Genomic DNA, 54280 nt, shown 5'->3' on the forward strand with positions numbered 1-54280 from the left:
CTCTCCTGTAAATGTTGATTTGCGGGATTTAACATTCGAGGAGGTATTGGATCATACGGACACGTTCATAGTTGCTGAAGTCATTCAGAAACTGCCGGATTTCAGCGTGGATCTGATAACTGAACCTGGAACTCCAGAGGGTAATTTAGCGGAGAAATTGAAGGATTCCGGTCTGGAGCCTTACAAGCCTATGTTTACCTCTTTTCAAGTTAATGTAGATCAAGTAGTTACTGGTGAAGAGGTTGAAGGGACCTTTAACCTGATTTATGACTCTGAGTTCAAGGGGATTGAACCAGAACTTAAGCCGGGAATGAAGATCGTCGCTGCAATCAAAAAAGGGGTAGGGGAAGAGCAAAAAGGAAGCTACTCTTTCACCCGTTATGGGACATATTATGTAGTTGATGGTGACTATGTTCTATCTGCATTCCAGGGACAGAGCGAAGAGATGAAAGCTTTCTCCAGGGATACCAACGGTTACAAGCTGAATCATCTCCTTGCTGAGATTAAAGAGCTTAAGGAGAATTAAATAACGATAACTTATTGGCATAACAACAAAACACCCATCCGCCCCATAAAGGAAGATGGGTGTTTGCTATACACAATTATTTTTACGATAGTCGGAGGGGTTAATTCCCGTCCATCTTTTGAATTGTCTGCTGAAGTGAGAGAGGTTCTTGTAGCCCAGACGACTTGAAATCTCATTTAAAGATATCCTGGGCTGCTGGAGTAGTATTTTGGCTTCCTGTAGCTTTAAGTCGGATAGATAGGTGCGGGGCGACATTTTATATATTTTTTGAAATACCTCTAATCCATAGTTGGGGCTGATCCCAAGCGAAGCAATGATGGGCTGGATGTGAATGGTGTAATCTGAATTTCCCTGTGTGCAATTTTTCTTAAAAGCTCTCTTGATGGCTTCGGCAATTTCTTTGGCATACTTCGCAGTGGTCATGGATTCGTTAGCATGTATTCCCGTCTGTACCGGCTGGCTATCTACAAGCACCTCCAATAACTCGAACAAGACCATTTGTGCTTTTAGCTTTGCTTTGGTGAACGACAACTCAGGCTCATGCAGAATATCGATCCATTTTTGAAGGCATTTTTTCAGCTGGCTATGATACAAATGGGAGGGCTTATAGACCCAGTCACAGTTCTTCATAATTCTCATCCGTAAGGAAGGCTCGTCTATATCAAAATGAGCGCAGAAATAGGTCATCGATGTAGCGGAAATGCATTTATTCGTATGCTCGAACCCAGGCGGAATCAGCAGAATATCATCACTGTTCACAATGAATGGTTCATGATCTATCCTAGTCTCTTGAGCCCCATCCAGCACAATTAGAATCTCAAAGGCATGGTGGGATTCTGTAGTCATGCTCCAATCGGCAGGAACGGTCTGTGTATGTGCGCCAAAAAAGCGTATATTCCAATCAATGCGCGGCAGCAGCAGCGTCTGTGCACCTGTGAGATAGCTATTCATATGTTCCAATTTGCAGCACCTGCCTTTGATTTGGGTAAATCTAGCCGTAATCATCCCATCGCATAAGTACGTTAGTAGTTATTATAATATACATAGACAACAGGAAAAGGGTAAATAATATGGCTAAACAGCGAAGGGAAGCAGAGAAATGACGAAGATTAATAATCCTATAATCCCTGGGATGGCACCAGATCCCTCTATTATTAGAGTGGATGATGTGTATTATATTGCGACATCCACGTTTCATTGGAATCCCGGCGTTCAAATTTTCAAATCAACCGATTTAGCGAATTGGGAGCTGACTGCCTCCGTATTAAATAAAGGTGAAGTGAATTTGAGGGGGACCAATACTCCGGCCGGGATCTGGGCGCCGCATCTATCCTATGATTCTAGGGCGAACCGGTACTGGTTAGCCTATTCGCATATGTTGAACATGGCAGGCCGTGAATTCAACTCGGATTCCTATGCCATGTGGGCAAAAGATATCCATGGACCCTGGTCGGAGCCCATCTATCTGACATCCATAGGCTTCGATCCGGCGCTCTTCCACGATGAAGATGGCAAGCACTATGTGTCCATTCTTGAATGGGAGACCCGTGAAGGGTATCAGGCGCCTGGACATATTGTGATCGCTGAATTTGATTTGAATGAGGGTAAGCTGGTTGGACATTGGCACCGGGTGACGCAAGGCTTCACCAGCCGCGGCTGTGCTGAAGCACCGCAGATCTATAAATATAGAGAGATGTACTATCTTTTATTAGCTGCGGGCGGAACTGGCTATGCTCATGGTGTTGAGCTGGGACGTTCGGAGAATATTTTTGGTCCCTATGAACCGCATCCGTCGGGAGAGCCGATCATCACCTCCTCGCCGCGCCATCTATTTTCACTTGGCAATCCGGATGCCGGGCATTTTGAGATGTATAATCCAAGTTCAATTATGCAAAAAGCAGGTCACGGCTCATTAGTGCAAACTCAAACAGGCGAATGGTATATTGCTCATCTCATGTCACGGCCTGTGGAAGGAACGCTCTTAAATCCATTAGGCCGTGAAACCTCTATTCAAAAAATGCATTGGACAGAGGATGGCTGGCTGGAAATGAAGGATGGATCGAATGTGGCGAAAATGGAAGTTGAGGGGATGACAGGTGTTGAATTAGAGGCCGATGGAATCTCTCATGACGTATTTGATGATTTTAATCAGGAGAAATATGATCTTCATTTTCTGACTCCGTACCGGGACCAGCAAGCGGCATGGGTGAATACGGTTGAACGTCCGGGTTACTTACGCATTCATGGAGAGAATTCTTTTTTCTCGCAGATCCATCCGGCGATTATGGCCACACGCGCAACTTCCCTTCATTATGAAGTTCAAACCAAGGTGGAATTTCATCCCGATCACTACTCGGAAACGGCCGGTCTGGGGCTATACTATGATTCGAATAATTGGCTGTACGTTCACTTGACCCACTCCGAATCAGAGGGTACCGTTCTATACGTACTTCAGGCCAAGCTGGGGCAACGCATTGAGCTGGTCCACCATTACATTCCAGTCCCTGAAGATACAGCGGAGCTCAAGATTATCTATCATTCAGGCATCGCGAGTATCCTTTACCGCTTCGGAGATAACGGGGATTGGCAAGCTTTTGTAGAAAACATTGATGTACTCTATCTGTCGGATGAAGGCGTGAACGGGGAGCCAGGGGAGATTGGCGGATTTACAGGCTTGTTCAATTTCATCGGTTCCGTTGATGCCCACCAGCATGACTCCTTCGCTGATTTTGACTACTATGGAGTGAAGAATTACTAGCCAAGGACGCCATACGTTCTTCCGCCCGGGTGTGCCCGGAGCCGTGGTGAACTGGTGAAAACGCCGGAGATGGTGTACCTTAGTAGTATTAGTCTTTAGGAGTGGTGAAGTGTTGTGAAGAAAAGTAGACAAACCCCCGTGCTGGTCGCGGCCTCGATCCTGCTGATTATTATCAGCAGCCTGATCCCGTCGGATCAATCGACTTGGCTGGGGGCGTTACAGACCCTTCTGCTGGGAGCCGGCCTGCTCGGCTGCTGTATGGCTTTTTGGCGGTTTGCCAAGGGCGGCAAGGGTGGTAAGGGCAAGGGCTGAGTTCTATGTACTGAACGGTTGGTGGAGACAGGATGAGTGCATGGGATGATTGAGCTATGTAAGATGGGCCAAGTACTGTACGGGTGCTGGCGCTGAGAGTCAAGGACGAAGTCGCGGCGGATGCTGCGGCTTTATTTGTTAGAATTTATATGTTTTGGGGTCCCCGCAAAGTACCTGAGGCATCATCGATGCTAAAGCCCCACTTTGTGGGGGGATGTTGTTTTGTAGGCGGACTCAGCGGCCCTTATTTTGTGAAAAAGACCGATTTTCTCCCCGTTACGGACTGAGAGGACCTTAAAGGGCTGTATGGAGCGCAAAATGAGCTGGAATGGGTTAATTAAGCGCCTCTCAGTCTGCATGGCCTTCGGAATGGTCCCATCTGCTGAAATAGCGGATCTGTAGTCCGCATGGCCCGCTATCCATCTCCTTTTGTCGCATCCGTACCCAAAATCCGCCACATCCAACTTATTCCGCCGCACTCATTCCTATATCCCGCGTATCCCGCGTTATTCCCAGTCTCAACCCGCCGAAGGACGGTGCACAGCAGGCAAGGCTGAGTGTGCGGCTGCCATCTGTTCACGTATTCCTCTGAGCCGGGCCTTGAGCTCGGGGACGCTGCACTCCAGAATCTGGCTGATGTCGGACAGGGGGAGCTGGATGCCGTACCATAAGGCACTGGCAACGTGATCGTCCCAGCTCAGCGGCGCAGAAGCGCAGCGGCTGCGGTCGTGGGCGAGCATGGCACACTGGCGGATGCACTCTCTGTAGGCAGCCGCAGCAGCGGCGTCCCCTGAGAGGCGGCCCTTCAGCCATAGTGGATGGAGGGCCACGAAGGTGGCGGTTGCAGCTTGTTCGGCGCGGACGCCTTGCTCCAGCAGCAGGCAGCTAAGCGCATAGACGGGACCGCTATATTGCTGGGTGTAGTGGTTAAATCCGGCAGCGGCGGTTAGTTTGGGCGATAAGGGGTCAGGCATGTGGTCACGTTCCTTCCTGAATCTATACTGTGCAGTTCATTCCAGCGCGCAAAAAACCGCAGGCAGAGGAGGACCTCTGCCTGCGGTTGTGGGTAACAGGCTTAAGACGCCTGGCACAAAAGCGTGGCGGATCAGGGCTCTCTCTTGGCGCTTACGAGGTTAGCTGTCGGATTCGGACGGTGAGAGTCGCCCTACCTGCCGGAGACCTGCGCGTGACATTCTCCTTCGGATTCACCCCAAGTCGGCCTGACGGCCGGATGGTTCCCCCGTTTTCCACATGACGGAAATTCAGCGTGCATGCATATGCTCATTTTCATGAATGCATTCATTTGCTTTCAACACGAATCATACTCTCTTCAGAGGGGGTTTGTAAAAATGGAAAAGAGTGCTATTCGCCTTATTTTCAGCAAATGGCTGAATGGCTAAGCAAATGGAAGCCAAAACACCTATATGTAGCAGATTATCTGCCATTTATCTCGCTCAAGCGCTGTTTTTTATTTTTGGCAGACGACGGTGGGGAAGAAGGTACTCCATGTATCAGCTCACCACCAAAGCGGCTCATTCTGATTCTTCCAGGCAATAATCCGCTTCATCTCACGAACGGTTCCTGTTGTAATCTCATAGTCGCTGCGTTCAGTGGCATGAAGGTCCAGGAAATGCAGCATCCCTCCATAAGTCCCCACGGCCAGTATGGTCTCATCCGGATTGACAGCTAATCCAGAAATGGTGCTTCCGGCATAATAACGCCACATCTCCCGCCCCTCTGCATCAATGAGCCTCAAGTATCCATAGGCATCGCCAATGACAACACCGTCCTTCAGTGCCGCCGCCGCATATACCCGGGCTTCCTCGTTAACGACCGGATATTCCTGATCGTACGAGAGCTTTCCTGCTTCCGCATCTTCAAGGGACACAGTAAGGGTAACGCCATTATAGAAGTGGCAGGCATTGTACCACACGCTGTGCTGGTCCTTCGTAAATATAGTATAGTGCGGGTAACTGGATTCCGGATTGAATAAGTGAACCTGCCTTGAAGTTGTGTCATATAAAAGATGATCACTGCCCTGGCTGCCATAGGCAATCCATCTTCCATCCGGAGAGACGGCACCATGCGGCATGTCAATGTCAATATGCTCCAGCTCATCTGCTTTATATTCTTCGAGATCAGGATGCAGCAGCTTCACCTCCCATAGCTTCTCCTGCGATTGCTGGACCAGGAAAATTCCCTGGCTCGTAACAAGCAATAACGCTTGGCCCCCGTTAAAAGGAATGATTTGCTCCAAGGGTAACTCCTGTTCCAAGCTGTCTATGTTCAAAACAGTAAAGTCCGGGTCCAGCGCTTGAATCGTGCCATTCAGCTCACGCCATGTGAGATCTGCTACAACTTTTCCTTGTAGAGTGCTGTTCATGGATTGCATAATGGTAATGCCTTGAGTTCCGGCGAGTGCATAGAAATGATTGTCAGGAGATGCCCCAACCAGGCTAAACTCGTCGAATACGGAAATAACATCCTTATGTACAGCCACAACTGCATTCTTCTCCCAAGGTGAGCCGGTGCTGAACACCAGAGCATCATCACTGATGAAATGAATACCGCGAATTGCTTGCATCTCCTTCTGGAAGTGCCCGGAGAGCGGCCACGTTGCCGCCGGTAGTTGCTCCCGCAGCTCAGTAATCTCACCGTGCTCATTAGCTCCTCGAATCATCTTATAGATTTTGGCGGCGAGGCCCCCGCGTGTATCCTCTGCGGGTTCTTTTCCCGCTTTGTCCCAGCCTTCAGTCAGTCCTTTATGTACGAATTGATTAACGTCGCTCGCATAACGCTGTCCTTCTTCACGCCATTTGGCGGCATGCTCATCCTGTAGCCACTTCAAAGGATCAATCCTCCTTGTCCAGATATATATAAATATACAATTATTCCATCGATGAATCGCAAAAAAAAGGCGCTGCTCCTGTTGAGAGGACAGCACCTTTGTGTATATTACAGAACAGCAGCATCCATAAGCTCCTGAAGCTCAGGGAGATTGAAGCCCTTGACCGCCCGGTCCCCGGATACGGTGACTGGAATGCCCATGAAGCCCAGCTTCTCCACTTCCTCCTGATAGACGGAGCTGGTCATCACATCCCGGACCTCGAAGGGAATGCCCTTGCTCTCTAGCAGCTGCTTGACCTGATTACACTCGCCACAGCCGGAGGTTGAATAGACAATTACGTTCGCGCTCATTGTTCCACTGCTTCCTTTATCGCTTTTTGGGTAATCTTCCAGTGTGAGGTGTTCCAGCGGACTTCGCTGTCCTCCAGCAGGAAAATTTGCGGGGATTCATGCTTGATCCCGAAATCCTCAGCAATCTGATTGGAGACAGGACGGTCTTCGATCACATGGACCACGGCTGCAGGAGTATCTGAATGCTGTGTATAGGCCTGGAACTCCTCGTTGGCCTTGGCGCTGATCGGGCAGGTGGTGCTGTGCTTGAAGAGCAGTTTTTTGCCAGGCTGCCCGATATATTGCTCTAATTCTTCCTTAGTGTGGATTTGTTGAATAGACATCGTAGGATCACCTTCCTGGGTAAGAGTTAATGAAACCTGTTGTCAACAATTGTGTTGTTAACAACTATTAATCATGATTGTAGCATAGTTCAAAATTAAAGCAAAAGTAAAGTTCTGCTTAGCCTGCCCTCCCTTGCAGGATGTTGTTAACGGCCTGCAGCCATGCTAATGTGAGAGGGATGGACCTAGGCTCGTAGCATAATTATGCAGATAGGAGGGGGGAGCTCATGAAAAGGGTTGCCTGTGTTACCGGTGCTGACCGTGGACTGGGATTATTCCTCGTTCGTTCTCTTTTGGAGAGTAAATACATGGTGTTTGCCGGACAGTATTTGCCGGACCCTGCGCTACTTGAAGCTTTGAAAGCGCAATACCCGGATAGCCTGAAGCTGGTTCCTCTCGATATCGGCAGTGCAGGGAGCGTAAAGGAGGCCGCGCGGAGTATTGCCGGAAGTACAGGGCACCTTGATATGATTATCAATAACGCAGGGATTATCCACAAGTCTGATGATGCAACAGTGCTCGTGGATATGGATGATGAAGCTATGGCGGAGATTTATAACGTGAACACGCTGGGTGCGCTGAGGGTGAGCAATGCATTGATGGGCTTACTGCTGCAAGGCCGCCAGCGTCTGGTGGTTAATATCTCGTCGGAGGCCGGAAGCATCGGGCGGAACAAGCGGATCAATATGTATGGCTACTGTATGTCGAAGGCCGCGCTTAATATGCAGTCTTCGCTGCTGCACAATCACCTGCGTGCGATGGGCGGACAAGTGCTGGTCTTCCATCCCGGCTGGCTGCAGACCTATATGAACGGGGAGAAGGATGCAGAGGCGCCTGTAACTCCTGAAGAATCAGCAGGCAAGATTATGACGATCGTTCATAACCACAAGATGTATCTGGCCGAAGAACCGGCTTATATCGATCTGGACGGCAATCTCTGGCCCTGGTGACAGCGGCAGGGGGAACGAATCAGGGGTGACACTGACTTTCCGGTCAGGCTAACTTGGCAAAAGAGAGGTGTGTGTAGCATGTCTTCATACAAAGCATTGGCGTTCGGCAGCTATACTGAAGTGAAGTATCATCCCTTCGAAGGGGTAGACCGTGAGCTGGAGCAGCTCCTTGAGCCGGAGCTTCAGGTGGTCTCTACGGAGGATTACGGACGGATGAACCAGGCAGAACTGGCAGAATGCAGACTGGTGGTCTCCTATACGGAGTTCTCCGAGGAGCAGTTACCCGCTGCGCAGAGCGGAGCCTTGCTTGCTTATGTGGCTGGCGGCGGCGGGCTGCTTGTCGTGCACAATGGCATTTCCCTACAGCGTAACCAGGAGCTTGGGGCGATGCTCGGGGCCCGGTTCACCCATCATCCGGCATTCACAGCGCTGGAGATGAAGGTAAGTGCGCCGGAGCACCCGATTATGGAGGGGATCTCTGATTTTGTGATGGAGGACGAGCCTTACTATTTCGAGCAGCATCCCCACTTAGAGACAACGGTGCTGGCCGAATATCCTCATGACGGAGCGATGAGACCGGCGGCATGGTGCCATCCCTTCGGCGAAGGCCGGGTGGTCTATCTGATGCCTGGACACCATCTGCCTTCCTTCTCCTCAGCGCCGCTGCGCCGGATGATCCGCAGAGGCGGATTATGGGCTGCCGGAATGCTATAGTACGTGACGTTTATGATAAAAGGCAGGATACCGCTTGGATAACATGCGGCGTCCTGCCTTTGTGTATAGGATGTATGGGATGATCAGCTATGATGCCCTATTTTGGGGGCTTAGCCTCAGCAACAGGGACAACCCCGTTCTGATGAAGAGCCTCCAGTACCTCTGCCCGCAGCGTATCGGTGAAGGCAGCCCAGACTTTTTTGCCGACATCCAGCTCTTCGCGTCCAATCGATTGCAGCGTCTCAAGCCATACCCGCTTGTCATTAATGAGTCCGAGCTGGTCCTGGATGTCCTTATAGAAGGCTTCATGGGCATGGAATTTCTGATCCAGCGCAAAATCAGCCGCATTCGCCGTATACCGCAGTTCCTTGGCGGCGATTCGCAGCTCATGAAGAGCTTCGAAGGCTTCTTTTGATTCAGCTTGAGGACCCTTGAATAAGGTCTTGCAAGCTTTTTTCTTCTGTTCAAAGGCGACTTCAAGCTCGCGCATGGCGACATTGGCGTCTTTTTTGGCAGCGAGGGGCTCTAGCCCTGTCTCGATAAAAGGTGTCCACAGCACTTCGAGCGCTTGGCCGGACAGCTTGGGCAGTGCCTTCCTCAGCTTCTTGCGGGCGGCCTTCCGTGTATCCTTCTGGTGTTCGATTACCGCCTTCAGCAGCTTGGCAGTCTTCTTATCACCAGCAGCCTTCGCTGCCTTGCGCCGGGCTTCAAACGACCCGATCAGCACATCTGCATCACGGACTCTGCCGAGCTTCTTCTGGGCCTGCTTGAAGCTGTCATACAAGTCTGCCGTTGCAGTATGGCCCGGATCAAGAATGGACAACAAGGTCAGCAGCTTGCGGCTATTGACTCTGGCCTGATGAATATCCTCATCGTTGAACTCTTTGCGAACATCCTTGCTGTAGTCCTGAAAATTGATGTACAGCTTGCTCATGGCCTGTTCCCATTGCCTGGATTTGCTTAGTTGCCTGTCTTTTGCCTGTGGTTCGGTTGTCATGCAGCATCACTCCTAGAGGTTGTGTATAGCATGAGCTTATGCGCGAATCTTATGGCTGGTATATTCTTCTGTACTACATTAAGGATAACGGGTTCGCTTCGCTATTTCAAATCTGTAAGGGCATACACTGCCGGTTGTACGGTGCGGGGAGAGATCGGTTACAATGTGAATAGTTAACGGAGTTAAGATTGGCCAGGGCTTATAGATAGAAAGGGGAATCAGCATGCGGAGTGAACCTTATGATGTACTGGAGAGCGGGGCGGCGGGAATACTGCCGGAGCAGATGGTCCTCTTCACGCATACCGGCGGTGAAGCAGGGGAAGAAGGGAAAGAGGCATCTGCGGAGGATATGCTGATTCCGTTTGCTTTTGAAGAGGTGCTGTGCCGTGATGTCGGGGCCGGTAAGGTCCCGCCGGTGCTGCATCTCTGGAGCCATCCCGGCGGAGTGGCGCTAGGGCTGCGGGACAGCAAGCTGCCCCGCGCAGCAGAGGCGATGCAGGCGCTGGAGCAGCAGGGCATCCGTACGGCAGTCCGCCATTCGGGCGGCGCTGCGGTGCCGCTGGATGCGGGAGTGATCAACGTGTCCCTGCTGCTTCCGAAGCCTGCGGGCAAGCTGGACTTCCACGATGATTTCCGGCTGCTGGCTTCGGTGATTACCGAAGCGGTAGCTGCGGGCCATCCGCAGGCAGCGGCGCAGATCCGGGCAGAAGAAGTCACCGGGTCGTATTGCCCCGGTGACTTCGACCTGGCGATCGGCGGCCGCAAGTTCTGCGGCATTGCCCAGCGCAGACAGAGCAACGCGTACTTCGTCCACGCGTTCGTGATTGTGTCCGGCACGGGGCTCGCGCGCGGAGAGTGCATCCGCCGCTTCTATCAGGATGCAGCGGACGGCGATGCCTCCCTGGACTATCCGCGCGTGCGGCCGGAGACCATCGCCGCGCTTGCGGAGCTTGGCGGCCCGTCTACAGCGGCCGCCTTCATCGCAGGCATCCGGCAGGCGCTTGCCGGCCGGGGAACCCGTCTGCTGCCGGCGGAGCTTCTGCAGCAGGAGACAGGCTACAGCCTGCGGTACAGCGACCCGCAGGTGCTTGAAGCAGCGCGTATGCTGCGCGAGAGGTACGCCCGCTGAAGCGGGCGGCTACGGCGGTAGCGACGTGTGGCTGGATGTATGCGAAAAACAGCATACAATGTGCAGGCTGGGGTGTGCGCGGCCTAAATGTATGCGGAAAACAACATACAATGTGCAGGTGGGGTGTGCGCGGGCCGAATGTATGTGAAAAACAACATACATTCGGTGCAGGTTAGGGGCGCACGGACCAAATGTATGCGGAAAACAACATACAATGTGCAGGTTGGGGTGTGCGCGGGCCGAATGTATGTGAAAAACAGCATACAATGTGCAGGCTGGGGTGTGCTGTGGAGAATGCATGTGAAAAACAGCATACAATGTGCAGGATGGGGTGTGCGCGGCCGAATGTATGTGAAAAACAGCATACATTCTGCAGGTTGAGGGCGCACGAGGGAGCGCAGGCGAAATGTAGTCGAAAAACAGGCATGACAAGACAGAGGCCTTGTCACCCCCAGGAATGAAAATAAGTCGGGTGCATCAGTCGCATCCCGACTTTTATTTTCGTATTAAACCGAACACGATGGGCTCGCCGAGGGAGCGCAGGCCAAATGTAGGCGAATAACCGACTACAATGTGCAGGCGAAGGGTGTTCGGGCCAAATGAAGGTGAAAAACCGAACACAATGTGCACGCGCGAGGGTGAGCGGGCCTGAGACGGTCCAAGAGGCTGATTGCGGGGGCAAGAGATGCCGCCCCCCTGCGATCAGCCTCTACATATCCCCTGCCGCCCCAACTACCTATACAACTCCGGACGCCGGTCCGCGAAGACCGGGATCTGCCCCCGTACCTCCCGGACCCGGGCGAGGTCAAGCTCGCCGCGGAGGATCTCTTCGCCCCCGGAGGCCTCGCTGACAATCTCGCCCCAAGGATCGATGATCAGGGAATGTCCAGCGAAGGTATTCGCCGGATCTGCCCCTGCCCGGTTACATGCTACAACGTAGCACTGGTTCTCAATCGCCCGGCTGATCAACAGCGCGCGCCAGTGAGAGAGGCGGGGCAGCGGCCATTCGGCGCTGATGAACAGGATCTCGGCCCCTGCGGCCATATGAACCCGGACCCATTCCGGGAACCGGATGTCGTAGCAGATCAGCCCGGCACAGGAGATCCCGTCCAGCGTGAACAGTCCCTTGGCTGCGCCGGGCTGGAGGTAGAGATGCTCCTCCATCAGCTTGAACAGATGCAGCTTGCTATACTCCCCGGTGCACGCCCCGCTGCGGTCAAAGACATACATACTGTTCGTAATGCCGCCGTTCTCCTGCCTGACGGCAATGGAGCCGGCAACGATATTCACGCCGTATTCCCGGGCCAGACCTGATATCAAGGCACCCGTGGTATGTCCGCCGTGATCTGCGATTTCGCCTAGCCGGGTCAGGTCATATCCCGTTGTCCATAGCTCGGGAAGAATAATGCAATCTGGACTGCCGGCGGCAGCCTCACGAATTTTGCGCTCGGCGGCAGCATAATTCACCTCCGGTTTGCCAAATGCTATATCGAGTTGAATCAGGGCTATTTTCATACTGGCAGCCACCTCCAAAAATTATTAGTTGACGGGTCAATGAATTGGGTGTAAAGTATGTTTTGTCGAAAAGGTTTTGCACAATTTATTTGCGTGAGGGGGTTAATCTTGAGCGAAGTTCAGCCCGATGAACATAAGATCTTCGAACTGCTACAGGCCCTGCACAAAGAAATCGGCCCCAAATTCGAGCGCTGCGCCGGCATGACTCCGACCCGCTTCAGGCTGCTGCAAGAGCTGTACCGGATTTCCGAGATCAGTCAGATTTCCCTGCAAAAGCTTCTGGAAATCGATGCAGCAGCGGTTACCCGCCACTTAAAAGGGCTTGAAGAGAACGGGATGATCGCCCGCCGCAATAATCCAGCCGATAATCGGGTGACTCTCGTCTCCCTGACTGGTCAAGGCCGTGAGCATATCAATGCCTACCGGGAGAACAAGACCGAGTTCATCAGCGATCTGCTGAACGGATTCAATGAACAGGAGCGCACTGTGCTCGCAGAGATGCTTACCCGGCTGCAATATAACATTAATTTACTGTAGCCGGAAACAATAATCAAACCATTTTAAAGGAGCAAATTATCATGAACACTACCAAAAACAATGATTACATCAGCATTATTACAGGACGCCGCTCTATCCGCAAATATGATTCATCCGTCAAAATCAGCAAAGAGGAAATGACAGAGATTCTTACTGAAGCCACGCTGGCGCCTTCCTCCGTGAATATGCAGCCTTGGCGTTTTGTGATCATCGAAAGCCCGGAAGCCAAAGCTAAGCTGGCCCCTATTGCCAAGTTCAACCAGACTCAGGTCGAAACCTCCGCAGCGGTGATTGCCGTATTCGGTGATATGAATAACTTCGATTACGCTGAACAAATCTACGGAACGGCTGTAGAACGCGGACTTATGCCTGCCGAGGTGAAAGAAAGACAGCTGGCCGCCCTGGGCGCCCACTTCGCCAAGCTGCCCGCAGATGTGAACAGAGAGACCGTGATGATTGACGCCGGTCTGGTCTCCATGCAATTGATGCTGTCCGCCCGCGCACACGGGTATGACACCAATCCGATCGGCGGATTTGAAAAGGATCAGATCGCTGAAATGTTCGGTCTGGACAAAGAACGCTACATTCCGGTCATGCTGATTTCGATCGGCAAAGCACTGGAAGAGGGCTACGCCTCCGTCCGTCTGCCTATTGACACGATTGCCCAGTGGAAATAATTCTCTATACCCATGAAATTCTAGGAGGAATATCCAAATGATTATTATCCATGCGCTGCTTCATGTGAATCCTGCACGGGAGGAAGAGTTCCTGGCCACAGCGAAGCCGCTGATTGCCGCCACACACGAAGAAGAAGGGAACCTGTCCTACGAGCTGTATAAGCATGCAGCAGACGGAAGTCTCTATATTATGGTTGAGACCTGGCGTGACCAGGCCGCCGTTGCCGCTCACAACACAAGCCCTCACTTCACCGGCTTCGCCGCCAAAGCGGGAGAGTTCCTGACCGCATCGCTTGATGTTAAGGTGTATAGCGCTGAGGAATTGAGCAAATAATTACGAATTAAGCGGTTCACCCTATATGATCTGGAATCCCGGGATGCTCCGGCAGTCTAATGACTGCTGCGGCATCCTTTTTTTAAGAGAATAATTTATATGTTTTGGGGTCCCCGCAAAGTTTTTGGGTCATCATCGAAGCTAAAGCCCCACTTTGTGGGGTTATTTTGATAGGTGCCATGCCGTTTATAAAATGTACAGGCGGGGTATCTTACCTTACCCTTACTTGGCTTGTCATTTGCTGACGAAGCAAGGCGGGGAAGAACGAAGGAGATGAAGACAGCATGACTAATCTACATAATAATCACCGGTTAACCTCAATCCCTGCTGCTGCCGAGCAGGACGGGCAGCTTCAGCAGGATCTCATAGATTACGTGAATTATCATATTTCGGGCGGCTCCCTGGCCTCGCTTACCGAAGGGGCGGAGGAGGCTGAGCCGGCGTTAACCCCTCTTTTGCAAAATGATACCGCACGCGCTTACCGGCAGGAGTGCGGTGGCGTCATAACCGATATGAAGCAACTCGGGAAACTGCCGGGTATAAGCCAGGAATGGCTTAATCAGCTCGCGGATACAGTAGCAGGACTCGATTCCGGTAAGCTCAGGGCTCTGGCCCCTCAGACCACCCGGCATAATCGGGTAGATCCTTATGTGAACGGGCCGCAATGTCTGGACATGCTGCTCGGCGAGATCGGCAAGGCTGAGCGTTATATTCATCTGTCCGTGATGCTGTTCTTCAATGACCATTCAGGGAACCTTATCGCTAGTGAGCTGCTTCATGCACTTGAGCGCGGGGTAGAGGTTAGAATCATGGTGAATTATACGGTCACTGCGCTCGGATACGGCCAGAACCTGGAGGTGGGGCAATTCTCCAAGATTGCCGGGCGTCTGGAGCAGGCAGGTGCGAGGCTCCTGGATACCTTCCACTCCTATTACGGTGCAGAGGAATGGGCTGCGAAGCGCAAGGTGCTGAAGTCACAGGGCGTGCCTGAGAGCATCCTTTTTCTGCAGGATAAGGTTCAGGAGGATGTGGAGGTGACCGGGCTGAATGTGATTGACCACCGCAAATTCATGATTATAGACGGAATAACTTCCGTTATCGGCAGTCTGAATATCGGGGACCAGTATACGTTCGCCACCCCCATTCAGGAAGCCCCGGATCAGCAGGTGGAGGGACGTCCGCTCGGTATCCCCGCGAAGGAAGAGGAGTGGCATGACGGCTGCTTCCGCATTCAGGGGGCTGTGGCCCAGTCGCTGAACGCTGTTTTTCACTCCAGGTGGCTGCTGCTCGGGGGAGATCACTTTGACCTGGCGTCACCCTTCTATCGTCCTGCGGTGGACTATGCGTTCGGGGAGGAGGAGTGTACGCTCTTCGCGAGCTTTCCCGGCAACCCGGTGAATCTGATTCAGCAATATATTCTGGATGTGATCACCTATGCGGCCGATGAGACCCTTATTGTGAATCCGTATCTGATCGATCAGGCCTTCTGGGACCGGTTGGGTGAAGTGGGACCGGAGCGCGCCTGCCATCTTACCATCTGCAATCCGCTCCTGGTTAATGATCATCCGACGAACCGGGCGGCGGTGCGCAGCAACATGTACGTTCCCTTTTGTAACGGCGTATCCTTCTATGATTATAGTGCGACTGAACGCTTCTCCCACTGGAAAATCATCTACGACCACAGAGCGCAGGCGGTATTTCACGGCTCTTATAATATTAATGAACGGAGTGCCTGCCATGATTACGAGCTGGGCCTGCTGGTGAAGGGCAGAAGCCTCGCGGAGAAGGTGAAGCACATGATTGATTATGACCTCAGCGTCTCCCGCAAAATCACCGACAAACACGAGTTCTTCAAGCATCCCTGGCTGCATCCCAGCACGTATCTGAACAAAGCAACGCAGAATTACACCTGATATCCTCTCCGGCGCCCTGTCATGTATAATGACGTTATACCAATGAACGAAGATGGAGCTAATGAAGATGAACATACACATTCTTGGACAAGGTCCCCGGACCGGGGAAATCAGATTCGCGGCAGCACAATGGGGGGAAGCCAGAGCCATCTGGTGCGGGCCGCCTGTTCAGCCGGGTGAGGAATGGGAGGCAGAATGGGAGCTGCCGGCGCTGTTCATGAGCTGGGTCGATATTGTGCCTGCTCCCGGCGGTGCCTTTGGCCTGCGTATCGAAGGGGACACGGTCATCCTGACAGGCGTGCTGGAAAATATAGAGGAGGACGGAACGGGTTATCTGCGGATCGGCCGCGACCTGATCATGTTCGAATGCCTGGGTGAACCGATGGCGCTGGGCGGCTTCGTCGAGCTGAGGACCCGTGAAGCGAGGCTGTATCCGGTGAATCTGTAGGGGCCGCAGGGCCCCCGGCGGACGAACTATTTCCTGTCCCGGCATAGCCACCTTCAGGCAAATGAGCTAATATAATATAGATTGAAACAAGTAACAGCATAAGGAGCAGAAGTCTGATGAACAGCGATATTCAACAATTTAAGACGGAATTCTTCAAGGCGCTGGCTCACCCGATGCGGATTCGGATTCTGGAGCTGCTTAGCGAAGGCGAGAAGAATGTGAACGAGCTGCAGGCGATCCTGGGGTCGGAAGGCTCTGCGGTATCCCAGCAGCTGGCCGTCCTCAGGGCCAAAAATGTGGTCACCAGCGTCAAGGAAGGGACCACTGTCATCTATGCCCTACGTGATCCTCTGATTAAGGAGCTTTTGGCTGTAGCCAGACAGATTTTTGACAATCATCTGGTGAGTACCATTTCCCTGCTTGAAGGCATCCGCAGCGAATAACCCCGGGCCCCGGGGGGCGGATTACCCCGTTGACAAGAGCAGCGGGCAGGAGTAATGTGGGTATTATATTCAAATAATCAGATATTCAGAGAAAAGAAGGTTATAGGATGACAGGGTGGGGCCGTTTCAAAGGCTATAACATTGCTTCGCTGCGCAAGGATATCATTTCAGGGACAATCGTCGGCGTTATTGCCATCCCGCTTGGGATGGCATTTGCTATTGCTTCCGGTGTGAAGCCGGAGTACGGAATCTATACAACCATTGTGGCCGGCATACTGATTTCCTTATTCGGCGGGTCCAGGTTCCAGATTGGCGGGCCTACGGGTGCATTCATTCCTATTTTGTTCGCTATTGCCATGCAGTACGGGTATGAGAATCTGCTGATTGCCGGAATGATGGCCGGGGTGATTCTTGTCTTGATGGGTGTTCTGCGGCTGGGGGTATTGATAAAGTTCATTCCGAAGCCAGTGACCATTGGTTTTACAGCGGGGATTGCCGTTATTATCTTCAGCGGGCAGATTGCGAACTTCCTTGGCCTGAGGGACATGAAGCGGCATGAGAGCTTTATCGACAATATGAAGGAGATCGGGGCGCATCTCTCCACAATCAATCTGTACAGCATTCTGACTGCGGGAGTATGTCTCGGCGTAGTGGTGCTGGGGTTGCGGTTTGCCCCGAAGGTGCCGGGTTCTCTGATTGGACTGTTGTGTGCCACGGTTATCGCAGCCCTGTTCTTCAGCGGCAAGGTGACGACCATCGGCTCCGCCTACGGAGATATCCCGAATACACTCCCCAGCTTTCACTTCCCGGTCATTACGTGGGAAAAAATCAAGCTGCTGATCCGTCCGGCCTTTGTCATTGCGCTGCTGGGGGCCATTGAGTCGCTGCTCTCCGCAGTCGTGGCCGACGGCATGTCGGGCAGCCGCCATGACAGCAACCGTGAGCTGATCGGCCAGGGGGTCGCCAATATCGCCGCGCCGCTCTTCGGCGGGATACCGGCTACCGGTGCGATTGCCAGAACTGCCACCAATATACGCAGCGGTGCCGCTTCTCCGCTCTCCGGGATCATTCACGGTGTGGTGGTGTTCCTGATCCTGCTTCTGTTCGCCCCTTACGCCTCCAGCATTCCGCTGGCAGCGATGGCTCCGATTTTGATGGTCGTAGCCTGGAATATGAGTGAACGCAAGGAATTTCTCCACCTGCTGAAGCTGAAGACCGGAGATTCACTGGTGCTGGCGATTACCTTCCTGCTGACGGTATTCGCTGATCTGACCGTGGCGGTAGAGGTGGGGCTGATCCTGGCCGTTGTGCTCTTCGTCAAGCGTATGGGTGAGGTGCATAGAATCTCCAAGGTGCTGCCTGACCCGTCTTCCGTCAAGGTCGAGGCCCATATGGTAACAGAGAGCCATGACTGTCCGCAGATCGGAATCTACAATGTGGAGGGACCGCTGTTCTTCGGCGCTGCCTACCGCTTCGACCACACCATGCCCGAGCTCGGCCCGGATCAGCCTAAGCTTATCCTGCTGCGCATGGGCAAGGTGCCGCTGATGGATACGACAGGCGAGGCCAATCTGGCAGCGCTGGTGAAGGAGCTGCAGGCCGCTGGAGGCAGACTGATGATCTCAGGCATCCAGAGCCAGCCGCTGGAGCTGCTCAAGAGAACAGGGCTGTACGACCGGATCGGTGCTGCCCAGTTCTATGATCATACCGGCGAAGCGATCAATGAAGCGCTGGGCAGCGTGAATCCGAGCCGATGCCGGGGCTGCGCGCATGCGGCCTTCAGAGAATGCAGCGCCCTCTCGGGGCTGGAGGAATCCTCATCGCGCAGCGCTGCCTTCAAGGGGCGCACTCCGGCGGTGGCTCGCAAGCTGAGCGGCGGGGTATAGCTCGCGCAATCCGGGGCTAAGAAGGATAACAAAGGCAGCCGCTTGGCGGCCAGTCCGCAATCTCCGCAATTGCAGTGCCCTGTTAACGTCACACCAGCAGTGCTGTCCTTCATGGGCGGTACTGCTTTTTTATTCTTAAGAAGAGGTGTACGCGGAAAACCGAACACAATGCGCAGCGTGAGGGTAGAGCAACCGATATTGGACACTCCAGCCCCATATTTGTACAATTACAGAAATGGACTATATCAAGGTTAGGAGATTATCCTTCATGAAAGAACTGAATTATACCAAGGTCTTCATCCTTCTGGCTGCTATGACGGCGGCAACACTTGCGGTATACCGCGTAGTTTCGCTTCAGACAGATACGTTCTATGCCTTTCTGCTCTGGAATCTGTTTCTGGCTTGGGTGCCGTTCTTCTTCTCCATGGCTGCGCATGAGCTGGATAAGCGGAAGATCGGGGGGCTGCTGATTTTGCCGCTGGGCGTAGCCTGGCTGCTGTTTTTTCCGAATGCGCCATATATTATGACTGATCTGATCCATCTGACTGTCCGCAAAAGCAAGTATATCGTCGGCGGAACGATCCAGAACCGGTACTGGTATGATCTGACTACCCTCCTCCTGTTCACCTGGAGCGGCTGGCTGACCGGATTCTTCTCCCTGTACCAGTTCCAGCACGTGATCTACCGCAAAAGCAACATGCTGCTCTCGTGGGTCTTCGTCCTGTTCGCCTGTGTCATGGGCGGCTACGGCGTCCTGCTCGGCAGAGTCTACCGGCTGAACAGCTGGGATGTGCTGACGGACCGCCATCAGCTCTACCGGCTGGTCATGGACAGTCTGAACCGGCAGTCTGTGTTCTTCAGCCTGTTCGTCGCCTTTGTGCTGCTGGTGATCTATGCCACGATGTATTGCCTGCTGAACGGGCTGGCGGGGGGGAGCCACAGGAGTTATTCCGAGGGCCGGAGGAAGATAGGTTAAGTGTCCTCCTCATCGCCGAGTTCAGGCGGAAGCTCCATGTCCATCTCCAGCTCAGGAGCCGGAACATACTGGTAGCGCTCCAGGTCAACCACGCCCCGTTCATCGAAGATAACGCCCTCTCCGGTTAAATATAGCTGCTGCAGGGAGGCGGATTCGTCTTCGGTGAGCGAGATCATACCTTTGGCGTTGATGACCCTGTGCCACGGCAGCTTGTACTTCCTGCTCATGGAATGAAGAATGCGCACGACCTGCCGGGCCGCCCGGGGACTTCCGGCCGCCCGGGCAATCCCGCCGTAGGTCATGACGGAGCCTTCCGGGATCGACTGAATAATGAGGATAACTTTTCGCGTGAATGGTGTCATTTTACGTGCTCCTTTTACCTTTCTCTGTAACAGTCCCACCGCTGTTATCTAACTGTACTAACCATAACATAAAGCGGCTGCTGCAAGGAGCATTTGCCTTAGTGGAGCAGCGGCTGACGATATCATACGAAGCCTGGACTCAACCTGCCCCTCTTTTACAGAGCGGGCTTATTTGCTGTGCCGTTCAAGGGCTGGGCGGCTTCTGCTTCTCCTATCCAGCAAATTCTGGCGAATAGGAGTTAGAGAGACGGGGGATAATCAGAGCAATAGATCTCTGAGAGGAGTGATAGCGGTGAAGAACAAGCAACCTGCACTGAACAGCGAAGCTGCCGGTACCCTATCAGCGTATCCCCCGCTAAGCCCTTCGCTGGAGGAGACAGTGGAGCGGCTGCGGAAGATATTCAATAACGACGGGACACTGAGAGTAAGGATTATAGAGAACAGCCAGGGCGCTCCCGTCCGCTGCGGGTTAATCTATGTCGATGGAATGGTGGACCGGAATCTGATTCAGACGGGGATCATCAAGCCGGTACTCGCCTACCAGCCCGCAGAAGAAGAGCACCGGGACCCTAAGGTTCTGATGGAGAGAATCCGGTTGACTGTCATTGATACCCCAGATGTCATGGTCTCCGAGGAGATGGATGGACTGATCGGGGCGGTCGTCAGCGGGAAGGCGGTGCTGCTGCTGGAAGGCTATGCCGGAGGGCTTCTCATCAATGTTCAGGGATGGGACTCCAGAGCGATAGAAGAGCCTACTACAGAGAAAACGGTGCGCGGCCCCCGTGAGGGCTTCACCGAATCGCTGCTTGTGAATCTGACCCTGATCCGCCGCAGGGTGCGCGATCCGGATCTGAAATTTGAATTCACGGAAATCGGAACACGCAGCAAGACGCAGACCTGTATCTGCTATATGGGGAGCCTGGCCTCTCCCGACATTATTAAGGAGCTGTATGACAGGCTGGAGAAGGTGGAGCTTGATCTGATTCTGGACACGGGTTATCTGTCCGAGCTGATCCGTGACGAGCCCTACTCTCCATTTGAAACCGTTGGAAGTACCGAACGGCCGGACACACTTGTGAGCAAAATCATGGAGGGCCGGGTTGCGGTCCTCGTCGAAGGCACCCCTTTTGCGCTGACCGTTCCTTATGTATTCGTTGAGAACTTCCAGGCCAGTGAGGATTATTATATCAACTATTATTTTGCATCGTTTAACCGTGTGCTTAGAGTGTTGGGAGCCTTCATGTCGATCAGTATCCCGGCCGCTTATATTGCCCTTGTAACCTATGCCCAGGAGATGGTCCCCACTCTGCTCCTGCTTAGTATTGCGACTGCCAGGCAATCGGTGCCTTTTCCAACCATAGTGGAAGCGCTGCTTATGCTGACCATCTTCGAGGTGTTGCGGGAAGCGGGGGCACGGATACCGACATCGATTGGCCAGGCTGTAAGCATTGTCGGGGCGCTGGTGCTGGGCCAGGCTGCTGTGGATGCGCGGATTGTCAGTGCGCCGATGGTCATTGTGGTGGGATTGACAGGGATAACGACGCTGCTCAATCCGAGGCTGACCGGACCGCTGATCATAGCCAGACTGGTGCTGCTGGGCACAACCTTCTTCCTGGGCCTCTACGGATATTTCTTCGGTCTGCTCGGTCTGGTCATTCATCTAATGAGTCTGCGCTCCTTCGGCGTCTCATACATGCTCGGGGTAGGCTCGATCCGCCCCCAGGATATTAAGGATACAACCATTCGTGCTCCCTGGTGGGATATGAATTTGCGGCCTGCGGTGATTGGCATGCGCAACCGGAGACGGAAGCCGCCCAAGAGGCCGGCCAAGCGGTCATGAGATCTCTGCTGAGAAGGTGTACCTCTCTTATCTCACTATTGCTGCTGCTGAGCCTGGGACTCACCGGCTGCTGGAATTATGCCGAGGTGGATGATATGGCGATTGTAGCCGGGGTGGCCATTGATAAGAATGAGGATGGGAAGCTGCTGCTTACAGCAGAGATTGTGGATACAGGCGGGTCGGCGGACAAGGCCCAGGCGGGCTACAAGATGGTCAGCCTCAGCGGGAATACGATGTTTGAAATCGTCCGCAATATGATCTCTATGACTGGCAAGAAGCTGTTCTGGAGTCATGCGAAGGCCATAATCATCAGTGAGGAAGTCGCCAGAGAGGGGCTAGTCAAAGTCATTGACTGGTACAGCCGGGACACGGAGACCCGCTCGGATGTGTTCATCTTCGTGTCTGGAGAGAAGACGGCCCGCGAGGTGCTCAATATGAAAAGCACCACGGAAGCCATCCTGTCCTTTGAATTGGCCCAGATGATGCGTGACGAGAAGTATACGAACATCGCTCCGGCTGTGGAGATCTGGGATTTCATCGACAAGCTGGAGACTTCGGGGATTAATGCGACGGCCCCCATCATTCATATTCACCGGAAAAATGGTGAGCAGAGCGAAAGGGTGGCAGGTACCGCCGTATTCGTGAAGGACCGGATGGTGGGCAAGCTGAGCGGCGATGAGACGAAGACGATGCTTATCGTCAAAAATGTACTGAAGGGTGGGGTGCTGGCTGTAGATGATAAGCGGGGGAATCCCGCGTATTCGCTGGAGATTATCTCCAATCAGACCAAGCTGAAGCACCAAATGGTGGATGGCAAGCTCCAAATAGACATTCGTACTGTAACCAAGACAGCGCTGGATGAGGTGATGACACCGGATGGATTCCTTAAGGATGAGACGCTTCAGGATATCGAGCAAAGGGCAGCCGAGCAGCTGCAGGCAGATATTCTTGCGTTAATTCATAAGATGCAGCAGGAATACGATGCTGATATTTTTGGCTTTGGCGAGAGCTTGTACGAGAACCAGCCTAAGCTCTGGGACAAAGTGAAGGACCGCTGGCCTGAGGTCTTTGCCGGTCTTGAAGTGAGCGTCAAGTCCAAGGTGACGATACAGAGCAGTGCCAAGACTTCGCGGGCCATCCGGCTGGGGGATTAAGCATGGTCATTTACGTGGTATTAATCTACGCATTGATAGCGGTCATTGATCCGTATGGGCTGCGGAAGAAGGGAATGAAGCGGGATTTCCTTGTCTGCTCCGCCCTGTATCTGATCTCCTTCGCGCTGGCCTTCGCCTTGTCGATGCACTGGGAGATTCCCAGTCCGTCCCCGCTGTTTGTGGATTGGGTGAAAAAGCTATATTAGAGCGCACCGCTGAAGGAGGAGGAGAGTGTGAGCAAAGAGACTATTCCGGCTGGCCAGTCGATCAGCATCGCTGTATTATTTGTCACCGGTGCTTCATTGTTCCTGGGAACCTCGTCACAGTCCGGCAACAGCAGCTGGATTGCCCAAATGTTGGCGATTCTGCTGGCGATTCCCCTTATGCTGATCTATGCAAGACTCCATGTCCTGTTTCCGGGCAAGGATCTGTATGACATGCTGATTGAAGTGTTCGGCTCCGTCCTGGGACGGATGCTCTGTTGTCTGTATATCTGGTATGCTTTACATCTGGGCGCGCTGGTGCTGCGCAATTTCGGGGAGTTCAGCAAGACCGTGGCTTTAACCGCAACTCCGATGCTCGCACCCATGCTTATGATTGGCCTGCTCTGTATGTGGGTGGTCCACGCCGGGATCGAGGTGCTTGGAAGAAGCGCCAAATTCCTGCTGCTGTTCTCGCTGATTGTAATTGTGATCTTACAACTACTCTCCGTACCCAAATTTGAATACCATCATTTGAAGCCGCTACTCCATACCAGATTCAACCTTATTCTTGCAGATACAGCAGGCTCGTTCACCTTCCCTTTTGCCGAGATTGTAGTCTTCCTTGGCGCATTCAGCGCTATTCCGGCCAAGGGCTCTGCCAAGCGGGTGCTGGTCAGCAGCACATTGATTGCAGGGGGGATCATTATTATGATCACGCTGCGCAACCTGCTGATGCTCGGCCCTGATATTCTGTCCAGTCTGTACTTCCCCTCATACGTGGCGGTCAGCCGGATTAACATAGGCGATTTCGTTACCCGGATCGAGGGCTCGGCGGCCATTGTGTTTGTTACGGCGCTCTTCGTCAAGGTCAGTCTGTGCCTGTATGTAACCTGCAACGGGGTAGCGAAGGTATTCAAGCTGGGGAGCTACCGGTCTGTAGTGCTTCAGATGGGGCTGATCATGATCTATCTGTCGGACTTCATATATTCCAATATTATGGAAATGGAGGAGTTCGCTTATCACATCTACAAGGTATATGCCCTCCCGTTCGAAGTGGTGATTCCTGTGGTACTATGGATTACAGCCGAGCTTCTTGCCCGCAGAAGGAACAGTAGACACAAGGCCCTTCCAGAGCAGCAGCCGGAAGGTTCATAGAGCAGCGTCAGCTATTCAGCCCCGCCCTGCGGGGCTGTCCGGTTTTCAACCTGTGCTGAAGTTAGCTATAATGAGAGGCAAGAGAGAATCTCATAGAACAGGTAGGAAAGGCGTGGATGATAGATGAGCGTATCCAGCATTGTAATGTCCTCACATTGGGGCAGAGAGGTCAGACATAAGCTTATTACGCAAGGCTCCAAGATGCTGGCTGTGGTGTTTCCGGGACAGAATTATTCCGCCGAGCGGCCGCTGCTGGATTATGCGGGCAAGCTGGCCCGGGAATACGGCTGTGACCTGCTGCTGCTTGAATACGGCTACCAGGCTGCGAGAGTATCCTTCAAGCGCGAGGAGATTGATATTGTTGCCGAGGAATGCAAGATTGCGCTTGCTTCACTTCCCGACTACGAGCAGCTTTTGTTCATCAGCAAGAGTATGGGGACGATTATTGCGGGTAAGGTTGCGTCGGAGCCCGGAGTGGGCGAGAAGGTCTCGCATCTGTTCCTTACCCCTGTTCCCGAGAGCCTTCCGTTCATACGGCAGAGCCGGGGCAGTGTAATTTATGGCGGGAGTGACCCGATGTTCACCGGGCAGCATCCTGCCGAGCTTAGCAGCATGAAGCAGGTAAGGGTATACAGGATTGACGATGCCAACCACGCTCTGGAAGTGGATAGCGTCAACGAATCACTGGCTGTGCTGCTGGTTATTATTAATTTCTATCATGAGTTTTTCCGCGATTCACTATAAAGGGAGATGAGAGCATTTACTCGCGGATCAGTCTGGATTAGCCTGGAGGGCATTGATATGCAGGGGAAGGTAATCGGTCAAGGCAGAACGGCGGAAGTGCTGGAGTACGGGGAAGGAAAGATTCTTAAGCTGTACCGCGATGACGTTCCGGAAGAGCATGTGGACTTAGAATACCGTTTCAGTAAATGGGTCTATGAACAAGGTGTTGCTACTCCGCAGCCCCATGAGCGGGTAGTGGTAGAGGGCAGACCGGGAATTGTGTATCAGCAGATCGCCGGTCCTACCCTGTTACAGCAAATGAACCGGAAGCCGTGGCTGAACTTCAGCGGCTTCAAGCAGATGGCCGGCCTGCATCATAGCCTTCACCAGCTCGATGGCATGGGCGAAGCAGGAGCGCAGAAGAAGCGGCTGGAGCAGCAGATTATCGCCGCGCCCATGCTTGAGACAGAGGAGAAGACAAAGATTCTGTCCCGGCTTGCCCGGCTGCCGAACGGGGAGAAGCTGTGCCATGGAGATTTCCACCCGGACAACATCCTGATGGACAGCAAGCTGTGGGTGATAGACTGGATGACCGGCGTCCGCGGCAATCCTGCAGCAGATGTTGCACGGTCGGTGATTATGTTCAGTATCGGGTCTATGCCTGAGTCGGCTTCTGTGTTCACTAAGGGGTTCTTAGGGTTCGCCAGGAAGCGGCTGACCGCGCAATATGTCCGCAGATATCTGAAGCTGTCAGGCTTGACGCTTGCAGATATCAACCCGTGGATACTGCCGGTAGCGGCGGCACGGCTGGTTGAGGGACTCCCGGTTCCCGAGAAGGAGCTGCTGGTCCGCGAGATCCGCAGACGCCTGAGAGCATAGCGCTGCGGGCAACAGAATAATAGATGATATAGAGAAGGCGGAACGCAGATGAATACATACATTGCCTTACTGCGCGGCATTAATGTCGGCGGCAACAAAATCATTAAGATGCAAGAACTGAAGGCGATGTTCGAAGCGCTTAAATATGAGCATGTGCGCACCTACATTCAGAGCGGCAACGTTGTATTTGAGAGTGAAGCGTTAACAGGCGACGGGCTGGCGGAGATGATTAGCGGGAAGATCCAGGAGACCTTCGGCTTTGAGGTGCCTGTAATCATCCGTTCTCTGGAGGAGCTGGAGGCGGCCATTGCCGGCAACCCGTTCCCGCAGAGTGAGCCGGAAGCCTACAAGCGCCTGTACGTCTCGTTTCTGGCAGCGGAGCCAGCCGCTGAAGCACTGGAGAAGCTCCGTCCCTATGAGGATGGAGCCGATAAGGTGCGGGTGATCGGCAAGGAGCTGTATGCCTTCTATGAAGTGAGTGTGAGCGAGTCGCCGCTGTTCAAGGTGTCATTCGACAAGCTGCTGGGAACGGCGCTTACCGCGCGCAACTGGAATACCCTGAACAAGGTAGCAGCGCTGGCCCGTAAGCCGTAAAGGAAATAGTTGCTCTCCCAAATACCCCACCAGGATGTATCTCTTGGTGGGGTATTTGGCGTGTCCGGCACGTTCAGCAAACATTCAGCGGGCATTCATTGCCGGTTAAGGTACGGATGCCATAATACACCTAAGAAATGAACGAATCGGAGTGGATCAAACGATGAAAATACTGAAGAGGCCGGGTACCGATGTTGTACTGGTAATGATTATGCTGCTGGCAGCCGTCCTGTACGGATACGGAATCTGGAATGACCAATATGCCAATACGTACTATACAACCGCAGTGGGCAGCATGCTGCAGAGCTTCCATAACTTCTTCTTCGCTTCCCTGGATTCAGCAGGGTCTGTAACGGTCGATAAGCCGCCGGTAACCTTCTGGCTGCAGACCTTAAGCGCGCTGGTCTTCGGCCTGCATGGCTGGAGTGTCATTCTCCCGCAGGTGCTCGGCGGTGTAGGCTCGGTACTCTTAGTCTATCTGCTGGTGAAGCCAACCTTCGGACGGGCGGCGGCACGGCTTGCAGCGCTCGTTATGGCGGCTACCCCGGTAGCAGCGGCAGTAAGCCGGACGAACAATATTGATGCGCTGCTGGTATTCACTCTACTGCTGGCAGCATGGTTTCTCTTCAGAGGCACCCGGACCCACCGGCCGGGTAGCCTGCTCGCCGCCTTCGGGCTTATCGGTGTCGCCTTCAATGAGAAGATGCTGCAGGCGTATATGGTTCTTCCGGCCTTTTATCTGTTCTATCTTTTGGCAGCCCAGGTGAACTGGAAAAAAAAGACCGGCACCCTTGCAGCCTGCACTGCCGTACTGCTGGCAGTGTCTCTATCCTGGGCTGTAATTGTCGATTCCATTCCGGCAGATAAGCGGCCTTACATCGGGAGCAGCGGCACCAATTCTGTGCTTAATCTGGCTTTTGGCTATAACGGTGTGTCCCGTCTGACCGGTGACCGCAGCACTGGAGGAGCCGGGAGCGGGGGCTTCGGCGGCGGCGGTGGCATGCCCGGAATGAACGGAATGAACGGGGAAATGCCGGACTTTAGCGGTGAATTCCCGCCCATGGATGGAACTGGCGGACAAGGGGGCGCGGACGGACAAGGGACGATGAACGGCCGTGATTCCGCTGCCGGGGACAATCAGAGCCGTGACAGCGGCGGGACTGCTTCAGGCCAGGACGGACGCAGTGGCGGTATGGTACCGGGCGGTCAGGATGGCGGGCGGCGCGGTGAAGGAGCGGACGGCGGCTTCGGCGGGTTCGGAAGCCCGAACGGACGCGGTGGGATGGGCGGTGGCGGCATGTTCAACACAGGCACTGCCGGTCCGCTGCGGCTGTTCCAGCAGGAGCTGTCCGGTCAGGCGAGCTGGCTGCTGCCGTTCGTGCTGTTTGGCAGCATCGGGATCTTGGCCAGCCTGCGCCGCAGGAGCTTCACCCGGCAGCATAAGGAAGCCCTGTTCTGGCTGGCCTGGCTGGTTCCGGTCATGGGATTCTTCAGCATTGCCGGCTTCTTCCACCAGTACTACCTGATTATGATGGCTCCGCCGGTGGCGGCGCTGGCAGGTGCAGGCTGGTCTCAGCTCTGGAGCTACTATAAGGAGCGGCAGACCTGGCTGTCGTGGCTGCTGCCCGCAGCCGTGCTGGCTACAACGGTGCTTGAGGTGTACATTATCCGTCCGTATAACGATACCATCGGCAGCGGCTGGTCCGTGGGCATACTGGCAGCAGGTATTGCAATGACAGTAGTGCTAATAATTCTGCGGCTGCTGAAGGCGGTACGGACTAAGCATTCCTGGTTACATGCCGCTGCGGTAGCAGGGTTCCTGGTGCTGCTGATTGGCCCGCTCTACTGGGCATTTACACCGATTGTCTATGGAAATAATAGCATGACTCCAGCAGCAGGGCCGGATAGCGGCAGCCCCTTCGGGATGGGGGCAATGAGCAACATGCCCAACATAGCCAACATGCCCGACATAGCCAACATGGGCGGCATGGGGGGAAGGAATAACGCTGCCGGTATCAATGAGTCTCTGCTGACCTATCTCAAGGAGCATAATACCGGCGAGAAATATCTGTTCGCAGCGATGGATTATGGAACGGCAGGCCCGTATATCATCGACGAAGGGGAGCAGGTCGTCATCCTGAACGGCTTCAATGCGTCAGATACGCCCTACACCCCAGCCACTCTGAAGGAGCTTGTAGAGAGCGGGCAAGTGAAGTACTTCCTGGTCACCAGCGGCGGCATGGGCGGGATGCGGGGCGGCGGCAGCTCGGAGATTACGGAATGGATTACCGCGAACGGGACGGAGGTTCCGGCCGCAGACTGGCAGGGAACGCAGAACAGCGGCAATGCCGGAACCTTGTACGAAATCACCCTGAACTAACCTGCATGAGCAGGAGATCAGGAAGCGCGTATATCCGGCCGTGTGCCGGCGCGCTTCCTTACTATTTTTAAGGAGGAGCTGCCCATGAGTGTTCAAGTGCGCTATTCCATTATAATACCGATGTTCAATGAAGAGGCTGTTATTCAGGAGACCTACCGGCGCATCAAAAAAGTAATGGGCATAACAGGCGAGCCCTACGAGCTGATCTTCGTCAATGACGGCAGCACCGACAACTGCGCGCAGATGATCGAGGAATACAGCTATTGGGATGAAAGTGTGAAGCTGATCGATCTGTCCCGCAATTTCGGGCATCAGGTCGCTATTACCGCGGGTATGGATTATGCGCTGGGCGATGCGGTCGTGATCATTGACGCGGATCTCCAGGACCCGCCCGAGCTGATTCCGGAGATGATTGCGGAGTGGAAGCAAGGCTACCAGGTCGTGTATGCCAAGCGGATCAAGCGAAACGGAGAGTCCCTGTTTAAAAAGTGGACAGCCAGCTTATTTTACCGGGTGCTGCGTTATTCGACAGATATCTCCATTCCGGTGGACACCGGTGATTTCCGCCTGATGGACCGCAGAGTCTGCGATGAGCTGAAGCGTCTGCCGGAGAAGAACCGCTTCGTGCGCGGTCTGGTCAGCTGGGTCGGATTCCGCCAGAAGGCGATAGAATACGAGCGGGAGGAGCGGCTGGCCGGAGAGACCAAATATCCGTTCAGACGGATGCTGAAGCTGTCGCTGGACGGCATTACCTCCTTCTCTTATAAGCCGCTGAAGCTGGCGGGTGTTCTTGGAGCACTGCTGTCCGTATCCGGGTTTCTGTACCTGATGTATGTGCTGTATCTGGCGCTCTTCACGGATGCGGCCGTGAAGGGCTGGGCATCGATGATCGGGATCACCTTGACCTTCAACGGGTTCGTGCTGCTCATGCTGGGTATTCTGGGGGAGTATGTCGGACGGATCTATGATGAATCGAAGGGCCGTCCCCTCTACATCGTTCAGGAATTCTACAGCGGCAGGCCGCAGCAGAGCGCGCAGGAGCAGAGAGTCGCCAGTCTCAACAAATAACCATATTCCTTCCACATCAAAGAACCGCCTCTCCTCCAAAAAGGAAAGGCGGTTCTTATGTAACAGCTGTATCTGCTAAGCCTTCAGCAAATCGTGATCGACATAACGTGCGCCGTTCAGCTCACTGATAATGTTAACGGCAACCTTGGCGCCGTCCCCGGCAGTGATTATTGCATGAACACTCATCCCGGCCACAGTTCCGGCGGCCCAGATCCCGTCGATGTTGGTTCTGCCTTCCGGTGTGGAGGCAATCACCGTCTTGATTCTTGGCTCCGTACCTTCTTTGGTCGTTACCCCGGCTGCGGCAGCCAGATCCGTCAGAACACCTGTCGCCAGCACGACATGCTTAGCTTCATAAGCAGCTCCGCTCTCTGTCCCGATGACGAAGCCCTCACCGCTGGCTTCCAGTGAGGTCGCCTGTCCGGCAACCAGCTCGGCCCCGAACTTCACGGCCTGCTTATGTCCGGTTTCTACCAGATCAGGTCCGCCGATCTCGCTAATTCCGTAATAATTCTCATACCAGCCTCTGCGGGTCATACCTTTGTCGTTGTCAATCAGCAGTGTTTTTTTGCCGGCCTTGGCAGCGAACAGGGCGGCGCTTGCACCGGCAGGACCGGCACCGATAATGGCGATTTCGTACATGAGATACCCTCCTAAAAGTTTTGATAGCATAAACCTCATGGAACCACTTCGCAAAACTCACTTCATTCCTGCCTACTATTATATCGCTATTTACAGCTCATTGGCTAATCCCGCAGGCATGGAAGGGAGACCTTGAAGGCAGCGCCCTCACCCGGAGCGCTGGATACCGTCACCTCTCCGTGATGCGCTTCTGCAATGGACCTCGTAATCGATAACCCAAGCCCGGAGCCGCCGTATTTGCGTGTGCGGGAGGAATCGCTGCGATAGAAGCGGTCGAAGACATGCGGGAGATGCTCCGCAGAGATGCCGGAACCGTTATCCTTCACGGTCAGCTCTGCCAGTTCTCCTGCGGCGTGCAGAGATATATGGATGATGCCCTTGACCGCATCGGTATGCTGAACCGCATTGTGGAATAGATTAAGAAGGACCTGTCTGATCTGATCAGGATCAACCAGGCAACGGATGCCGTAGGCCAGGTCGAAGACGACCTGCCGCTCTCCGGCCAGTACCCGCAGCTGCGCCTGCATGTCGTCAATCAGCTCGCCCAGCAGTACCTGCTTGACCTGCAGCCGGGGTGCGCCGTCCATCCGGGCGAGCAGAAGCAGGTCCTCCACCAGCTTGTTGATCCGCTTGGCTTCACCGTGCATGCTGCTGAGCGCGCTGTAGAGCTGTTCCCGGTTATCGGCAGCTCCGCGCAGCAGCACCTCCAGGAAGCCGTAGATGGACGTCAGCGGCGTCCGCAGCTCATGGGAAGCATCGGCGGCGAACCGGCGCATCTGCTCTTTCGCCTCCCGCTCATTCTTGAACGAAATCTCCAGCCGCTCCAGCATGCCGTTGAAGGACTGGGAGAGCTGGTCGATCTCAAGCTGGCCCTGCTCCTCGGGGAACCGCACATTCAGGTTGCCGGCATCGATAATCTGGGCCGAACGCCCCATGTTGGATAAGGGGACCAGTGTCTTGCGCAGCGTAGGCAAATACAGCAGCAGCCCGGCCAGCAGAGCCGCTACCGACAATGCGCCGAAGATAAGCAGCTGCTGCAGGATGACATCCCTCAGCGGTCCGGTCTCCACTGTCATCTGCAGAAGCATCCGGGCAGCACCGGGCCTGCCCAGATTCATGAAGACAGCCAGATGTCCGCTGCCATCCCCGGCGGTAATCAACTGGTAATTCCCGCCCCTCTTGTCCTGGGGGAGCTTCAACAGCTGGTCATAAGCCTCATTACTCATTCTCGGTGCAGGTGAAGCGGACAGAGTCTCTTCCTTCAAATCCATGAAGCCGCCATCCTGATTGTAGATAGCGAGGGTAGTATGGGCGTCCAGCAGCAGGGGACGACGGTCTCCTCCGGGTCGTCTGTTACCTGCATTATTGAAGATTTCAAATGGCACAGAGCGTATCTGGGTCTCCATCGCCTCTGCCCGGTTGCTGTATATGAAATTTCGCATGAGTACATACTGGAGTGTGCCGATCAGTATAAGCAATCCTGAGAGAATGAGCAGCGAGGTGACGAGCAACTGCTTGCGCAGGGAACGCGGAGCATGGAATCTGCCCGTGAATCTACGGGTCCGGGCAGTCATACCAGATCCACCCGGTACCCCGCCCCGCGCAGGGTGCGGATGATCCGGTGCTCCTTGTCGCCGAGCTTCTCCCGGAGGGAGCGGATATAGACCTCCACGATATTCTCCTCTCCGCCGAAGTCATAGCCCCACACCTTGTCCAGAATCATCGGCTTGCTCAGGACCAGTCCGTGGTTGATCACCAGATACTGCAGCAGCTCATATTCGGTCGGAGACAGCTCCAGCACCTCCTCCTTATGGCGGATCTCCTTGCGGCGGCCGTCAATCCGGAAGGGGCCGCAGCGGACCTCGCCGAGCAGGCCGGGGAACTGGTTGCGCAGCCGGGCCTGAATCCGGGCCAGCAGCTCCTCGAAGCTGAACGGCTTCACCATGTAATCATCTGCGCCCAGGGACAGGCCCGTGACGCGGTCGTCCACCTCATCCTTGGCAGTAAGCATGATGATCGCCACCTCTGCTTCCTCAGCGCGGAGGCACCGGCAGACCTCGAATCCGTCCATGCCGGGCATCATCACATCAAGGATGACGACATGCGGCTTGAAGTCGGCCGCTGCTGCCAGGGCCTCAGCGCCATCGGCGGCGGTCTGTACCTCAAAGCCTTCGTTAATTAGGCCCAGCTCCAGAAACTGAAGGATATGAGGCTCATCATCCACCAGGAGTAGCCGGACACCTTGGGCTGCTTTCATTAGCAATTCCTCCATATCCAGTAATTAAGTAAGTATAGTATGTCCATAGTTTGAAGCCACAGGTTGAAGGTTTGCTGAAAATAGGTCTTTGGAGCCAAACCTTCGATTCATTCGCGCTGATTGCGGTTAATCATATTAATCTAATTATAGTGATTTATCGCGCCATGAATATGAAATATAGTTAGAATTTACTCAGTTTAAGGCAGGCAATAAAGGGTTTTGACGGCGGGTATAGAACACTATTAGAATAAAGGATACAACCTGGTTTTTGCTTTTCATTCGGCTTAACCGGTAATATGTCCCGATCAGCTGTTTTCCTCCCCGTATCACCCGTATTCATCCTGTCTCTGCATTTCTTTTGGGCTACATCTTTTCACAACACTTCTTTTTAGGGTATTTACTTAGGTCTAACTTCACAGCATCACTCATTCAACCTAATTTATTACATGTTCCATTACCCATAAGTCAAGGAGGCTCTTCCATGAAGAAAAAAGAGATGGTAGCCATGCTATTGGCGGGAGGCCAAGGGAAAAGATTAAAAAGTTTGACCAAATCGATTGCCAAACCGGCTGTTTATTTCGGAGGAACCTACCGGATCATCGACTTCCCCCTAAGTAACTGCTCGAATTCGGGCATCGATACCGTGGGTGTGCTGACACAATATGAACCGCTGGTGCTGCATTCGTATATCGGAGTCGGAAGCGACTGGGATTTGAACCGCAAGGATGGCGGCGTATTCGTATTGCCTCCGCATGAACGGGAGAATGGAAGCAGCTGGTACCGGGGAACGGCGGATGCCATTTACCGCAATCTTAAGTTCGTGGATCAATTCGATCCGGAGCATGTGTTAATTCTGTCGGGTGACCATATTTACAAGATGGATTATCATGCCATGCTGCAATATCACAAATCCAAGAACGCCGACTGCACCATCTCGGTTATTGACGTTCCATTGGAGGAAGCGAGCCGCTTCGGCATACTGAATACGGAAGATGATCTGAAGATTTACGAGTTCGAAGAGAAGCCGGCCCAGCCTAAGAGCACACTTGCTTCTATGGGGGTATATATTTTCAAATGGGATGTTCTGCGCAAGCATCTGCTTGAGGACGGGGAGAACGCCGGATCATCCCATGACTTCGGTAAGGACATTATTCCGATGATGCTGGGTGAAGGCCAATCCCTGTACGCTTATCCTTTTGAAGGCTACTGGAGAGATGTAGGTACGGTAGACAGTCTGTGGGAAGCGAATATGGATCTTCTGAGCGATACGCCTCCCCTGAATCTGAACGATACCGGCTGGAGAATCTTCACCCGTAATCCGAATCAGCCCGCACAATATGTGGCACCGGGAGCCAAGGTATCGAGCTGCATCATTAATGAGGGCTGCATCGTGCATGGCGAGGTGAAGCACTCTGTCCTCTTTTACGGGGTTGAAGTGGGCGAAGGCAGTGTCATCACCGACTCTGTCATTATGCCCAAGGTGAAGATCGGCAAGAACGTGAGAATTCATAAAGCCATCATCAGTCAGAACACGGTCATTGAGGATAATATGGAAATCGGCGTCGACCGGGAGAATGAGAATGAAATTCTGCTGATCGACAAACGAAGCAAGAAGCTCAAATCTGTAGCAGCCAAAACCATATAACCACAAGAGGGCGGGGGATTCCGATGAAAGAGCTTATGGGTGTAATTAATCTTGATCATGAATTGGATAATTTAAATGAACTGACCTATTTCCGCTGCGGGGCAGCGGTCCCCTTCGCCAGCCGGTACCGGCTGATTGATTTCGTTTTGTCCAACATGATGCGTGCAGAGCTGGAGAGCGTGGGACTGTTCGTCCGCCGCAAATACCGGTCGCTGATGGATCATCTCGGTGACGGCAAATCGTGGGATATGAACCGTAAGCACGGCGGACTGTTCATCCTGCCGCCAGACTGGAATGACCCTACGGACACCTCCCTGGGAGACCTGCAGCATTATCATAACAATCTGGATTTCTTCAAAAGGGCTTCGGCCAAATACATCGTCTTCTCCGGCAGCCAGCACATTAACACGGTGGATCTGCAGGACCTCTATCAGTATCACCTGGAGCAGGGCGCGGATGTAACGATGGTCTACAAGCAGATTGACGAGCTTCAGCCGGAGCATGATCCGTGTCTGCGGGTCGAGCTTAATGACGACAACCTCGTTACGAATATTCACCATGAGAAGCATCATCCGAATGTGTATCTGGACATCTTCATTATGGAGAAGAAACTGTTCCTGGAGCAGGTGGAGCATTGCATTGCCCATGGCGAGAGCTATTTCTTCCGCGATGCCATTCAGAAGAACCGCCACAAATTCAAAATCTCCGCCTATGAATATAAGGGTTACCATGCCGTTATCAATTCGCTGGAGAGTTACTATAAGAACAGTCTGGAGCTGCTGAAGCAGGAGAATTACTTTGGCCTGTTTAAAGAGAATCCGGTGCAGACCAAGATTAAATACGAGGCGCCTACCCGTTATCTGGATAGTGCGTCGGTCAGCAACTCGCTGGTGGCCAACGGCTGTGTAATCGCCGGGACGGTGGAGAACAGCGTTATTTTCCGGGGCGTACAGATTCGTAAGGGTGCGAGAATTATTAATTCTGTGATTATGCAGAAATGCGTGATTGAAGAGAATGCCGTGATTGAGAATGTGATCATGGACAAAGATGTGCATCTCAGCAAAGACCGGATACTCGTTGGAGACAGCAGGCGTCCATTTGTCATTGCCAAGAGCAGCAAGATATAATATCTGGATCAGGGGGAATGTGCCACTTCGGGGCATTTCTTCTGATCCAGTGTTGTAATAGGCACTAATTTCAACCAATACATGCATCTGTAAGGAGGAACCTGCTGTTGTTCAACGATAAAGAGACTTTCAAACAAGTGTTCCGTGAGAAACTCATCGGGAAATTAGGCAAGCCGCTTGAAGAAGCTTCGAACGCCGACATCTATAATATTCTCGGCAACATGATCCGGGAGAGTGCCGGTAAGGACTGGGCGGACACCAATCAGAAGTTCAAGATCGATAAGGATAAGCAGGTATATTATTTCTCCATGGAATTCCTGATCGGCAGGCTGCTGGGCAATAACCTGCTGAATATGGGCGTGCTGGAGGTTGTCCGTGAGGGCCTCGCGGATCTGGGCTTCTGTCTGCAGGATATCGAAGAGGTGGAAGCCGATGCCGGTCTGGGCAACGGTGGGCTGGGCCGCCTGGCCGCCTGCTTCCTGGATTCGCTCGCTTCCCTGCAATATGCGGGACACGGCTGCGGTATCCGTTATAAATACGGCTTGTTCGAGCAGAAGATTGTAGACGGCTATCAGGTGGAGCTGCCCGATTACTGGCTGCAGAATGACAACGTGTGGGAAGTACGCCGCGAGGACAAACAGGTCGAGGTACATTTCTGGGGACAGGTGGACACCCGCTGGGAGAACGAAGAGCTTGTATTCGAGCATAGAGATTATGAAGCCGTACGGGCGGTTCCGTATGATATTCCGGTTATCGGTGCAGACCGCAGACATGTGAACACGCTGCGGAACTGGAGTGCCGAGTCCATCACCCAGCCATCGAGAGTCTTCGGCGCTCAGGGCGGTACGGATTATCACAAGTTCCTGGAATACAAGCGTTCGGTGGAATCTATCTCTGAATTCCTGTATCCCGATGATTCCCAGTACGAAGGCAAGCTGCTTCGTCTGAAGCAGCAGTACTTCATGTGCAGTGCCGGCCTGCAGAGTATTATCCGGACCTTCGCTAAGACGGGTCTGCCGATTGACAGCCTGCCTGACAAGGTAGCTCTGCATATCAATGACACTCATCCTACGCTGGTGATCCCTGAGCTGATGCGCATCCTGATGGATGTCTATCATCTGGGCTGGGATCAGGCCTGGAGCATGACTACCCGGATGGTGTCGTATACCAACCATACCATTCTGAGCGAAGCACTGGAGAAGTGGCCGATCGGCATGGTCAGAGAGCTGCTTCCGCGCATCTTCCTGATTATTGAGGAGATTAACGCCCGCTTCTGCGGCGAGCTGATGAGTAAATATCCCGGAGACCAGGACCGGATCAATCAGATGGCGATCATCCATGACGATCAAGTACGGATGGCACATCTGGCGATTGTCGCCAGCCACAGTGTGAACGGTGTAGCGGCGCTGCATACGGAGATTCTGCAAAAGCGTGAGATGCGGCTGTTCAATGAGATGTATCCGCACCGCTTCAATAACAAGACCAACGGCATTACGCACCGCCGCTGGCTGCAGCATGCCAATCCCGAGCTTGCCGGACTGATCAGCGAGTCCATTGGCACCCGCTGGATGCATCAGCCCCAGGAGATGATCGGACTGATCAAATACAGTGAGGATGCCTCCTTCCAGGAGCAGGTGGCCGCCATCAAACGCCGCAACAAGCTGCATTTGGCTGAATATATCACGAAAAAGCATGGTATTGCGGTAGATCCCGACTCGATCTTCGATGTACAGGTCAAGCGCCTGCATGCCTATAAGCGCCAGCTGCTGAACGTGCTTCATATTATGCATTTGTATAATCAAATCAAGGATAATCCATCCATTAATATCGTGCCGCGGACCTTCATCTTCGGTGCCAAGGCTGCTCCAAGCTATCATCTGGCCAAGCGGATCATTAAGCTGATCAATACGGTGGCTGATGTTGTGAACCGAGATCCTGACATTAACGGGAAGATCCGTATCTTCTTCCTGGAGAATTATTCGGTATCGCTGGCGGAGAAGATTATTCCGGCCGCCGATGTTAGCGAGCAGATCTCCACGGCAAGTAAGGAAGCCTCTGGTACCGGCAATATGAAGTTCATGATGAACGGTGCGCTGACGATTGGAACCATGGACGGGGCTAACGTGGAGATGCATGAGATGGTAGGGGACAATAATATGTTCCTGTTCGGCCTCCGGGCAGAGCAGGTACTTGATTATTACCAGTACGGCGGATACCACGCCCGCGATATCTATAATGGCGACGGCCGGGTAAAAGAAGTCTTGGATCAGCTAATCGTCCCTGGCCCCTTCATCTCCCATGCCCAGGAGTTCGATACACTCTTTCAGTCGCTGATTGATAACAATGACGAATTCTTCGTGCTTAAGGATTTCGCCAGCTATGTGGAGACCCATGTCAAGATTGACCTGGCTTACCGGAACCAGAAGGAATGGCTGAAGAAGTCCATCATCAATATCGGCCATTCCGGCAAATTCTCCAGCGACAATACGATTAGCCGCTACGCCGCCGAGATCTGGCATATCGATCCGGTCCGGCTGTAACGCCATCGGTACAGGCTGCAGCTTCATAGCCGCAGCTCCAGGCGGTATAATCAGAACAGCAAAGCAAAAGCCGCCCTATCCAGGAAAAAATCCTGCGTTGGGGCGGCTTCTTTGGTACATAAGAATTGATATGTTTTGGGGTCCCCGCAAAGTACCTGAGTCATCATCAAAGCTAAGCTCCACTTTGTGGGGGTATTTTGCGGTTCAGAACTTACTTGCTGCTGATGATGAAGGCTAGCCTTACAGCACCTCGGATACCATGGCTGCGAACCGTTCGAGGAAGCGGCGCTCCTCGTCGTCGAAGCGGTGCTTGAGCGGGCTGTCGATATCCAGTACGCCATAGAGGGTGTCCCCTTTGACCAGAGGAACAACTATTTCGCTGTTAGAGGCAGCATCGCAGGCAATATGCCCCGGGAAGGCATGAACATCGCCGACCACTAGCGTGCGGCGCTCGGCGGCTGCGGTTCCGCAGACACCGCGGCCCAGCGGAATCCGGATGCAGGCCGGAAGTCCCTGGAAGGGGCCGAGCACCAGCTCTGTGCCGTCGTACAAGTAGAAACCGGTCCAGTTGGTGTCCGGCAGAGAGAGCTTTAACAGCGCCGAAGCGTTGGCCAAGTTGGCAATGGCGTTCGGTTCACCCTCCATCAGTGCCCCGAGCTGGCTGAGAACGGCTTCGAACCGTTCGCTGCGAGTGCCATCATAAGGCATGGCTTGAAACATGAAGCATCACCTTCCTGTACCTTGAGTCAGTATGAATCCCATAACTGTTAACTATCAAGATAGTACAGTGAAGCGCTATACGTCAAGCATTAACGGGGGATTAACAGGTTTTACCGCTTAGTGGAAGAAGAGGAAGAAGCAAGGATTACTTAAGCGGGGATGTTTCCGGGAACTCAGGGCAGGGTAATGCTTTTATAAATACAGCAGGCTAGTAGCCAGAAGGAGTGAAACATGCGCGCCGACGTACAGAACTTGTTTATTGGAATCCATATGCTATATTGTGCACATGAGAAGGATCTGACACTAACGGAAATGCTGCCGGAGCTGGAGAACCTGGGGTATCGGGTGGCGGAGCGCGAAGTGAAACAGGAGCTGGAACGGCTGACCCAGGAGAATTTCCTCACCGCCCATGGCGACGCTTATAGTGTCACGGGAACAGGAATCGAAGAGTTCAAAGCCATTCAGGCCAAGCTTGGTGTACTGTGCACCGAAGTGCTTAAGCCGGTTAAGGCAGCGGGTGCTTCGGGTTAAGTCTGAACGTAGCTGCACCGAATGGAATATAACATTAGGGATAAGGTACAGCGTCTGACCGTGTGGCGGCAAGCCATGGGGGCAGACGCTATTTGTGATGGATAAGCGGGAGTGACAGGTAAATACGCCGTCCGGGCAGAATAAGATGTATACTGATAGGGTTGAAAGGGGACGGGAACATGTATGTGTGCGGAGGGGTTATTCCGGAATTAAGCGGACGGAGGGTACGTCTGCGGGCGATGCTGCCGGCGGACGCACAGGCGCTGTTCGCGATTTGGAGCCATCCGGAAGTAGCGCCCTGGCTGGATGGCCCGCCTCTGTCCTCTGTGGAGGATACGGAAGCACTGATTGCCCTGCTGGCGGAGTGGGCGGTGGAGGAAGAGAGCCTGCGCTGGAGCATCCTGGGGCCGGAAGGCCGTGTCATCGGCAGCTGCGGCTATAACCACTGGCAGCTTCAAGGCGCTTACCGGGGAGAGATCGGCTTCGAGCTGTCACCGGCAGCCATGCGCCAGGGGTACATGCAGGAAGCGCTTACGCTTGCGCTTGCGTTCGGCTTCCAGAGCATGGGGCTGAACCGGTTGGAAGCCTTGTGCCATCCGGGCAACCTTCGGGCAGAGCGTCTGCTCACGGGACTTGGCTTCCGGCAGGAAGGCCTGCTGCGGCAATACCGGCATACAGCATCGGGCTATCAGGATGTAGTGATGTATTCCCTGCTGCAAGGAGATACGGGCGCAGGAGAGAGAACATAGAGAGAAGGTATGGATTCATTGAGTTCACTGGGGGACAAGCAGCGGAAGTTAATATTGACAGGCGTACTGCTGGCTACATTTCTGGCAGCGATTGAAGGGACGGTAACGGGTCCGGCGGGGCCGGCCATCGTAGGGGATTTCCAGGGGATGCAGTGGCTGAGCTGGATCTTTACAGCTTATCTGCTGGCGATGGCAGTGACCACGCCGATTTTTGGCAAATTGAGCGATCTGATCGGAAGGAAGCCCGTGTTCATTGGCGGCGCCGTAGTCTTCCTCGCAGGCTCGCTGTTATGCGGAGTCTCGCAGAGTATGCAGCAGCTGATTATTTACCGGGGGATTCAGGGGATTGGTGCGGGGGCGCTGATTCCGATGACTTTTACCATTATTGGAGATATCTACAGTCTGAAGGAACGGGCGAAGACGCAGGGGCTGCTTAGCTCAGTGTGGGGGATTTCTTCGCTGGTCGGGCCGCTGCTTGGCGGTTATGTAGTGGATTACTTAAGCTGGCGCTGGGTATTCGTGTTCAATCTGCCGTTCGGCCTGCTGTCGATTATCTTCATCTCGCGTTATCTTAAGGAAGAGAAGGTCCGCCGCAAGACGAAGATCGATGTAGCCGGAGTGCTGCTGTTCGCTGCGGGAATGGGGGCGCTGCTGTTTGGCCTGACGACTGGGGGGCAGAGTCTGCCCTGGAATTCTCCGCTGCTGCTGGCTATTCTCCTGGCGGCTGTCTTGCTGCTCGTGGTGTTCCTGTTCGTGGAGCGCCGGGCCGCCGAGCCGATGCTGCCGCTGGAGCTGTTCTCCATCCGTAATATTGCAGTCTCTACAGGTGCGAATCTGCTGGTCAGCACGCTCATTATCGGGCTGTCTACGTATGTTCCGCTGTGGGTGCAGGGCGTTTTCGGCAAAAGCGCCGCTCTCTCGGGCCTGCTACTGGCACCGATGTCGGTCGGCTGGATGCTGGGCTCCATCGCGGGCGGGCGGATGATTCTGCGTGCAGGCACGCGCCGTACGGGAATGCTCGGCCTCTCGCTGATTGTTATCGCAGCCGTGGGGCTTACGCTGATGAATGCAGACTCCTCGCAGCTGCTGCTTCTGGTGCTGATGCTATTCTGCGGGGTGGGCTTCGGCTATGCCTCGACCGTCTTCACCATTATCGCCCAGTCCTCGGTGCAGCATGAGCAGCGCGGTGCGTCTACGGCACTGAACACCTTCACCCGCTCACTCGGGCAGACGGTGGGGGTGGCAATCTTCGGCTCTTGGCTGAACTTCAGTATTGACCGGAGCCTGGCGGAACAGCCGGGGGCAGCCGCCTCCGGCGCAGATATTAACCAGCTGCTTAACCCGCATAGCGGAAGCGTGCTGCCTAAGGAAGCCTGGAGCAGTCTGCAAGGTGCGCTGGAGGGCGGTCTGCACTCCCTGTTCATCGTGATGGCAGTGTTCGCTGTGATCTCCCTGGTAATCTCGGTGCGTCTTGACCAAGGGGTGCCTTCCATACAGGAAGTAAATACACCATCGAAGCGTTAAGCTTCAAGTCTTAGCACGGATTGTCCTGATTAGGAGATTTATCGAGTGAGGGCTTGAACATACAAAAATCGCTCCTTTGGGGATGGATGGCGGATCTTCCATTTACCAGAACGAGCGATTTTTTGTGTTTATTTAGGGAACTATGATTTTCTTCTATTGTGGATTATAGAGAAATCTTGCAAAAAGTGCAAGAATATTGCCCCGTAGGAGCGGTTTATGCTGAAATCCTGCAGGAAATGCAACAAATTTAGCGCTAACTTGCTCTAAACATCGGAATTTGTGCAAATAATGCAACATTGTGCTTCAGTCAGTAACTTTTATAAAGGAATCCTGCAAGATGTGCAACAAAGCTGCTCCTTACAAGCTGCTTACGCCTGATCCTGCTCAAAACAAAGGGCTGTTCCAAGCAGCCGTTACCTGCTTTTTGGAACAACCCCTACATTGGCTTAATTAGTGAATAGATTCACAACCGCCGATTCCTCAACTACCCTTATTTGCGCGGGAGCGGGGAGAGCTTCTCGGCCTGCAGGCCCATCTTCTTCAGCAGCACAATCATCTGTTCCTTCTCTTCGTCGCTGAGTCCGCTGAAGGCCAGATGCAGGCGCTCCGAGTACTTCGGATACATCTCGTTCATCAGGCGTTCGCCCTCGGTAGTCAGCTCGGCAAAAATAACACGGCGGTCACTGGGGCAAGGCTTGCGCTGCAGGTAGCCGCGTTCTTCCAGCTTGTCGATCACATAAGTAACGTTGCCGCTCTGCAGCAGCAGCTTGGCACCGATCTGCTGGATCGGCTGCGGACCTTTGTAATAGAGAACCTCCATGACTGCGAAGGCGGTCGGGTTGAAGCCTTCGATCTTGCTGCCGGTTACAGCATGCTCGTTAATGCTCTTGAAGGACTTGGCAAAAACTCTGTACAAATGCAGGGTCAACTGAGTATCGCGTTCATAGGATTGTATCATGCTTCTCCACCTCTATTGTTAATCGTACGGGCTTATCCGCACGGTTTGGAATACTTCCTTCCGGATATCTAGCCTTTACAATACGTCAAACAAAGATTGAAAAACATGTCATTTGTCACAATAAGCACACTTTTAATTATAAAAAATTGAACAATCTTTTAAAGGGCGGGTAAAGGGTGAAAATTATTGCAGCAAAGGTCCGTCTATGGTGCTATGATCGCATTATATTGAATGATGATACAGGAGATGGAGATAGATATGGAAGAGACAGAAGGTTCAGAGGAACAGAAGGCTCCGAAGCAGACGGAGGACCGGATCAACAAGTATTACGACGATGATGAGGACGACGAAGAGGATACTGTGCTTGATGTGGTAATTGAGGAAGCAGGCTATGAGGCAGGGGACATCCGCATCTCAGGAATCTCCTTCCAGGTGAGAAAGGGCGAGCTGCTGGGACTGATCGGACCGAACGGGGCCGGCAAAAGCACTACGATCAAGACGCTGCTCGGTCTGCTGAAGCATGCCAAGGCCCGGGTGAAGCTGGGCGGTGAGAACCAGTCCTACGCCTACGTGCCGGAGCAGCCGGTATTCTACGAGGACCTTACTCTGTGGGAGCATCTTGATCTGGCTGCCGCTGCCTACGGCTTAAGCTATGAAGCCTTCGAATCCACGGCGGAACAGCTGCTGGTACAGTTCAGCATGACCCATGTGCGCGATGATCTGCCGGCGGGCTTCTCCAAGGGAATGAAGCAGAAGATGATGCTCATGCTCGGCTTCCTGGTACAGCCGGATGTCTATATTGTGGACGAGCCGTTCATCGGCCTTGATCCCAGGGCCACCAAGGATTTCCTGCGCCTGCTGGAGGCGGAACGGGAACGCGGCGCCGGGGTGCTGATGTCCACGCATGTTCTGGATACAGCGGAGAAAATCTGCGACAGCTTCATTCTGATCTCCGGAGGCAAAATTGCCGCCGAGGGGACACTTGCGGCGATACGCGGGGAAGCGGGGCTGCCGGAGGGATCGCTGTTTGATTGCTTCGACGAATTAACATGAGCCGGAATTCATTTGCGTTCCCGGCTGCAAGGAATCTCTTACGACGAAGACTGTTCTCCCATTTCCGGGAGCAGACTGCTATTATCCGTACGGCTGTGGACTGGACGGTCCTGCTGTATATCCTCATCCCGGGGGGCCTCCTCGGCGGCCGCTTCTATTATGGCTACTGGAACGGCAATCTCCCGGGTTGGTTCAGCCATGTACCCTTTGTGGTCGTGCCTTCGCTGCTGGCCATTCTGCTGGCTACCGGAGGTATCGTACTGCTGCTCCAGGAAGGCGATCTGCTGTTCCTGCGGCAGCGGCAGAACTGGATCAGCACGATCCTCAAGGGCGGGATGGTCTATAGCCTAGCGGTAACTGCGCTGAAGATGGCGGCGGTATACGTCATTCTGCTGCCGTTTCTGATCCGCGGCTACGATCTGAGCACGGCAAGCGCCTATGGCCTGCTGGCGCTGACCATAACCTGTAGCTGGGCCGTTAAGCTGCTGGGCCATATCGTCAAGGTACAGCGGCAGGGCTTCCGCCGCCGGCTGTGGCTGATCCTGGCGGTGGCCGTACCCTGCGGGATCTACCTGCGTCTCGCGCTCTTCTGGAAGGACAGCCCGGCCCTTCTGTTCCTTGCGGCAGCCGCCTACGCGGTGGTGACCGTCCTGGCCTTCAGAGCCCGCCTGCGTCTGCGCGGCACGTTCATGAATGATGTGCGCGAAGACTACAAGCAGCGGATGAGAATTGCAGCGATTCTGCTGCGCCGTGTGCTGGATAAGCCGCGGCCGACACGCTATAAGCCCTGGATCTTCCGCAAGTCACAGCCGCTGCTGGCTTCGAAGCTGCCCGAGAGCCGCTTCGCCGCCGCAGGGATGAAGGCGCTGCTGCGCAATCCGGCCCACCTCAAGCTGTATTTGCAGTTCACCGGGGTGTCGCTGGTGGCCATTCTTATTGTGCCGGTAGTACTGAAATGGCTGCTGTACGCCATCTTGACATGCCTGATGGCCTACTGGCTGACCTCCTTCTGGAATCTTTTCTCCGGGGATGATTATATCGGCATTCTGCCGTTCACCAAGGAGCAGAAGGCGGACGCCGGCTCCAAGGCGATGCCCATTCTACTGACGCCCTTTGCCGTCCTGTGCTCCGCTATGCTCTGCATTCCGGCCTACGGCTGGTTGGGCTTGCTGATCTTTATCCCTGTCGGGGCTGCCGCCGGAATCTGGATCGGCCGTATCTTCAGTGTCATAAGGTTTGCAAGATAACGGCAAAGAGCCTTCCTCCACAAGCCGGGGGAAGGCTTTTTGCTGTTACGGCTGTTCTGGCTGTCACTGGCAGCATCCGGGATGTTTCTCAGATCGCAGGCCAGACAGAAGAAGCTAACTATAGGCGCTGCTTATGCGCCTTACTGCTCCGCCGCATGCTTACCGGCAGTATAGCCGGTGGAGAAGGCAGCGGTAATATTATAGCCGCCGGTATACCCGTGAATATCGAGAATCTCACCGCAAAAATAGAGGCCTGCGGTCAGCTTGGACTGCATGGTCTTGGGGTCGATCTCCTTGAGCGCAACTCCCCCGCCGGTCACAAAGGCTTCCGCCAGGGAACGTGTCCCGTGAACCTGAACGGGCATCCGCTTCACCAGGGCAGCCAGCGCCCCAAGGCCAAGCTTGGGCATATGATGGCCTGTAATCTCCCCGTCCAGCCCGCTCTTCGCCAGCAGCAGCGGGATCAGGCGCTCGGGCAGCAGGCCCTTCAGCGAATTGCGGATCGCCTTCTTCGGCTCCAGATCGAGCTTATTCTGGAGCATAGACTCCGCCTCCTGAAGGGACAGGTCCGGGAACAGGTCGATGGACATCTCCACGGTATCGTTTCCCGACTTCTGCTGAACCTGGCGCAGGAACTGGCTGCAGCGCAGCGCAATCGGGCCGGATAAGCCGAAATGGGTGAAGATCATATCCCCCCTGTGGGAGATCACCTTCTTGCCCTTCTGATTCCAGACGCTCAGTATGACATCGCGGAGGGACAAGCCCTGCAGCTCCCCGGATTTGATCCACGCCTCCCGGGAGAGAATGGGGACCTCGGTCGGGAACAGCTCTGTGATCGTATGTCCGGCGGCGGCAGCCCAAGGGTACCCGTCGCCGGTAGAGCCGGTCTGCGGCACGGACTTGCCTCCGGTGGCAATGATTACAGCCTTCGCGCCGAACGCTTGGCCTGACTCCAGGCGGATGCCCCGGACGGCTCCTTCCTCGTAGAGAACCTCCCGGACCGGGCTGTCCGTCATGATCTGCACACCAAGGCTCCGCACTTTGCCTATCAGAGCGGATACTACGCTTGCGGCCTTGTCCGATACAGGGAACATCCGCCCGTTATCCTCCTCCTTCAAGGCAATGCCCAGCCCCTCAAAGAAATCTATAATATCCCGGTTGTTGAAATGATCAAACGAGCTGTATAAAAAACGGCCGTTGCCCGGAATATGGGCGATCAGCTCCGAGGTCTCCTTTATATTGGTAACATTGCAGCGCCCGCCGCCCGAGATTCCCAGCTTGCGGCCCAGCTTCGCCCCTTTGTCGATCAGAAGTACGGACGCTCCGTGTCCGGCTGCGGCTACGCTGGCCATCAGCCCGGACGGGCCGCCTCCAATGACGATTACATCGTAGTTACTCATTCATTTGCTCCTTTTGCTTATTGCGACACTCTATTAACGGCATCATACCATTCCAGGCGGAGTGTAGCCAGGTCCAAGCGACCGAAACCTGATTATCGTTGTCAGGAATGCGCGGTTATGCTTTAATCTAAGTGGAAAAGGAATTTTAACCAATTTGAGGAGTGATTGCAATTATTTATGCGGTAAAGGATATTTTATTGCAAATATCGGCTGCCTGCATTTTTCTGTTTCTCTTTCAGTGGAGGCTGGACCGGGGCCATCCCTTGCGCAGGAACATTAGGTTTCCGGATGACCAGACCTTTCTGATGATCTGCTGCGCGCTGGGGATTACGCTGTGCATGGCACTGTCGGCCACGATGTTCGGGTTGGTCTATTTGAATCTGGCTATTCTCCCGGCGTATATTGGGATCTTATATGGTAATCTGCGCTCCAGCGTCTACCTCGCGCTATATTTCTTCTTCTGTACTGCATTGTTCTCGGTGCCCTCAGGTCTGGAGCATCTCTTCCTGAATACAGGGGTGCTGCTGTATCCGCTGCTCTTCGGTATGTCCGGGATGTTCAAGAAATCTGCGATACCCGGCAAAATCTTCATCCTGTGGGGCGCACTTTTCCCGAGCATGTTATTCATAGTCATTGTACCGAATATACAGGGCAGGAATGTCATGGATATACCTCCCAGCGAAGCGGCTCTCGCCGGACTATACGGATTAACGGCCCTAATTCTGGGCGCCTTGTTCATCACCTATATCGATAAGGCGTGGGACAAGCTGCAGGTCAGGGTCCAAATGCAGGGAATCTCGGAGAAATTCCAGTGGGAATCGGAGAAGCTGCAGCAGATTACAAATGTAGTTCCGCTGAATATTATGGAGTTCGATGACAACGGGTATGTGACAGAGGTGAATGAATATATGCTGAGCCTGATGCAGCGTCATTGTCCCTTGTTGACCAGAGAGTTTATTTTGTCCAGGCCGGCTAGTGATATCTTCGGCAAAAGCATGGATCAGGCTACCCTGGACCGGTTACAGGCGGTTCTGAGGAGCAGACAGCGCTCCAATACCAAGATCAGGGTCGATTCGATGACCTATCATATTTTTACCGCGCCGCTCCAGCATGAATCGGGACTGCCGGGCGGCATCGTCATGATTATTCAGGATTTGACGGAAGAGGAGAAAATGCGCAGTGAGCTTGACAATGTCGAGCGCCTGTCGCTGGTCGGGCAGATGGCTGCGGGCATTACGCATGAGATCCGTAACCCGATGGCAGTAGTTCGCGGCTTCCTGCAGCTGATGCGGGAGAAAAGCCCGGAGGAGCTCCACTCCTATTATCATATTGTCATGGAAGAGCTGGACCGGGCCAACAGCATCATCAATGACTTTCTGTCGCTGGCACAGACCCGTGTATCGGACAAGGAGCCAGCCGGGCTCCAGCATATTCTGGAGGAGCTTACGCCGCTGATCTGGGCGGATGCCAATCTCCGCGGCCAGAGTGTGGAGCTGAAAATCAGCCCGACGATGCCGCTGCTGCAGCTGAATATCCGGGAGATCAAGCAGCTGATTCTGAATCTGGCCCGCAACGCCATGGAGGCGATGGAGGCCAAGGGCGTACTGACGCTGGCTGCCTATGAGCATGGGGATAACGTGCTGCTGATTATTACGGATACCGGAGAAGGCATGCCCCAGAGCCAGCTGAATCAATTGTTCACTCCGTTCTTCACCACCAAGAGCCAGGGGACAGGTCTTGGTCTGCCGCTCTGTCTTAGTATTGCAGAGCGGCATAACGGAACGATCCGGGTAGAATCGGAGGTAGGGTCCGGGACCTCGGTCATCGTTACTTTTCCGGTGGAGTCCAGAGAGGGAGCGGTCCAGAGCCCTGTATATATGTAGCAGATTTCACGGGGACGGCACCGTTTCGGGGCTGTGCAGCGGCAGGCTGCATCTCTTGCTTTCGCAGAGTATGTATGTATAATAAAGTTAGCAAGTAGTGCTGGAACGCGGTAACGTTATCCGGGTTCTGACCTTATCTCAATTCAAGTGATGAAGGAGAGTGCAGAGAAATGTCCATGTCTTTTAATCAATATATGAGAGATTCTATCCAACCTATGCGCGACGATCTGACAAGCATCGGATTTCAGGAGCTATTAACACCGGAGGATGTGGAAGCAGCCCTTCCGGCAGCCAAGGGAACTTCGTTGGTTGTTGTGAACTCCGTATGCGGCTGTGCCGCCGGACAGTGCCGTCCAGGGGTAGCCCAGGCGCTGCAGAACGAGATTCTGCCGGATCACCTGTTCACCGTATTTGCCGGTCAGGAGAAGGAAGCTACCGCGAAGGCGCGTGAATTTTTCGCACCGTATCCGCCATCATCTCCTTCCATCGCGCTGATGAAGGACGGCGAGCTGGTTCACTTCATCGAACGTCACGGTGTGGAAGACCGTTCGGCCGCCGAGATTGCTGCGGAGCTGAAGGAAGTTTTTGACCGCGTGTGCCAGTAATAATGTCCTGCAGCCTGAGGACAGCAGCATGAATAAGTAATGATCCCGCATCAGCCAGCCGTCAGCCGGGGGCTTGGCTCATGCGGGATTTTTTTCTAATGTTAAGGGTAGGGATTACAATTCTAAGAAACGGGGTGGTCCTGTGAGTCTGCAGGAAGAGATTATTGCTACGCTGGGAGTTAAGCCGGTGATTGATACGGATGCGGAGATCCGTAAGCGTGTAGATTTCCTGAAAGCGTATGCGCTCCAGGCGGGGGCCAGAGGTCTGCTGATTGCGATTAGCGGGGGTGTGGACAGCGCGGTGGCTGCGGGTCTGTGCAAGCTGGCTACGGACGAGCTGACGGCGGAGGAAGGCAAGGAGTATATGACACTCGGGGTGTTCCAGCCTTACGGGGAGCAGGAGGATATTGAGCACAGCTATGCGGTGGCCCGGGCTTTTGAGCTGACCCATACGGTGGAGACCAATATCGAAGAAGCGGTGAACGAGATCGCCCTGGAGGTCGAGCATAGCCTGAAGTCCCTGGGCCAGCACAAGCATATTACCCATCAGGGCAAGGGGAATGTAAAAGCGAGAACGCGGATGGTGATGCAGTATGCGCTTGCTTTTGAGAACAATCTGCTGGTGGTGGGTACCGATCATGCCTCTGAGGCCATTACCGGATTCTATACGAAGTGGGGCGATGGCGCCGTCGATATAACACCGCTGTCCTCCCTGAACAAACGGCAGGTACGGCAGCTGGCTGCTGCGCTTGGCGTGCCGGCGGATATCGTAACCAAAGCGCCGACGGCCGGACTCTGGCCGGGCCAGACGGATGAGACTGAGCTTGGAATCACCTATGAGGAGAACAGCGATTATCTGGAGGGGAAGACCGTCAGCCCTGAAGCGGCTGAGAAGCTGGAGCGCTTCTTCCGGAGAACGGCGCATAAGCGCGATAGTATTCCGGGGATCTAGACAGGTTATGCCGGAGCCGCCGGGACGCTGCGCTTGATGCAGACGCTCCGGCGGTTTTTGTGTAAGAGTGTGCTGGTGCGAAGGCGAACGAGCCGAATGTATGCGGAAACCGAATACAATGTGCTGGTGCGAAGGCGCATCGGCCGAATGTATGCGGAAAACCGAATACAATGTGTGGCGCGAAGGTGCATCGGCCGAATGTATGCGGAAAACCGAATACAATGTGCTGGTGCGAAGGTGCATCGGCCGAATGTATGCGAAAATCCGAATACAATTAGGCAGCCAGGTATGTGAAGCTCATTATAAATGTACGGCCTACTTCGCCAGTACCCGGTTGATGAACCCTCTGGTAGCGGATATCGCCTGTTCTAACTGGTGGGTAGTTCCGGCAAAAGGATGAACGGTGCCAAAGGTATGATTGCCGCCGGGAATCTGCACCCATTCGATATCCGGCCGCAGCCGGATCAATTGCTCGGAGCCGCGCCGCAGATGCTCGCCGTCCTCACTGCCTTGAATCAGGACAACGGGGAAGTTGGCCTGCTTCATCCGTTCTAGAATCTGGTAACGCTCCGCCTGCTGCTCCAGATCCTCTATAATGATGGCGTCCAGCGGCATTTGCTGGCCGGTCCGTCCGTTGAGCACATGGGTCCGGCCCTTTTCCCGCATTTCACTCTTCTGCTGCTCTGTGAACAGATCCAGGTTAGTGATCCCGTTCCAGGAGATGACCCCGGCAATTTCTGCCGGATGATCCAGTGCGTAGAGGAGTGAGTCGCCCCCGCCGCGGCTATGGCCCAGCAGGAAAAGTGGGAGGCTGCCGAACCTGTGGTGCTGGCTCAGATAAGAGAGCAGGATCTCCATATCCTTGATCTCACGCTGGTAGGTATTGCGGGCGAACTTATCCAGCTCGGTGAAATTCTGCAGATCCTCGCCGATGCCGGCATGGGAGAAGTTGAAGCTGATCACTTCATGCTCGTCGCTGAGCGCCTGTGCCGTATACGGGAACATCCCCCAATCCTTGAAGCCTTTGTAGCCGTGAGCGATAACCACCACACTCCGGGCCTCTCCCTGAGCGGGAAAATGGGAGCAGCGAAGCACCGCATCCTCTCCTGCGGGTAATTCAAAATTACGGGACATAAGGTATTCTTCCTTTCCTTCATCTCTTGGAACTGGCGGTTGTACTTCTTTACCGGATATACCTGATTTGCGGGTGATAGACTTTCAGTTTTTTTTCTTTTAAGATAGCAGAAAGCTGACGCTAAGACTATTATTAATAATACTTGGTCAAGAAGCTGACAGGCTTCACTGTTACATGAGATCTGTGGAGTCCTAGCAAGATCATATCATTAGACGCAGGGTAAGGATAGAAGGTAATATAAGAGGGTTAAGGAATGCAGAGCCAGGAGAGGTGTGGAAGTGTGATTTATGGAATCGGGCATGATGTGCTGGAAATCGGCAGGGTTGCCGGGATTACGGAGAGCAGCCTGGGCAACCGGTTCTCCCGGAGAATTCTGACCGGGCCGGAGCGGGTGCTGGCCGCAGGCAAAGGCGCGAAGACAGCGGAATTCACCGCCGGGAGATTCTCGGCCAAGGAAGCGGTTGTGAAGGCGCTGGGCTGCGGAATCGGTCAGATGGTGGGTTTTCAGGACATTGAGATTCTGCCGGATGCGCTGGGCAAGCCAGTAGCCATACTGTCGGCGGAGGCCTGGGCCCGGCTGGGGCTGCCGGAGCAGGAGTATGTCATTCATCTCACCATTACGCACAGCCGCGGACTGGCCTCGGCCTTCGCGGTGGTGGAGCGGACGACCGGCCACAGCCTGTAACTATATAATTTTGAACGGCAAGGAGAATAACGATGACTACAGATGAGAAGCACATAGAAGCGCAGCAGGAAGCCAAGTTATTCTTCAGCCGGTTCCTGCTGGAATGGTACCACCTCCAGAAGCGGGACCTGCCGTGGCGGCGCCACCGCAATCCGTATTACATCTGGATCTCGGAGATTATGCTGCAGCAGACCCGGGTGGATACGGTAATTCCTTATTTCAACCGTTTTATTGAGCAGTTTCCAACCGTGGAGGCGCTCGCAGATGCACCGGAGGAAGAGGTGCTGAAATGCTGGGAGGGTCTTGGCTACTACTCGCGTGCCCGGAATCTCCAGCATGCCGCGAAGCAGGTCAAGGAGCTGTACGGGGGGCAGGTGCCGGATGACCGTGATGCCGTATTCGGCCTCAAGGGCGTAGGCCCGTATACAGCCGGTGCTATTCTGAGCATCGCGTTCAACCGGCCGGAGCCGGCGGTGGATGGCAATGTGATGCGCGTCTTATCCCGGTATTTCCTGATTGAGGATGACATTGCCAAAGGCCCGACCCGTGTGAAAATGGAGAAGCTTGCCGCCGAGCTGATCCCAGAAGGGGAGGCAGGCAGCTTCAATCAGGCGCTGATGGAGCTTGGAGCGCTCATCTGCACGCCGAAATCACCGCGCTGCCTTCCGTGCCCGGTGATGGAGCACTGCGCCGCGCGGCTGGCGGGCTGCGAGGCCTCGCTGCCCGTCAAGACCAAGGCGAAGCCGCCGCGTCCGGAGGAGCGGCTGGCTGCCTTAGTGGAGGGCCGCGGCGAGCACGCGGGCCGGGTACTGATCCGGCAGCGGCCGGCTAGCGGGCTTTTGGCCCGCATGTGGGAGCTGCCGCACTGGCCTGCGCCGCCTGCTGAGGCTGGCGGCGCGCGCGGTGCGCTGCTGCCGGAAGCGGCAGCGCTGGACCGGCTGCGCCGGTCCATGAGCCAGGCCGGGATTCACGCCCGGCCTGAGGGGCACTGGATGGCTGCGGAGCATACATTCAGCCATATTGTGTGGACCCTGCAGGTGTACCGCTGCAGGGAAGAGGCGGCGCTGCCGCTGGCAGCGGAGAGCCGCGCCGTGTACGGGGCGGCGCAAGCGGAGCGCGCGGATGGCGCGCTGGGGGCGGATGCTGGGGCAGCGCATGCGGGACGCGCGGATGGCGCGCTGGGAGTGGATGCACATGCGGGGCGCGAGAATAGCCCGCTGGGAGTGGATGCGGGAGCGGCTCATGCGGAGCGTGAGAACAGCCTGCTGGCTGCGGCGCTGGGGGCACAGCCGGCGGAAGACGCACCGCTGGCGCTGTTCGACAGCGGGGATGCCGCAGCTGATGCAGCAGACAGCGGAGCGCAGCGCTGGATCAACCGTGAGGACATGAAAAATTACGCCTTTCCGAATGTGTTCCTCAAGCTGCTGAACAGCTATTTCGATGAGCAAGGGACGTAGGCTCCAAGCTGCTACCGCTATGCTAATCCCTGTTGAGCCATACAGATCACCAACGGACAAGCATCACTGCTGCCGATTGCAGTGTAAAGATTAGTATGTTTGGTGCTAGACGGGGGTGCTTCTCTCATCTTGTTGCCAACGCTGCAACGGCTGCCGTCCTTCTCAATAGAGTGCCACCGCTTCCGTATGCTGTTGAGCAAATGTAGGGGCTTCGGTTGTGGACAAACTGGAATTAAGTACTACCTGACCTCAACGCCGAAAGTATAGTATATGTGCGCCATTGACCGCGCCGGAATCAGAGGGATAAATCCCATTAAATGTGCTGGAAGTGGGCCGCACGGCCGAACCAAAGGGATAAATCCCATTAAAAGTGCCGGAAGTGAGCCGCACGGTGAAATCAGAGGGATAAATCCCATTAAAAAGTGCCGGAAGTGAGCCGCACGGCCGAACCAAAGGGATAAATCCCATTAAAAGTGCCGGAAGTGAGCCGCACGGTGAAATCAAAGGGATAAATCGCATTAAAAGTGCCGGAAGTGAGCCGCACGGTGAAATCAGAGGGATAAATCCCATTAAATGTGCCAAAGTGAGCCGCACGGCCGAACCAAAGGGATAAATCCCATTAAATGTGCCAAAAGTGGACCACGCGGTGAAATCAAAGGGATAAATCCCATTAAAAGTGCCGAAAGTGGGCCACAGACGTAAATGAGGAGCACAAGTACCCCTGAATTGGCCGAAAGTGGGCGGTTGAGCGAAATGAGGAGTCCAAAGTGCCCCTGAATCAGCCGAAAGTGGGCGGTTGAGCGAAATGAGGAGCACAAATACCCCTGAATTAGCCAAAAGCGGGCGGTTGAGCGAAATGAGGAGCACAAATACCCCTGAATCAGCCGGAAGTGGGCGGGTCGAACGAAATGAGGAGCACAAATACCCCTGAATTGACCGAAAGTGGGCGTGTCGCACGAAATGAGGAGCACAAGTGCCCCTGAATTGGCCGAAAGTTGGTGGTTAGGCGAAATGAGGAACACAAGTACCCTGAATTTCTCGAAAATTTAGTGGTCGAACGAAATGAGGAGCAGTTGGCGACTGGCACGAATAAAGGGCCACTAAGCACCGCCCCATCCCCTGCGCCCTACCAACTCTACCCACGCCCTGCCCCCCTGCCAACTCCCGCTCCACCCC

51 protein-coding genes and 1 riboswitch (1 of these 52 running past the window's edge) are annotated in these 54280 nt (G+C 54.2%); of the genes, 36 read left to right on the forward strand and 15 right to left on the reverse strand.

The genetic code is table 11. The annotated features are described in order from the left end of the window. Nucleotides 1-526, forward strand: the 3' portion of a protein-coding gene (locus C173_RS02745) for a hypothetical protein (protein ID WP_036722192.1). It extends 164 nt beyond the left edge of the window; 526 of the gene's 690 nt are visible here — the last part of the coding sequence; its start codon lies off the left edge, out of view; its stop codon occupies nt 524-526. 66 nt (nt 527-592) lie between these two features. On the opposite strand, the gene C173_RS02750 is transcribed toward C173_RS02745, so the two are convergent. Continuing rightward, a complete protein-coding gene (locus C173_RS02750) occupies nt 593-1477 on the reverse strand; it encodes an AraC family transcriptional regulator (protein WP_063830864.1) in 885 nt (294 codons plus the stop codon). A 148-nt stretch (nt 1478-1625) separates the two neighbouring features. Between C173_RS02750 and C173_RS02755 the strand changes: the two genes are divergently transcribed. Further along, a complete protein-coding gene (locus C173_RS02755; protein WP_036722195.1) occupies nt 1626-3284 on the forward strand; it encodes a family 43 glycosylhydrolase in 1659 nt (552 codons plus the stop codon). 114 nt (nt 3285-3398) lie between these two features. Then, entirely contained in the window at nt 3399-3596 is a 198-nt protein-coding gene (locus C173_RS02760) for a hypothetical protein (protein ID WP_036722196.1), read from the forward strand. Nucleotides 3597-4114: 518 nt separating this feature from the next. Here C173_RS02760 and C173_RS02770 read toward each other — a convergent pair. The 4 genes from C173_RS02770 to ytxJ form a co-directional block, all read right to left on the reverse strand. Then, entirely contained in the window at nt 4115-4570 is a 456-nt protein-coding gene (locus C173_RS02770) for a hypothetical protein (protein WP_036722198.1), read from the reverse strand. Nucleotides 4571-4704: 134 nt separating this feature from the next. Next, nucleotides 4705-4874, reverse strand: a riboswitch (cyclic di-AMP (ydaO/yuaA leader). Nucleotides 4875-5112: 238 nt separating this feature from the next. Beyond that, a complete protein-coding gene (locus C173_RS02775) occupies nt 5113-6444 on the reverse strand; it encodes a WD40 repeat domain-containing protein (RefSeq protein ID WP_036722199.1) in 1332 nt (443 codons plus the stop codon). Between the two features lie 107 nt (nt 6445-6551). After that, nucleotides 6552-6794 carry a glutaredoxin family protein gene (locus tag C173_RS02780; RefSeq protein WP_036722203.1) on the reverse strand — a complete coding sequence of 81 codons (243 nt, stop codon included), beginning with the start codon at nt 6792-6794 and terminating at the stop codon, nt 6552-6554. Continuing rightward, nucleotides 6791-7117, reverse strand: a complete 327-nt coding sequence (ytxJ, locus tag C173_RS02785; RefSeq protein ID WP_036722206.1) for a bacillithiol system redox-active protein YtxJ — start codon at nt 7115-7117, stop codon at nt 6791-6793. Before ytxJ ends, C173_RS02780 begins: the two co-directional genes overlap by 4 nt. A 227-nt stretch (nt 7118-7344) precedes the next feature. On the opposite strand from ytxJ, the gene C173_RS02790 reads away from it, so the two are divergent. Together C173_RS02790 and C173_RS02795 are read left to right on the forward strand one after the other, a co-directional pair. Continuing rightward, complete coding sequence (locus C173_RS02790) at nt 7345-8067, forward strand: SDR family NAD(P)-dependent oxidoreductase (RefSeq protein ID WP_036722209.1); 723 nt, start codon at nt 7345-7347, stop codon at nt 8065-8067. Between the two features lie 78 nt (nt 8068-8145). Continuing rightward, nucleotides 8146-8781 (forward strand): ThuA domain-containing protein, encoded by a 636-nt coding sequence (locus C173_RS02795; protein ID WP_036722213.1) that lies wholly within the window; start codon nt 8146-8148, stop codon nt 8779-8781. 97 nt (nt 8782-8878) lie between these two features. On the opposite strand, the gene C173_RS02800 is transcribed toward C173_RS02795, so the two are convergent. Next, entirely contained in the window at nt 8879-9778 is a 900-nt protein-coding gene (locus C173_RS02800; protein ID WP_051477775.1) for a CHAD domain-containing protein, read from the reverse strand. A 223-nt stretch (nt 9779-10001) separates the two neighbouring features. On the opposite strand from C173_RS02800, the gene C173_RS02805 reads away from it, so the two are divergent. Continuing rightward, complete coding sequence (locus C173_RS02805; protein ID WP_051477776.1) at nt 10002-10907, forward strand: lipoate--protein ligase family protein; 906 nt, start codon at nt 10002-10004, stop codon at nt 10905-10907. A 732-nt stretch (nt 10908-11639) separates the two neighbouring features. Here C173_RS02805 and C173_RS02810 read toward each other — a convergent pair. Continuing rightward, on the reverse strand, nt 11640-12422 hold the full coding sequence (locus C173_RS02810; protein WP_036722216.1) for a carbon-nitrogen family hydrolase: 783 nt from the start codon (nt 12420-12422) through the stop codon (nt 11640-11642). A gap of 108 nt (nt 12423-12530) precedes the next feature. Between C173_RS02810 and C173_RS02815 the strand changes: the two genes are divergently transcribed. From C173_RS02815 to C173_RS02850, 8 genes are all read left to right on the forward strand, one after another. After that, entirely contained in the window at nt 12531-12959 is a 429-nt protein-coding gene (locus C173_RS02815) for a MarR family winged helix-turn-helix transcriptional regulator (RefSeq protein ID WP_051477777.1), read from the forward strand. Nucleotides 12960-13000: 41 nt separating this feature from the next. Further along, on the forward strand, nt 13001-13636 hold the full coding sequence (locus C173_RS02820; protein WP_155991204.1) for a nitroreductase family protein: 636 nt from the start codon (nt 13001-13003) through the stop codon (nt 13634-13636). Nucleotides 13637-13673: 37 nt separating this feature from the next. Further along, nucleotides 13674-13970 carry a putative quinol monooxygenase gene (locus tag C173_RS02825; RefSeq protein ID WP_036722220.1) on the forward strand — a complete coding sequence of 99 codons (297 nt, stop codon included), beginning with the start codon at nt 13674-13676 and terminating at the stop codon, nt 13968-13970. Between the two features lie 284 nt (nt 13971-14254). Further along, entirely contained in the window at nt 14255-15883 is a 1629-nt protein-coding gene (locus C173_RS02830; protein ID WP_081750977.1) for a phospholipase D-like domain-containing protein, read from the forward strand. Nucleotides 15884-15950: 67 nt separating this feature from the next. Then, a complete protein-coding gene (locus C173_RS02835; protein ID WP_036722224.1) occupies nt 15951-16331 on the forward strand; it encodes a hypothetical protein in 381 nt (126 codons plus the stop codon). A gap of 116 nt (nt 16332-16447) precedes the next feature. Further along, nucleotides 16448-16774, forward strand: a complete 327-nt coding sequence (locus C173_RS02840) for an ArsR/SmtB family transcription factor (RefSeq protein WP_036700195.1) — start codon at nt 16448-16450, stop codon at nt 16772-16774. 107 nt (nt 16775-16881) lie between these two features. After that, complete coding sequence (locus C173_RS02845) at nt 16882-18660, forward strand: SulP family inorganic anion transporter (protein ID WP_036722225.1); 1779 nt, start codon at nt 16882-16884, stop codon at nt 18658-18660. A 268-nt stretch (nt 18661-18928) separates the two neighbouring features. Beyond that, nucleotides 18929-19636, forward strand: a complete 708-nt coding sequence (locus C173_RS02850; protein ID WP_036722228.1) for a DUF1361 domain-containing protein — start codon at nt 18929-18931, stop codon at nt 19634-19636. On the opposite strand, the gene C173_RS02855 is transcribed toward C173_RS02850, so the two are convergent. After that, entirely contained in the window at nt 19633-19998 is a 366-nt protein-coding gene (locus C173_RS02855; protein WP_036722238.1) for an MGMT family protein, read from the reverse strand. The two genes, C173_RS02850 and C173_RS02855, sit on opposite strands and share 4 nt — an antisense overlap. A gap of 292 nt (nt 19999-20290) precedes the next feature. Between C173_RS02855 and C173_RS02860 the strand changes: the two genes are divergently transcribed. The 9 genes from C173_RS02860 (at nt 20291) to C173_RS02900 (ending at nt 29994) form a co-directional block, all read left to right on the forward strand. After that, complete coding sequence (locus C173_RS02860) at nt 20291-21838, forward strand: spore germination protein (RefSeq protein WP_235191740.1); 1548 nt, start codon at nt 20291-20293, stop codon at nt 21836-21838. Then, a complete protein-coding gene (locus C173_RS02865) occupies nt 21835-22992 on the forward strand; it encodes a Ger(x)C family spore germination protein (protein ID WP_036722239.1) in 1158 nt (385 codons plus the stop codon). The genes C173_RS02860 and C173_RS02865 overlap by 4 nt, the downstream gene beginning before the upstream one ends. Nucleotides 22993-22994: 2 nt before the next feature. Continuing rightward, a complete protein-coding gene (locus tag C173_RS02870) occupies nt 22995-23198 on the forward strand; it encodes a hypothetical protein (protein ID WP_036722240.1) in 204 nt (67 codons plus the stop codon). A gap of 27 nt (nt 23199-23225) precedes the next feature. Beyond that, nucleotides 23226-24350 (forward strand): GerAB/ArcD/ProY family transporter, encoded by a 1125-nt coding sequence (locus C173_RS02875; protein WP_036722242.1) that lies wholly within the window; start codon nt 23226-23228, stop codon nt 24348-24350. Between the two features lie 123 nt (nt 24351-24473). Continuing rightward, complete coding sequence (locus tag C173_RS02880) at nt 24474-25094, forward strand: alpha/beta hydrolase (protein ID WP_036722244.1); 621 nt, start codon at nt 24474-24476, stop codon at nt 25092-25094. Between the two features lie 57 nt (nt 25095-25151). Beyond that, complete coding sequence (locus C173_RS02885) at nt 25152-25952, forward strand: phosphotransferase family protein (protein WP_036722246.1); 801 nt, start codon at nt 25152-25154, stop codon at nt 25950-25952. A 48-nt stretch (nt 25953-26000) separates the two neighbouring features. After that, entirely contained in the window at nt 26001-26546 is a 546-nt protein-coding gene (locus C173_RS02890; protein ID WP_036722249.1) for a DUF1697 domain-containing protein, read from the forward strand. 163 nt (nt 26547-26709) lie between these two features. Further along, the gene (locus tag C173_RS02895; protein WP_036722251.1) at nt 26710-28926 is read left to right on the forward strand and encodes a glycosyltransferase family 39 protein; all 2217 of its coding nucleotides are present in this window, start codon (nt 26710-26712) and stop codon (nt 28924-28926) included. An 84-nt stretch (nt 28927-29010) separates the two neighbouring features. Further along, nucleotides 29011-29994, forward strand: coding sequence for a glycosyltransferase family 2 protein (locus C173_RS02900; protein WP_036722252.1), 984 nt, complete (start codon nt 29011-29013; stop codon nt 29992-29994). Between the two features lie 75 nt (nt 29995-30069). Here C173_RS02900 and C173_RS02905 read toward each other — a convergent pair whose 3' ends face one another. From C173_RS02905 to C173_RS02915, 3 genes are all read right to left on the reverse strand, one after another. Continuing rightward, nucleotides 30070-30636: an FAD-dependent oxidoreductase gene (locus C173_RS02905; RefSeq protein WP_036722255.1), complete on the reverse strand. Its 567-nt coding sequence runs from the start codon at nt 30634-30636 to the stop codon at nt 30070-30072. 104 nt (nt 30637-30740) lie between these two features. After that, nucleotides 30741-32210, reverse strand: a complete 1470-nt coding sequence (locus C173_RS02910; protein WP_036722257.1) for a sensor histidine kinase — start codon at nt 32208-32210, stop codon at nt 30741-30743. Next, complete coding sequence (locus C173_RS02915; RefSeq protein ID WP_036722260.1) at nt 32207-32893, reverse strand: response regulator transcription factor; 687 nt, start codon at nt 32891-32893, stop codon at nt 32207-32209. Before C173_RS02915 ends, C173_RS02910 begins: the two co-directional genes overlap by 4 nt. Nucleotides 32894-33374: 481 nt before the next feature. On the opposite strand from C173_RS02915, the gene C173_RS02920 reads away from it, so the two are divergent. The 3 genes from C173_RS02920 to C173_RS02930 all read left to right on the forward strand — a co-directional run bounded on the left by C173_RS02920 (nt 33375) and on the right by C173_RS02930 (nt 38205). Beyond that, nucleotides 33375-34538, forward strand: a complete 1164-nt coding sequence (locus C173_RS02920) for a glucose-1-phosphate adenylyltransferase (RefSeq protein ID WP_036722262.1) — start codon at nt 33375-33377, stop codon at nt 34536-34538. A gap of 23 nt (nt 34539-34561) precedes the next feature. After that, nucleotides 34562-35665: a glucose-1-phosphate adenylyltransferase subunit GlgD gene (glgD, locus tag C173_RS02925; RefSeq protein ID WP_036722265.1), complete on the forward strand. Its 1104-nt coding sequence runs from the start codon at nt 34562-34564 to the stop codon at nt 35663-35665. A 107-nt stretch (nt 35666-35772) separates the two neighbouring features. After that, nucleotides 35773-38205 carry a glycogen/starch/alpha-glucan phosphorylase gene (locus C173_RS02930; RefSeq protein WP_036722267.1) on the forward strand — a complete coding sequence of 811 codons (2433 nt, stop codon included), beginning with the start codon at nt 35773-35775 and terminating at the stop codon, nt 38203-38205. Between the two features lie 240 nt (nt 38206-38445). On the opposite strand, the gene C173_RS02935 is transcribed toward C173_RS02930, so the two are convergent. Beyond that, nucleotides 38446-38925 (reverse strand): GAF domain-containing protein, encoded by a 480-nt coding sequence (locus C173_RS02935; RefSeq protein WP_036722270.1) that lies wholly within the window; start codon nt 38923-38925, stop codon nt 38446-38448. A gap of 231 nt (nt 38926-39156) precedes the next feature. Between C173_RS02935 and C173_RS02940 the strand changes: the two genes are divergently transcribed. From C173_RS02940 to C173_RS02950, 3 genes are all read left to right on the forward strand, one after another. Further along, nucleotides 39157-39456, forward strand: coding sequence for a hypothetical protein (locus C173_RS02940; protein WP_036700151.1), 300 nt, complete (start codon nt 39157-39159; stop codon nt 39454-39456). A gap of 179 nt (nt 39457-39635) precedes the next feature. Further along, a complete protein-coding gene (locus C173_RS02945; RefSeq protein ID WP_036722272.1) occupies nt 39636-40205 on the forward strand; it encodes a GNAT family N-acetyltransferase in 570 nt (189 codons plus the stop codon). A gap of 9 nt (nt 40206-40214) precedes the next feature. Beyond that, nucleotides 40215-41729 (forward strand): MDR family MFS transporter, encoded by a 1515-nt coding sequence (locus tag C173_RS02950; RefSeq protein ID WP_036722274.1) that lies wholly within the window; start codon nt 40215-40217, stop codon nt 41727-41729. 490 nt (nt 41730-42219) lie between these two features. Here C173_RS02950 and C173_RS02955 read toward each other — a convergent pair whose 3' ends face one another. Beyond that, nucleotides 42220-42687, reverse strand: coding sequence for a MarR family winged helix-turn-helix transcriptional regulator (locus C173_RS02955; protein WP_036722277.1), 468 nt, complete (start codon nt 42685-42687; stop codon nt 42220-42222). A 258-nt stretch (nt 42688-42945) separates the two neighbouring features. Here C173_RS02955 and C173_RS02960 point away from each other — a divergent pair, with 258 nt between their 5' ends. Then, nucleotides 42946-43740 (forward strand): ABC transporter ATP-binding protein, encoded by a 795-nt coding sequence (locus C173_RS02960; protein WP_155991207.1) that lies wholly within the window; start codon nt 42946-42948, stop codon nt 43738-43740. Beyond that, nucleotides 43737-44987: an ABC transporter permease gene (locus C173_RS02965; RefSeq protein WP_036722279.1), complete on the forward strand. Its 1251-nt coding sequence runs from the start codon at nt 43737-43739 to the stop codon at nt 44985-44987. The genes C173_RS02960 and C173_RS02965 overlap by 4 nt, the downstream gene beginning before the upstream one ends. Before the next feature lie 140 nt (nt 44988-45127). On the opposite strand, the gene C173_RS02970 is transcribed toward C173_RS02965, so the two are convergent. Further along, entirely contained in the window at nt 45128-46387 is a 1260-nt protein-coding gene (locus tag C173_RS02970; protein WP_036722285.1) for an NAD(P)/FAD-dependent oxidoreductase, read from the reverse strand. A gap of 263 nt (nt 46388-46650) precedes the next feature. Between C173_RS02970 and C173_RS02975 the strand changes: the two genes are divergently transcribed. From C173_RS02975 to nadE, 3 genes are all read left to right on the forward strand, one after another. Then, the gene (locus tag C173_RS02975) at nt 46651-48270 is read left to right on the forward strand and encodes an ATP-binding protein (RefSeq protein WP_051477779.1); all 1620 of its coding nucleotides are present in this window, start codon (nt 46651-46653) and stop codon (nt 48268-48270) included. A 170-nt stretch (nt 48271-48440) separates the two neighbouring features. Continuing rightward, nucleotides 48441-48875, forward strand: a complete 435-nt coding sequence (locus C173_RS02980; RefSeq protein WP_036722287.1) for a BrxA/BrxB family bacilliredoxin — start codon at nt 48441-48443, stop codon at nt 48873-48875. A gap of 142 nt (nt 48876-49017) precedes the next feature. Beyond that, nucleotides 49018-49827 (forward strand): ammonia-dependent NAD(+) synthetase, encoded by an 810-nt coding sequence (nadE, locus tag C173_RS02985; RefSeq protein WP_036722289.1) that lies wholly within the window; start codon nt 49018-49020, stop codon nt 49825-49827. Between the two features lie 315 nt (nt 49828-50142). Here nadE and C173_RS02990 read toward each other — a convergent pair whose 3' ends face one another. Beyond that, nucleotides 50143-50961, reverse strand: coding sequence for an alpha/beta hydrolase family protein (locus C173_RS02990; RefSeq protein ID WP_036722292.1), 819 nt, complete (start codon nt 50959-50961; stop codon nt 50143-50145). A 281-nt stretch (nt 50962-51242) separates the two neighbouring features. On the opposite strand from C173_RS02990, the gene acpS reads away from it, so the two are divergent. After that, the gene (gene acpS / locus C173_RS02995) at nt 51243-51647 is read left to right on the forward strand and encodes a holo-ACP synthase (RefSeq protein WP_036722336.1); all 405 of its coding nucleotides are present in this window, start codon (nt 51243-51245) and stop codon (nt 51645-51647) included. Between the two features lie 32 nt (nt 51648-51679). Beyond that, a complete protein-coding gene (gene mutY / locus C173_RS03000) occupies nt 51680-53104 on the forward strand; it encodes an A/G-specific adenine glycosylase (protein ID WP_036722294.1) in 1425 nt (474 codons plus the stop codon). The last annotated feature ends 1176 nt before the right edge of the window (nt 53105-54280 follow it).

This window comes from Paenibacillus sp. FSL R7-277, assembly GCF_000517965.1.
Lineage (GTDB): Bacteria > Bacillota > Bacilli > Paenibacillales > Paenibacillaceae > Paenibacillus_AQ > Paenibacillus_AQ silagei.

Bases quoted from the DNA above. Each gene is read 5' to 3' on its own strand.
- C173_RS02750 (WP_063830864.1), bottom strand. From the start codon at position 1,477: ATGAATAGCTATCTCACAGGTGCACAGACGCTGCTGCTGCCGCGCATT.
- C173_RS02755 (WP_036722195.1), top strand. From the start codon at position 1,626: ATGACGAAGATTAATAATCCTATAATCCCTGGGATGGCACCAGATCCC.
- C173_RS02770 (WP_036722198.1), bottom strand. From the start codon at position 4,570: ATGCCTGACCCCTTATCGCCCAAACTAACCGCCGCTGCCGGATTTAAC.
- C173_RS02780 (WP_036722203.1), bottom strand. From the start codon at position 6,794: ATGAGCGCGAACGTAATTGTCTATTCAACCTCCGGCTGTGGCGAGTGT.
- ytxJ (WP_036722206.1), bottom strand. From the start codon at position 7,117: ATGTCTATTCAACAAATCCACACTAAGGAAGAATTAGAGCAATATATC.
- C173_RS02790 (WP_036722209.1), top strand. From the start codon at position 7,345: ATGAAAAGGGTTGCCTGTGTTACCGGTGCTGACCGTGGACTGGGATTA.
- C173_RS02795 (WP_036722213.1), top strand. From the start codon at position 8,146: ATGTCTTCATACAAAGCATTGGCGTTCGGCAGCTATACTGAAGTGAAG.
- C173_RS02800 (WP_051477775.1), bottom strand. From the start codon at position 9,778: ATGACAACCGAACCACAGGCAAAAGACAGGCAACTAAGCAAATCCAGG.
- C173_RS02805 (WP_051477776.1), top strand. From the start codon at position 10,002: ATGCGGAGTGAACCTTATGATGTACTGGAGAGCGGGGCGGCGGGAATA.
- C173_RS02810 (WP_036722216.1), bottom strand. From the start codon at position 12,422: ATGAAAATAGCCCTGATTCAACTCGATATAGCATTTGGCAAACCGGAG.
- C173_RS02820 (WP_155991204.1), top strand. From the start codon at position 13,001: ATGAACACTACCAAAAACAATGATTACATCAGCATTATTACAGGACGC.
- C173_RS02825 (WP_036722220.1), top strand. From the start codon at position 13,674: ATGATTATTATCCATGCGCTGCTTCATGTGAATCCTGCACGGGAGGAA.
- C173_RS02830 (WP_081750977.1), top strand. From the start codon at position 14,255: ATGACTAATCTACATAATAATCACCGGTTAACCTCAATCCCTGCTGCT.
- C173_RS02835 (WP_036722224.1), top strand. From the start codon at position 15,951: ATGAACATACACATTCTTGGACAAGGTCCCCGGACCGGGGAAATCAGA.
- C173_RS02840 (WP_036700195.1), top strand. From the start codon at position 16,448: ATGAACAGCGATATTCAACAATTTAAGACGGAATTCTTCAAGGCGCTG.
- C173_RS02845 (WP_036722225.1), top strand. From the start codon at position 16,882: ATGACAGGGTGGGGCCGTTTCAAAGGCTATAACATTGCTTCGCTGCGC.
- C173_RS02850 (WP_036722228.1), top strand. From the start codon at position 18,929: ATGAAAGAACTGAATTATACCAAGGTCTTCATCCTTCTGGCTGCTATG.
- C173_RS02855 (WP_036722238.1), bottom strand. From the start codon at position 19,998: ATGACACCATTCACGCGAAAAGTTATCCTCATTATTCAGTCGATCCCG.
- C173_RS02865 (WP_036722239.1), top strand. From the start codon at position 21,835: ATGAGATCTCTGCTGAGAAGGTGTACCTCTCTTATCTCACTATTGCTG.
- C173_RS02870 (WP_036722240.1), top strand. From the start codon at position 22,995: ATGGTCATTTACGTGGTATTAATCTACGCATTGATAGCGGTCATTGAT.
- C173_RS02880 (WP_036722244.1), top strand. From the start codon at position 24,474: ATGAGCGTATCCAGCATTGTAATGTCCTCACATTGGGGCAGAGAGGTC.
- C173_RS02885 (WP_036722246.1), top strand. From the start codon at position 25,152: ATGCAGGGGAAGGTAATCGGTCAAGGCAGAACGGCGGAAGTGCTGGAG.
- C173_RS02890 (WP_036722249.1), top strand. From the start codon at position 26,001: ATGAATACATACATTGCCTTACTGCGCGGCATTAATGTCGGCGGCAAC.
- C173_RS02895 (WP_036722251.1), top strand. From the start codon at position 26,710: ATGAAAATACTGAAGAGGCCGGGTACCGATGTTGTACTGGTAATGATT.
- C173_RS02900 (WP_036722252.1), top strand. From the start codon at position 29,011: ATGAGTGTTCAAGTGCGCTATTCCATTATAATACCGATGTTCAATGAA.
- C173_RS02905 (WP_036722255.1), bottom strand. From the start codon at position 30,636: ATGTACGAAATCGCCATTATCGGTGCCGGTCCTGCCGGTGCAAGCGCC.
- C173_RS02910 (WP_036722257.1), bottom strand. From the start codon at position 32,210: ATGACTGCCCGGACCCGTAGATTCACGGGCAGATTCCATGCTCCGCGT.
- C173_RS02915 (WP_036722260.1), bottom strand. From the start codon at position 32,893: ATGAAAGCAGCCCAAGGTGTCCGGCTACTCCTGGTGGATGATGAGCCT.
- C173_RS02920 (WP_036722262.1), top strand. From the start codon at position 33,375: ATGAAGAAAAAAGAGATGGTAGCCATGCTATTGGCGGGAGGCCAAGGG.
- glgD (WP_036722265.1), top strand. From the start codon at position 34,562: ATGAAAGAGCTTATGGGTGTAATTAATCTTGATCATGAATTGGATAAT.
- C173_RS02935 (WP_036722270.1), bottom strand. From the start codon at position 38,925: ATGTTTCAAGCCATGCCTTATGATGGCACTCGCAGCGAACGGTTCGAA.
- C173_RS02940 (WP_036700151.1), top strand. From the start codon at position 39,157: ATGCGCGCCGACGTACAGAACTTGTTTATTGGAATCCATATGCTATAT.
- C173_RS02945 (WP_036722272.1), top strand. From the start codon at position 39,636: ATGTATGTGTGCGGAGGGGTTATTCCGGAATTAAGCGGACGGAGGGTA.
- C173_RS02950 (WP_036722274.1), top strand. From the start codon at position 40,215: ATGGATTCATTGAGTTCACTGGGGGACAAGCAGCGGAAGTTAATATTG.
- C173_RS02955 (WP_036722277.1), bottom strand. From the start codon at position 42,687: ATGATACAATCCTATGAACGCGATACTCAGTTGACCCTGCATTTGTAC.
- C173_RS02960 (WP_155991207.1), top strand. From the start codon at position 42,946: ATGGAAGAGACAGAAGGTTCAGAGGAACAGAAGGCTCCGAAGCAGACG.
- C173_RS02965 (WP_036722279.1), top strand. From the start codon at position 43,737: ATGAGCCGGAATTCATTTGCGTTCCCGGCTGCAAGGAATCTCTTACGA.
- C173_RS02970 (WP_036722285.1), bottom strand. From the start codon at position 46,387: ATGAGTAACTACGATGTAATCGTCATTGGAGGCGGCCCGTCCGGGCTG.
- C173_RS02980 (WP_036722287.1), top strand. From the start codon at position 48,441: ATGTCCATGTCTTTTAATCAATATATGAGAGATTCTATCCAACCTATG.
- C173_RS02990 (WP_036722292.1), bottom strand. From the start codon at position 50,961: ATGTCCCGTAATTTTGAATTACCCGCAGGAGAGGATGCGGTGCTTCGC.
- mutY (WP_036722294.1), top strand. From the start codon at position 51,680: ATGACTACAGATGAGAAGCACATAGAAGCGCAGCAGGAAGCCAAGTTA.